We start from the raw sequence: 57,671 nt of genomic DNA on the forward strand, positions 1-57,671 counted from the left end.
AAAAAATATATAGTGCTATAGTGCCGTTGTATTATGAAAAAAGTAGTTTGAGATAGCGTTATGCAAGACATTTTTATTTATGCCAGTTTGTTGATTGTCGGTGTGATTGTTGGTGTGGTCATCACAAAGATTGCAGTAAAAGACAATAATGACAGCGCTGCCGCGACACAAAAAGAACAAGCCACAGCCATGACTCATGCCCAACTACGTGAGCAATTAGTGGTTGCTAACCAAACTTTAGAAGAGTTTGAAACACAAATAGAAATGTTCAAAAATCATCTCACTGAGTTCGATTATATATTAACTTCACATGAACAAAGTGAAGATCAGCCGCGGATTGCTTTTTTTGGCGAACATGCATCTCCATATATACGTATGAGTCAGAAAACGCCGAAAGAACAGGCTAATCCAGAACATCAGCCAAGAGATTTTTCAAACTCTAGCTCAGGACTTTTTGCAGGCGAGCCCACCGACAAAGCAAAATAAATCTGAACTATTCATCTTGGCCTCGAGTCTGTTGTTAGGCATTTAACCCAAAACAATAGGAGAACGGTTAAGATGAATAAAAGGTTGCGAACAGCCTGTTTGACAGGCGTGCTTACTGCCCTGACCCTTGCCCCCATTAGCCAAGCCACAGCGGTTGGTTTGCCTTTTTTTGGCGATAATAAACAAACGCCATCACTTGCGCCCATGCTTGAACAAACCATGCCGGCCGTGGTGAGTATAAAAGTCGCCGGGACACAAACTTCTAAACAACAAATTCCAGAGCCATTTCGCAAGTTTTTTGGTGCGCCACAAGCGACCGAGCGCCCGTTTCGATCATTGGGTTCTGGGGTTATTATTAACGCCAATGAAGGCTATATTGTTACCAACGCCCATGTGGTAGCAGAGGCCGATGAGATTGTGGTTACGCTCAATGACGGACGAGAGTTTACGGCAAGTAAAGTTGGTTCCGATGAGCAATCGGATATCGCTCTAATTCAAATCGAAGGCGAAAATTTGTCTGAAATCCAAATAGCGGATTCGGATAATCTACGCGTAGGTGATTTTGTTGTCGCCATTGGTAATCCATTTGGTTTATCGGCGACTGTCACATCTGGTATCGTCAGCGCATTAGGACGAACCGGCATCAACCGCGGAGGGTTAGAAGATTTTATTCAAACCGACGCAGCCATCAATCGCGGCAATTCTGGCGGGGCTTTGATTAACCTCAAGGGCGAACTCGTTGGCATCAATGCGGCGATTTTTTCTACCGATCAGAACGGCGGTAACGTCGGCATTGGCTTTGCTATTCCTTCTAAAATGATGCAAAACTTGGTCAACCAAATGATTGAATTTGGTGAGGTTCGTCGCGGCTTGTTGGGCATCGCTGGCAATGATGTAGATGCGGGCTTGGCCGAAGCGTTTGCCTCCACAGTGAGTAAAGGTGCCTTTGTTGCCGAAGTCACGCCAGACTCTGCCGCGAGCAAAGCGGATATTCAACCTGGTGATATTATTACTCGTGTTGACAACGATGTTATTGAAAGCTTTGCCGAGCTTCGCGCCAAAGTGGCTAGTATGGGTGCTGGCGCCGAAGTGACCCTAGGTATTATACGCAAAGGTGAAGAGCTTGATATCACTGTCGTGTTAGGGGATGCAGGCACTGTGACCATGACGGCCGCAGAAATTCATCCTGCATTTGCTGGCGCGACTTTTGAAAATGGCACTGATTTAGCCGGTAATCGAGGCGTTGAAGTCACGGATATTGAGCCACGCTCACCAGCTGTACAGCTAGGCTTGAAGCAAAATGATGTGATCATCGGCGTGAACCGCCAACGAGTCAACAATGTTCAAGAATTGCAGGAACGCATGGAAGACAGCAAAGATAATGTCATTGCACTGAACATCCGTCGCGGTAACGCCACCTTGTTTGTCATTATTCGCTAGACAACAGATGACGTAAATTAACGTGGCGCATTTTGCCAATCAACGACAAAATGCGCCTTTTGTTATTTAGCCTTTCACATGGCATAATTAACCCATAATAAATCTAAAACGAAGTTCATGGCGATTCAGCGTTTAGCAATCTTTTTTTTACGTTCTATGGTAATTGGCAGCATTGTTGCGGTCTTAATTTTGTTACTGGTGCCTGAATTGCGCCACGGCAGTGGCATTGATATTCGTAATTTGTTCAACGCAGAGACGACACCCAAACGCGCCAGCTATTACGATGCGATTTCTCGTTCAGCTCCTTCTGTTGTCAATATTTATTCAGTCAGTATCGAGTCCAATGGCTTTTTGAGCAATAGCTCTAGAGAACGAACGAATCTGGGGTCTGGGGTGATCATGACGAACGACGGGTACATTTTGACCTGCCATCACGTGATCAACGGCGCAGCATCTATATTCATCGCATTACAAGACAGTCGTTTGTTTGAAGCCCAAATTGTCGGATATGATTTGTTTACTGATTTAGCGGTACTCAAAATCAACGCGGATAATCTCATTCCTATTCCACAATACCTCGATCCACAAATTAAAGTGGGCGATGTCGTGATGGCAATTGGTAATCCCTACAACCTTGGACAAACCATAACCCACGGTATCATCAGCCGAACTGGTCGCAATGGATTGGCAAATTATGTTGATTTTATCCAAACTGACGCAGTACTCAATCAAGGTAATTCAGGTGGTGCATTGGTTGACTCGGAAGGCTATTTGCTCGGCATCACCAATGCCAATTTTCGTACTTTAGATGCACAACGCCGAGTCCTCAATGTGGATGGCGTGAACTTTGCAGTACCTTATCCTTTGGCCTTGCGCGTCATGCAAGAGCTTATATCCAACGGCAAGGTGACTCGAGGTCAATTAGGATTTTCGGGCAACGAATTCGCTGGCCAAGAAGGGATCATGATCACCAATGTCAGTCCCAATAGCCCAGCTGATTTAGCCGGCTTGCAAGTCGGTGATGTGTTGTTAGCGATCGATAATGAGCGGATCACAAGTGCCAGTAAAGCACTAGATATGATTGCCGAAACTCCACCAGGCACTTTACTCCAATTAAGTATTTTACGAGATGACAGTCCATTGCTGATCCAAGTGACCGTGGGTGAATTACAGGCTGTAACACGATGAGCCACGATGCACTGGTCGTTTTAGTCTCACCCAATGGCGATATTATTGGCACACAAGGTAAATTGGCGGCGCATCAGGACAATGCTTTACATCTGGCTTTTTCGGTCATGCTGTATCGCAAAACACGCTCTGGCATTGAAGTATTGATGCAACAACGCGCATTGGACAAATATCATTCAGGCGGACTTTGGGCAAATACCTGCTGCTCACACCCGATGCCTGATGAAGCCATTTTAAGTGCGGCGCAACGACGCATTGCAGAAGAACTCAACATCACAAATCCCATAGAATGGCAGATTTGCGGTGAGTTTATTTATCAGGCAAGCTTTGCTAATGGTTTGCACGAACATGAACTTGATACCGTATTAATTGGAGAGTTTGACGAGAACCTACCAATAGTTAATCCAGAAGAAGTGGCTCAACTCAAGTGGTTCGAATTAAGCGAACTCAATCAAGCGGTTGCCAAAACACCAGAGCAATATGCAGTATGGGTACCTTTTGTGTTGGCCAAAGTAAACGAGTCACTGGCGACGCTTTAGTTAATCACCATAATTGTGTATCACGCCACCTAGGAGATTAAATCGCAAACGATTGTTCGGCCATCCACTCTTTGAGAACGCCCACGTCATTGGCGATGGCTGCTTCCAAATCATCGACCCACTCATTGACGTTTTCCCACCAAGCAGGATGATCGCCTTGTTGGATCTCATTGGCAATGCGCTGAATGCGAATTAGACCAAGTGAACTTGCAGCACCTTTTATCTTATGGGCTTGCGAACACACTTCGTCTTTTTCTTTGGCTGCTAGATTAGTCTGTAAAATCTCAAGATATTCTGGGATCTTCTCTTCAAATACCGCTAAGCTCGTTGTCACCATTTCAGCACCAATCGTGTCAGCAAGCGTTCTGACCAGTTCCGTATCCATGATTTTATCTAACCCTTTATCGGATTCTGGCTCTTCAACCGGTAGTACCGGGAATTCGTCGATATTATTTGCAAATAATTCATTGAACACTTGGATAACACGAGATTTTTTTATCGGTTTTGCAATGACGTCATCCATGCCATTTTGCAAGTATTCTTCGCGTTTTTTGATCACATTAGCCGTCAAGGCCACTATCGGTGTTTGCATCACCAAGTCTTCGTGAATCACCGTATCGGCAACATCAAAGCCTGTCATATCCGGCAATTGAATATCCAATAAAATTAAATCGTAGCGAGTGGAGCGAATTTTATCTATAGCCTCTCCCCCAGTCATTGCCACATCGACGTGCATACCAAGTTTTTCTAAAAGTGCTTTAGCCACCATGACATTAAGTTCAATATCTTCTACCAATAAGATATTTAGCCCGCTGACCTCAAGCTCCTCACGAACGCGTTCTTGATGGCTGATCTCTAATGGGATTTCGACAATAAAGCGCGTACCTTTACCCACCTCTGAAGTAACCTTAATATGACCATCCATGCGTTCAACCATTTCTTTACAGATTGCCAAACCGATCCCGGTGCCAGTTGCAGACTGGTGATCAGGGTGATCAACTTGATAATACATGGCAAAGATTTTATCAATATCCGCTTGCGGAATACCCACGCCAGTATCCTCGATAATGAAGCGCACATTGGCTCTGGTGTTGTCAATGTTAGTCGCCTCGACCGCTAAAGAGACGTGTCCTTTAGCCGTAAATTTGACAGCGTTGAACAATATATTCCACAAGATCTGGCGCAGGCGCGTACCATCAACCATGACATATTTTGGTAACGGCTCATGAATAATGGTTCTAAAACCAAGATTTTTGTCCGCCGCAAGTAATTTGATAACGCTGCCTAATTCTTCAGTGAACGTCGCCAGCGATAGGGTTTTGTAAGACAACTCAATCTTGTCACGCTCTAATTTATCCAAATCAATAATATCGTTGAATATATTCCCGAGGGTAATCGCACTTGCGTAGATGGTACTGACCCAGCCGAATTGCTCGTCATTGAGTTTAGTATCGCGCAACATTCTCGACAAGCCGACTATGCCATTTAATGGTGTACGCAACTCATGAGAAATAGTCGCGATGAATTTGGTTTTGTCTTTACTGGCTTGTTCTGCAGCTTTTTCAGCTTTCATACGCTCAGTCATATCTCGACCAAATGCAAGCAGACCAAGGCGATTGCCATCGTGATCAAAGAATGGAACTTTGCGCATTTCAAAATAACGACGGCGCCCATCGTGAAAGCGTAACCACAACTCTTCAGTCAAAGACACGTTTTTCTCTAATACTTCATTGTCCGAAGTGACCACCTGACGAGCGAGTTCCTCATCGTACACTTGATGCGGAGTAAGTCCGAGTAACTCATCTTGGGTTCGCCCCGTTAAGTCCTCTGCCACTCGGTTACAGCCGGCAAACTTGCCCTCTTCATTGCGATAATAAATTAAATCTGGTGAAGCATCGATGATGGAACGTAACAGCATAGATAAGCGACGTGCTTGAATTTCTTGTTCTGATTTATCGCGAATTTCTCGTTCGAGCTCTTCAAACACTTTTTCTCGCTCAAGTTGAGCATTACGGCGTTGTTCAATTTCGTAGTTGAGCTGTTTGATATTATTCTGAAGTTCTTTGTTGAGAAGAACGTCTTCCTCTCGAAGACTTTCTAATTCTTCAATCACTTCTTTTAAATGAGCTCGAGAATGTTCTAACTGCTTGACCAATTCGCTAAAAAAATACAACACCCACGGTGCACTCAGCATCGTTAAGATAATTGCGCTCATAAAATCTTCGAGCGTCGGCTCACTGTCCAAACTCACTCGGATTACGTAGGAACCGCCAATGGTAAAGCCGAGTGTTAATAAAACAAAAAAGAGACTGAGCTTTAACGTACCGTACCGTTCGACAAAGCTAGCAAAACGAAAAGCCCAAGTGTAACGTGATTGAGATGAATGCATGGCAATAAATAGTTATTGAACAACAAATACATTGTATCAGAATCTAGTTCTAAGGACACTTTTCAGGTTTGAATAAAAATTGACGTTAAACCCACCATCAAAACAAGCATTAAAACCCAGTAATAATGAATAAAAATTCATAAAAATGAATAATGTTACAAATTTGTGAACGCATTTGATTAGAATAAATTCATTTTTTCTACGTTTTTTTTAGAATATTCATCACTATCTATTAGCCCCAATAAAAAAATTAAACAATTGATTTCATTATAAAAAAAGTTTATAAAAATCTATTTTGTAAATCAGGATAAACAAACTAATATTTGACCTAATTGTCGCTTCAATGTATTTTAGCCAGTCTGCTAGACAAAAATGCATAAGAATTCTAATATCAGCTAGTAAGAGAGAGCCCGCCAAGGTGGTTTGCAAGTTCGCGCCGCAGCACACTGCGCAAGGCTTGTAAGGCTATAGTAAAAAAGTGCCCTAGACAGTGAATGCACACGATGCACTACGCATTGTGGCTATTTATGTTTTTTAATGGAGATCATTAATGAGTTTATATCAGCCAACTGATTCGCGGGATAACTGTGGTTTTGGCCTTATCGCACACACCACAGGTGAACCTAGTCACCGTTTGGTATCCACCGCTATTGAAGGTTTGGATCGTATGCAACACCGTGGCGGCATTGCTGCTGATGGGAAAACAGGTGATGGGTGCGGGTTACTTCTTGCTAAACCTGATGATTTTTTCCGTGGTATTGCCGAAGATAAAGGCTGGCGTTTAAACAAAAATTTCGCAGTTGGCATGGTCTTTTTAAACCAAGATCCTATTCTAGCTGAAGCGGCTCGAACAGTTATTAACGAAGAACTCATAAAAGAAACCTTTGATGTAGTAGGTTGGCGTGAAGTTCCAGTCGACAAATCAGTACTGGGCGAACTGGCATTGACTGGGGTACCGCAAATTGAGCAAGTATTCGTCAATGCACCTAATGGCTGGCGCGAAACAGATATTGAAAGACGCCTTTACATGGTGCGTCGCCGTGCAGAGAAGCGTTTATTAAACGACCCAGATTTTTATGTTTGCTGTTTGTCAGGTTTGGTGACCATTTATAAAGGTTTGGTCATGCCTAAAGATTTACCTGCTTTTTATCTCGACTTGGCAAACGAGCGATTGACGTCAAGTATTTGTGTCTTCCACCAACGCTTTTCAACAAATACCCTACCGAAGTGGCCACTGGCTCAGCCTTTCCGCTTTCTAGCGCACAATGGTGAAATTAACACCATTAAAGGCAATCGTGATTGGGCCATTGCTCGCACGAGTAAATTCGTTACTCCACTGATTCCAGACCTGAAAGACGCAGCACCATTTGTGAATACCTCAGGATCTGATTCATCTTCATTGGACAACATGCTAGAACTATTTTTAGCTGGTGGTATGGACTTATTCCGAGCCATGCGTTTATTGGTACCACCGGCGTATCAAAACAACAAGACAATGGATGAGGACTTGCGTGCGTTTTATGAATTTAACTCAATGCACATGGAACCTTGGGATGGACCTGCTGGTATCGTCTTAACCAATGGCCGTCATGTAGCATGTAACCTAGACCGTAATGGTTTGCGTCCTGCTCGTTATGTGATCACTGACGATGGTTTTATTACGCTTGCATCAGAGATTGGTATTTGGGATTACAGCGAAACTCAAGTAATCGAAAAAGGCCGCGTTGGTCCAGGTGAAATGCTTGCGGTAGATACGTCTAATGGCAAAATTTGGCGCTCAAATGAAATCGATGAGACACTCAAAACACAACATCCATATAAAAAATGGCTAGACGAACACATCCGTCATCTTACTCCAATCGAACAATGCAATGCTGAATTAATTGGCACTCGTGTGTTCAATGATGACCAAATGGCCGTGTTCCACAAATTATTCAATTACTCATACGAAGAAATTCAGCAAGTCATCAAAGTACTTGCTAAAGACGGCCAAGAAGCGGTTGGCTCAATGGGTGATGATACCCCTATGGCAGTCATGTCCTCTCGTGTGCGTACTTTATATGATTACTTCCGTCAGCAATTTGCACAGGTAACCAACCCACCAATTGATCCATTGCGTGAGAATCACGTTATGTCTCTGGCAACGTGTATTGGACGTGAGCAAAATGTCTTCAATGAAACCAGTGGTTATGCTGATCGTGTGGTGTTTGATTCGCCTATTTTAATGTACACCGATCTCAAACAGTTGCGAGATTTGGATCAAGAACACTACTATTCAGAAGTGGTTAGCTTGAATTACTCTGCTGAAGAAGGTCTTGAAGCTGCGATCCAACGCGTGTGCAATGAAGTCATCGCGATTGTCAAAGAGAAAAACGCCGCATTTGTTGTTTTATCTGACCGCGATATTGCCCAAGATCGCTTGCCAATTCCTGCAGCCATGGCAGTTGGTGCCGTTCATAGAACACTTGTTGATGCACAACTTCGCTGTGATGCAAACATCGTGGTAGAAACAGCCTCTGCACGTGATCCGCACCACTTTGCCGTATTGATTGGCTTAGGCGCAACAGCTATTTATCCGTTCTTAGCTTACGAAACCATCGAACAACTAGTACAAAGTAACGATTTGGACATTGAGCCGATGCAAGCGATGTTGAACTATCGCAAAGGTATCAACAAAGGGTTGTTCAAAATAATGTCGAAGATGGGCATCAGTACTGTTGCTTCATACCGCTCAGCTAAGTTATACGAAGCTATTGGTATCAACGACGACGTTATGGAAATGTGTTTCAAAGGCGTGCCAAGTCGCTTAAAGGGTGCAAGCTTTGCCGAATTTGAACAAGATACTATTAATTGTCAGCGCATTGCATGGATTAAACGCAAGCCGTTAAGCCATGGTGGTTTGTTGAAATATGTTCACGATGGCGAATATCATGCATACAATCCAGATGTAGTAAAGAACCTACAAAAAGCAGTTGTGAGTGGTGATTATCGTGATTATCAAGCGTTTTCTTCCTTGGTTAACGACCGCAATCCATCGCATCTGCGTGACCTGTTACAGATCAAGCCAGGTCAAGCTATTGATATTAGTGAAGTAGAACCAGCTGAGAACTTATATCCTCGTTTTGATACGGCAGCTATGTCAATTGGCGCGTTATCACCGGAAGCACACGAAGCACTTGCCATTGCGATGAACCGTCTTGGTGGTCAATCTAACTCCGGTGAAGGCGGTGAAGATCCAGCTCGCTTTAATACTGAGAAAAACTCCAAAATCAAACAGGTTGCCTCTGGCCGCTTTGGTGTAACCCCGCATTATTTAATGAATGCCACGGTCATTCAGATAAAAGTCGCCCAAGGTGCAAAACCCGGTGAAGGGGGCCAGTTACCTGGTGACAAGGTCAACAAATACATTGCTGAACTGCGTTTCTCAGTACCTGGAGTGACCTTGATTTCTCCTCCTCCGCATCACGATATTTATTCAATTGAAGATTTGGCTCAGCTGATCTTTGACCTAAAACAAGTTAATCCGAAAGCCCTGATCTCAGTCAAACTGGTATCAGAACCAGGCGTAGGTACCATCGCCACAGGTGTTGCCAAAGCGTATGCTGACTTGATTACCATATCTGGTTACGACGGCGGTACCGGTGCATCACCTCTGACATCAGTAAAATATGCGGGCAGTCCTTTTGAGTTAGGACTTGCCGAAACGCAACAAGCGTTAATTGAGAATGGTTTACGCCACAAAGTACGAGTACAAACTGACGGAGGTTTAAAAACAGGCTTAGACGTAGTTAAAGCTGGTCTTTTAGGTGCTGAGAGCTTTGGTTTTGGGACAGGCCCAATGGTCGCATTGGGCTGTAAATACTTACGAATTTGCCACTTAAACAATTGTGCAACGGGTGTTGCGACTCAAGATAAGAGCTTACGTGACAACTATTTTATTGGGTTGCCAGAAATGGTAATGAACTATTTCAAGTTCATCGCTCAGGAAATTCGTGAAATCATGGCAATGATGGGTGTACGCAAGTTTGAAGATCTAATAGGTCGCACAGAGCTATTAGCCATGATGGATGGACAAACAGCCAAACAAGCTCGTTTGGATCTGTCTCCGTTGCTGCACAAACCAGAAGCGGCAGATCATACAAAATTATTCTGTTCTGAAGTGACGAACGCACCTTTAGACAAAGGTGAGTTAAACTTAACCATGCTAAAAGATGCCCAGGCCGCTGTTGAAGCAAAACGTGCCATCACACTGAATTACCCAGTGCGCAATACCGACCGTTCGGTTGGCGCCACACTTTCCGGGTTTATCGCAAGTATTCACGGTAACCACGATGGCGAAGACTATCCGGTACAAGTCAATTTAACCGGTACAGTAGGACAGAGCTTTGGTGTCTGGAATGCAGGTGGCTTAAATATGACGCTCACTGGTGATGCCAATGACTATGTTGGTAAAGGTATGACAGGCGGTAGATTAGTTATCGCTCCCCCTGCCAAGGTGACATTTGATGCTCACAACAGTGCAATTATGGGCAATACGTGTTTATACGGTGCAACTGGAGGACATTTATTTGCCGCAGGACGTGCCGGGGAGCGCTTTGCTGTGCGTAATTCAGGGGCTATCGCAGTTGTTGAAGGCATCGGCGATAATGGTTGTGAATATATGACCGGAGGTATCGTTGCTGTATTAGGTAGTGTCGGTGTCAACTTCGGTGCTGGTATGACTGGAGGTTTTGCTTACATCCTCGATGAACACGATGATATCGAACATCGAGTAAACCCGGAGTTGGTCGATATCCTAAGCATTGCCGATAAAGGTATTTTATCTGAGCACTTGCGTGGATTAATTAATCAACACTATGAATTGACCGGCTCTGAGCACTCTCTAGCATTGTTGTCGAACTTTGCTGAGGTTATGCATCAATTTAGACTGATTAAACCTAAGACCAGTGATGTCAAAAATTTATTGGGGCATATTAGCCGCTCCAGTGCCGAACTTCGCGTTCAAGCACAGTAATTAATTGAGGTAAAAAATGGCTAAAAATGTATACCAATTTGTTGATGTTGCACGTATCGATCCACCCAAAAAACCGATTACTGTGCGCAAAGAAGAATTCGCTGAAATCTATCAGCCTTTGAGTCAATCGCAAACAGAGGGGCAAGCTGACCGCTGTCTCGATTGTGGTAACCCATATTGTGAATGGAAGTGTCCAGTGCACAACTATATTCCTCAGTGGCTTGCTCTGGCAAACGAAGGCAAGATCCTTGAAGCTGCAGAATTGTCGCACCAAACGAATTCATTACCTGAAGTGTGTGGACGAGTATGTCCTCAAGACCGCTTGTGTGAAGGTGCGTGTACTCTGAATGATGATTTTGGTGCGGTAACTATTGGCAGTATTGAAAAATACATCACCGATACCGCATTCAAAATGGGCTGGCGCCCTAACATGTCTGATGTGGTTTGGACGGATAAACGTGTCGCCATCGTTGGTGCAGGTCCAGCGGGATTAGCATGTGCGGATATCTTAGTCCGTAACGGCGTTAAACCGATTGTATTTGATAAATATGAAGAGATTGGTGGTCTACTCACCTTCGGTATTCCGTCATTTAAACTCGAAAAAGACGTGGTAACGCTGCGTCGTCAAATCTTCACCGAGATGGGCGTTGAATTTAGGTTAAATACTGAAATTGGCAAAGATATTCCATTTGCTGATCTGCTTGCTGAATACGATGCCGTGTTCCTTGGTATGGGCACCTACACATCTATGAAAGGTGGATTTGATAATGAATCTGCTCCAGGTGTGTACGATGCATTACCGTTCTTGGTTGCTAACACTCGTCGTGTAATGGGCACCGAGACTGATCCGAGTCAATATATCGACATGCAAGGCAAGAAAGTCGTCGTGCTAGGCGGTGGTGATACCACGATGGACTGTGTCAGAACGTCTATTCGACAAAACGCAGCTCATGTGACCTGTGCTTATCGCCGCGATGAAGAAAGTATGCCCGGATCACGTCGTGAAGTGGTCAATGCCAAAGAAGAAGGCGTGAACTTTGAATTCAACGTAATGCCTTTAGACATCGAAGTGGATGCAGATGGTAATGCGATAGGTGTGCGTTTTGTTCGTACCGAAATGGGCGAACCGGACGAAGCTGGTCGCAGACGTCCTGTGCAGATTGAAGGTTCGGAATTTGTCATGGAAGCAGACGCTGTGGTTATAGCGTTCGGTTTCTCTCCATCTCCGGCTAATTGGTTTGGTGAGTTTGGTATTATTTTGGACGAGAAAGGTCGAGTCCGGGCTCCAGAGCACGGTCAATATCCTTTCCAGACGTCAAATCCGAAAATCTTCTCAGGTGGTGACATGGTTCGCGGTTCAGACTTAGTAGTTACGGCTATTGCCGAGGGACGCAAGGCTGCCGAAGGCATCATGGATTACTTGGGTGTATAACACCTTGCGAAAGAACTTCCTCTGGTGTAATCTCCTTCTATCTTATTCAAGCCTGCTTCCTAGCAGGCTTTAATTATTATGGGCTTCTAGTTCGATGAAATTTTTGATTCTTGGCGCAATGGATGAAGAAATCCAAACTTATTTACAACAATTGGAAAACAAGACGAATGCACAGGTACAACACCTAGAAGTTTACTCGGGAAGTATTAATGGACATGAGGTCTTTGTCGCACGTTGTGGCATCGGCAAAGTCGCGGCGGCCTTAGCCGCAGGAATATTGATTCAGGCATACTCTCCAGACCTTGTTATAAACAGTGGTTCTGCGGGTGGTTTTGCACCAGAATTAAATATAGGTGATATCGTTGTCGCGACCAAACTGATCCAGCATGACGTAAACCTGACACATTTTGGTTATGAACTAGGCCAACCTGCAGGAATGCCTGCTATCTTTGAGATGCAAAACGACTGGTATACGCAAGCCCTTAGTCAAGTTAAACAAATCGGGATCCAGGGTATGCAAGGTCTGATTATCAGTGGGGATGCTTTTATCGGTACTGATGAACAATCAGCCACATTGATGACTCAGTTTCCAAATGCCGTTGCGGTAGAAATGGAAGGCGCTGCGATAGCTCAGGTCTGCCATATCCTAAAAACAGAATGTTTAGTCATCCGTGCTATCTCTGATCACGCCAATAAAGCTTCTACAATGACATTTGAAGAATATTTACCACTCGCTGCAAAGCACTCTGCGCAAATCGTGCTAGGCTTAATACAAAATCACTGATAAACCTTAATGTTAATCATAATTTGTTTAGGCATCGCGGGTTTATGAAAACTCTGATTCTGTTAGTTGTTATAATATTCTTATATTTGCCTGAGGCGCTGGCAGCAAAACAGCGTATTATTACACTTGCCCCTCACTTAGCTGAAATTGTCGATTTACTAGAGAAAAGTGATTCACTGATTGCAGTGAGCGAGGCATCAAATTATCCAGAATTCGTCACCACTTTGCCCACAGTGGCAAACTATCGAGGCATCAACACTACACAAATTGTCAAATTACAACCCACTCATATTTTGGCCTGGTTCAACGGTAATAATCCTCAAGATATCGCAACACTTAACGCTATGGGTTTAAATGTATTAAGTGTAGAAATTAATACATTAGATGATATCGCCAAACAAATAGAAGACATTGGTGAGTTTATTGAAAGCCCAATTGCAGAGAGCTTAGCTCAAAAGTTTCGCAACGACATAAAAACATTTAAAGCGCGTTTTGTAAACAAAGAGCGCATTGATGTCTTTTACTACAGCTGGTCAAAACCACTGCAAAGTGTTGGTGCTGGTGCATGGGTCACCGATTTAATTGCACAATGCGGGCTTTCACATGTTTTTGCCTCACTGCCTATGCCCTACCCTCAGGTTTCATTGAGTTCGGTGTTACATAAACAAGCACCATTGGTCATCGCTGCAACTGGGGAAAAAACGTCCGTAATTGAACGTTTTTGGGCAACGCACAAAGAGGTTTATCAGCCTAGAATTATTGCAACCGACCCCGACAAAATGCATCGCTTTACCCCTAGAGTACTCGATGCACTAGAGGAACTGTGCATCGAAGCTAGACTATAGATTAAACAAGGGTAATTCGAGCGAACTTGCGCTTACCGACTTGATAAACAGCTTGGCCTTTATCTGTAATCGACAGTTTCGGATCAGAGACCTTGTCACCGTCAATTTTAACTGCGCCTTGTTTCGCCATGCGCATGGCATCTGATGTGGAAGCAACTAATCCAGCTTGTTTGAGTAACTGTGCAAGACCTATTTCACCCTCTAAAGCAAATTCAAACTCAGGCATTTCATCTGGAATAGCATTTTTTTGGAAACGCTGAATAAAGTCCTGATGCGCAGACTCAGCCGCGGCATCATCGTGAAAACGTGCGATGAGCTCTTTGGCTAATTCAATCTTAATATCACGAGGATTGGTACCACCAGCAACCTTAGCCTTAAGTTCATCAATGTACGCAATCGGTTTAAAGCTCAACAAATCGTAATAGCGCCACATTAAATCATCTGAAATAGACATGACTTTGCCAAACATATCGTTCGGAGCATCAGTGATCCCTATGTAGTTATTCAGCGATTTAGACATCTTTTGCACGCCATCAAGACCTTCAAGCAAAGGCATCATTAGGACACATTGTGGGGTTTGGCCTTGTGATTTTTGTAATTCACGTCCCATCAATAGATTAAAGCGTTGGTCGGTCCCTCCAAGCTCTACATCTGCTTCAAGGGCCACACTGTCCCAACCTTGTACTAGGGGGTATAAAAATTCATGGATCGCAATTGGCTGGCCGTTGGCATAGCGCTTTTTAAAGTCATCTCGTTCTAACATTCGCGCAACCGTTTGTGATGCAGCAAGCTTAATCATGCCCGCAGCCCCCACTTCTTCCATCCATTCAGAATTAAAACGCACTTGGGTTTTGGCTGGATCGAGGATCTTGAATACTTGAGTTTGATATGTTTCAGCGTTCGCTAAAACCTCTTCTCTAGTCAATGGCTTGCGGGTGACATTCTTACCGGTAGGGTCGCCGATCATCCCTGTAAAATCACCAATTAAGAATACAACATTGTGGCCTAAGTCTTGGAATGTGCGTAATTTGTTTATTAGCACGGTATGGCCAAGGTGTAAATCAGGTGCAGTAGGATCAAAGCCGGCTTTGATCGTCAAGGGTTTGCCACTTTGCAGGCGTTCTTTTAGTTCATCTTCGAGCAGAATATCATCTGCACCGCGTTTTATTTCAGCTAATGCGTCTTGCCAAGTAGCCATCGGTAAGTTCCAATTAATCCTAAATTTAATTAATATTTTACTTAGCTATGCTCGAGATTAAAACCCATAAGGTATGATAAATAAGCATTAGCTGTGCATATCTAAACTCAAAGGGGGCACAGCATTTGAATATCGCGACTAGAATATTAGTGTAAAGCCATGTATTCTTAGGGCTGCAAGCTCAAATTGAGGTGATTTGTGGTAGCCAAGACATTAAAAACATTACCCAAACCCCATCGTATATCGATTGTGGTACTTATGGTATTTGTACTGATTTTAATCACTTCATCGATTTTTAGTGCCGACGCCTCGAGGCATACCACTTCTAGCCTTTTAGAGCCAGGGATTGCTTACTCTATTAACTTACAAGTCACGTCGCAACAACTCAATCCAGAGTTAATACATACCGATATCACTGAGATCACCGTTCGTCCAGGTGATAATTTAGCCAAAATTTTTCAACGTCTAAATTTAAGTGCCTCAGACACTTATTATGTCAGTAACGCAAAGGGTAAAGGTGTTGAACAACTCCTTAAAATGCGTCCTGGAGATACTCTCCAATTCGAATTTGACCCTCGTGGCAAGATCAATGTCATTCGCTATCCTATTTCCAGTCAAGAAACTCTTGTCATCAACCGACAAACCGATTCGGATTATACGGCAATCGTCGAAACTCAAGAGGTAGAGGCCAGGTTATTTTTTGCTCAAGGCACAATCACCTCATCTTTTTGGCATGCTGGGGTAAAAGCAGGCCTGTCCGATAACAAGATTATGGAACTGGCTGATATTTTTGGCTGGGATATCGATTTTGCTATGGAGATCCGCTCCGGTGATACCTTCAATGTTGCCTACGAGCAACTTTTCATTAACGGAGAATGGATTGACGAAGGTGACATTGTGGCGGCTGAATTTGTTAATCAAGGTGAAAGCTTTATTGCTGTGCGACATAGCGATGGCAGTTATTACAGTGACTCCGGGCGCAGTATGAAAAAAAGTTTCTTACGCGCCCCAGTGAACTTCCGCTATGTGAGTTCCAATTTTAATCCAAAGCGTTTTCATCCAGTACAAAAGCGTATTAAGCCTCACCGTGGGGTTGATTACGTTGCGCCGGTCGGTACGCCGATTGTCTCAGCTGGAAAAGGCCGAGTTGTCGAAGCTGGGTATAATCGGTTTAACGGCAACTATGTGTTTATTCAACACGGTGATCGCTACATGACTAAGTATTTGCATTTGCACACCAAAAAAGTCAAAAAAGGCCAAAGCGTGAAACAAGGACAAACCATAGGTACGCTAGGCAGAACTGGAATGGTAACGGGTGCACATCTGCATTATGAGTTTTTGGTTGACGGAGTCCATCGCAATCCTCGCACAGTAAAACTGCCCAAAGCTGCGCCAATTGACGAATCGCAAAAAGCTGAGTTTTTTGACTACGCAGAACAGCAAATTGCCCGTCTTGCCAACAATAAACGCATCATGTTAGCGTCTTTATAAGTATGTCGCTTTATATAGGGATTATGTCAGGTACCAGTGTCGATGGTATTGACATTGCTCTGTGTGATATAGAACATCTTCCACAGTGGCGTATCACACTCGACGCATATCAAGAGTTTCCCTTTCCAACAGAATGCGTCAGTCAAATTGAATCGCTATTTAGTTCTTCTGACAACGAGGTGGAATTAATGGGGAGGCTGCATCGACGTCTCGGTGAATGTTATGCAGAAGCGGTAAATCAATTTATCCAAAGCCATGCTATTGATAAATCTCAGATCAAAGGGATTGGCCTACACGGACAAACGATTCGACATCGTCCATCCCCTCCTAACGCTTTTACACTACAAATTGGCGATGCGCATACAGTGGCGAGTCTCACGGGGTTACCGGTGATTTATGACTTTCGCAGTAAAGACATTGCTTTGGGTGGTCAAGGCGCCCCTTTAGTGCCACCTTTTCACCACGCTCTAATGCAAAATTTGGCATCGGTATCTCCTATCGCCAAAGACGCTTGTCAGATCCTGATTAATCTTGGTGGTATTGCTAATGTAACCGTCGTACAAAAAGATGGACTGGTTGGCTTTGATACGGGACCTGCGAATGCCCTTCTCGATGCATGGTATCAATACCATCACCCTTCAGAATTACAACGTTTCGACCGTGACGGCGTTTGGAGTAAAAGTGGTAATGTGCTGCCGAACTTACTACAGATGATGCTAGAGGACCCGTATTTCTCCAAACCACCTCCTAAAAGTTCGGGTAAAGAAGTATTTAACTTAGACTGGATAAAACAGCGCATTTCTGGAAAGGAGCGTGCTGAAGATGTGCAAGCGACACTTTTATCCCTTACCGTCAAGACCATTATATCGGCTTTAGCCCCTTGGCTAAGTGCGGGAGTTAGCGTTTATTTGTGTGGTGGTGGTGCGCGGAATCATGCTTTATGTCAGCGATTAACGGTAAGTTGCCACACTTATCAGTCTACTTGTAAAGTATTGAACAATTCTGATGCCATTGAGGCTATGGCATTCGCGTGGTTAGCCTATTGTTATGATGCTACACTTAACAGTAATTGTCCCAACGTTACCGGAGCTTCTCGAGCTACCGTATTAGGTGCGCGAGTTTTGCCATAACTATTTATGCTCAAATTTATCAGTATTTTATCGAGAGATGCCGCAAAGTATGCCGAATTATTTACTGACTCTACTATTGTAGAACAGCACGACGTGCAGCTCGATATAGTGAGTACTGATCCTGAGGCGCTATTGCACTCTCGCACACAAATATTGCTGACTGAACCGGGCTTGGCTGGAGAAGTGATTGATACTTTAGCTCATCTCCAATGGTGTCAATCGACCTGGGCTGGAAATTTGCCGTTAATTCAAACCGGACGAAATGATTACTTTTTGACCGGCGTTAAAGGAATATTCAGCCAAGCTATGACTGAATACGTATTGACATATATATTGCACCACCATCGCCAAGTTGACAAAATGCAGGCTCTACAACAGCAAAAAACATGGCAACCTCCTACTATGCAACTTTTATCGGATAAAACACTAGGGATCATGGGTTTTGGCAATATTGCGCACGGCATGATCGTGCCATTACAAGCGCTGGGACTCAAACTGGTTGCTCTAAATAGCGATGGTCGAAATATTTTTGGTTATCCCAAAATTCCTGTAGAGGCCAGTGTCGATAAATGTATCTTTGCTCAACAGGCAGACATTATTCTCAATTTGTTGCCTGACTCGACAAGAACAAATGGCTTTATCGACAAAGAATTTATTCATTCGATGCAACCTAATACTTTGTTCATTAATGCTGGGCGTGGTAGCGTAATCCATGATAATGATTTACTCTACGCGCTAAAGCTAGGCAAGATCGGCACAGCTGTATTGGATGTGACAATGGAAGAACCATTACCCAAAGGACATCCATTTTGGGAACATCCACAAATACTCTTAACTCAACACACGGCTGCGACGTCAAAACCTGAATGGGTCTTTGAGATATTTGAACAAAATTTGCAACGTTTCTTTTTAGGTGCACCACTCAAATATCAAGTAAATTGGGAAAAGGGATATTAATGAAAAGACTGTTCAAATTTGGTTTGATGACCTCAATTTTTGTTGCTGGCTCTATCATTGCGAGCCCATTGAGCACAACCAATATTCCAATGCAGTATCCAGAACAGCTCCCGTATGCTGTTATTAGTCATAATACGCATAATGTGTTTTTTTCCAAGCTGCAATCTTTGTGTGGAAAAACCTTCTCTGGTAAATTGGTCGCAGACACCTCTGAATCCGAGCGATTTGCTGGACAGACCCTGCTGATGCATGTCCGCACTTGTGATGAAAATACAATTTACATCCCATTTCACGTTGGTGAAGATCACTCACGCACCTGGATAATTAGCCGAACACCATTTGGCCTAGGCCTAAAGCATGACCACCGCAATCCCGATGGTACCCACAGCTACTTAACTATGTATGGCGGTCTTAGCCAAAATACTGGCTCCGAATTCAGGCAAGATTTTCCTGTAGATAGTTATAGTCAACAAATGTTACTTGAGCTTGGTTATCCGCAAAGTGTGACCAATGTATGGTCATTTTTTGTTTATCCTGACAAAGTGAGCTATCAATTAAGCCGTGATGGTTTCGTCTTTAGAGTGGAGTTTGATACCCAAAATGAGGTGGCTACAGCACCCACCCCATGGGGTTATAAGAAGTTAAATTGAAAAGCTTGAGCCGCAGCCACAGGTTGTTGTTGCATTGGGGTTATTGACCAAAAATCTTGAACCTTCTAAACCCTCTATATAATCCACTGTGCCGCCTACTAGATACTGCAAGCTCATTGGATCAACAACTAGAGTCACTGATTCTTTTTCAATTGTCATATCACCTTCGTTCACCTTTTCATCGAACGTAAAACCATACTGGAACCCTGAGCAACCACCACCAGTAACATATACTCTTAGTTTTAGTTCTGGATTATTTTCTTCGTCAATCAGTGTTTTGACTTTCTGAGCCGCTGCGTCAGAAAATTCTATCGGCAAAGCCGTTTCAACTGTCATAGTCAATCCCTAAAATTTATATGTCGGTATTATCTAATACTTGAGTATTTTCATCAAGTATTTCAAGCCAAAGGTACGCCTTTTCAACCCTTTCTCGCTTAGTTTTCCATTGATATACATCACTCGTAATGGTTAATTTTTGAGGTTCAAAACCGTCCGGCAGACTAAACGTATAAGCCAAATCTAAAAAATACTGATAGCGGAAACGCAACGGGCTATTATCCGTCGCAACATCCGCACTTTGGGATAGCAAATCCGCTAAGTTGTGCATTTGAGGTTCGCCTGCATTCACGCCTTCAAGCACAATGTTCAAATCGCCATTGATCACTGACTTAATGGCTCTCCCCTGTAACAGCAGCAAACTCAAAGAATATGTGTTAAGTTCACTAACGGGTTTAATGGAGACCGTGTGGATATTGAGATAGCGCTTTGCTTCATCCACATTTAGCACTTGTTGATAGAGTTGCAGTTGCTGTTTCAAGGTTTGTTGCTCTGCGAGTAACTGTTGAATTATCAGTTCATTCGGGTTGTGTTTTAATATAGACAGTTGCACTTCTAAAGCCGCAATTTGTTCTTTTAAGGTTGAGTTTTCAGCCAAAGCATGACTGAGTGTTCCTTGCTTTTGTGATACGGTAGCTCGCAAAGATGCAGCTTCAAAATCAGCAACTGTGTATCCCAAGAATAAAAATACGCCGGCGATTAGCAACCTCTTCAACCATTGCTTAGAAGTTTTGGCCTCTGTTTCTTCAACCATCAAAATCAAACCTAAAAAATAAACAGTATGATACAATTTGGACATTCTACACTAATCTGACTTACATGCATGTCGTTGTACCTGCTAAGAAAAGTATTATCTTACCCCAAAACCACTTGGCAACTGTGTGTGCTCGCAGTGTTATCAGGAGTCTGTGCGGCATGTGTGATCGTTTTATTTCGTTTAGCGTTTGAAGGCATACAATTATTTATGCTCGGCGAGATTGGGGTATACGCTCATCTTGCATGGTATGAGCGTTTTGCACTGCCATTTTTGGGGGTTCTTGGGATCTTTTGTGTCGCTTATTTAACTGGTTTTGAACACTATCGCTTGGGTATTCCTTATGTCTTACATCGCGTTAAGACTGAGTACGGCATTATTCCCTGGCGCACCACAATAAATCAGTTTTTTGGTGGTATTTTTGCTCTTGCCAGCGGCTTTTTTGTGGGTCGTGAAGGGCCTTCTGTCCATTTGGGTGCTGCGGGTACATCATTTATTGGGCAGGGGTTAAAGCTTCCATTTAATGCTATTCGGATCCTTTCTGGTTGCGGTATTGCTGCTGGTATTGCTGCTTCTTTTAACACGCCATTTGCTGCTGTGTTGTTTGTAATGGAAGTGATTTTACGTGAGTACCGGATTCATGTGTTTATTCCAGTAATGCTGGCAGCAGCTGTTGGCTCGGTAATTTCTCGATCGGTTTTTGGTGATGGAACGGCTTTGCTTTTTCTTGATTTTGCCCAAATCGACGGCTGGATGTATGCTTATCTGATTGGCTTTGGCTGTTTGTTAGGCGCCCTTGCGTCGCTTTTTAATCGACAGTTAATGGCCATCTTACACGCTGGACATAGGCTTTCTCTGTGGCAACGCTTTTTACTTGCTGCCTGCATAACTGGGGCTATCGGTATTGTGGTGCCTGAGGCTCTCGGTGCTGAGTTTAATCAAATCAGTCAACTATTCATGAATGAACCTGGATTATCGATTCTCATCGCAATTATATGTGCCAAATTCATTTTAGGATGCATTGCAATTGGGCTAGGGATCCCTGGTGGCATAATTGGACCCGTCATGATTATAGGAATTTATTGTGGGGCAATTGCAGCCACTGCATTAACTGATATCAACGGCTCTGCGCAATTTATGGATACATTCATGCTATTGGGTTTAGCTGGTATGCTCACTTCCGTTCTGCACGCACCTCTGTCTGCGCTGTCCGCTGTGATGGAATTATCTTACGCACCCGATATTGTACTTCCGGCTATACTTGTAATCGTTCCTAGTTACGTCGTCTCGAGTCAATTATTTAAAAATCGTTCTATTTTTATTAGTCAGTTAGAATTTTTGGGAATGAGTTACCAACAGTCTGCAATCACACAAAGTTTACAAAAAACCGGCGTCATGGCACTGATGCAATCGTTAGACGAGTGCGAAGACAAGCTAGACTTAGACAATGCTGCTCCTCGCTTTACTTATCAGGCAACGCTAGCTGAAGTGTATGATGTTCTCAAAATCTCCCGCGATGGCAGTGCGTTAATTATGGATCCAGCTCAGATTCAACCCATAGGTGTGATACACTGGGACCATCTTCACCGTTACCTGTTTAAGCAGCAATACTAAATGATTCATTGGGATTCAATATGACAATATTATGGTTAAAAGCATTTCATATATTTTTTATGGTTGCTTGGATGGCTGGTATTTTTTATCTACCACGTTTATTTGTCTATTTTGCAGAAAGCCGCTCTCAGGAAACCCGTGATACGTTGAAAGTTATGCAACGCAGACTGTGGTTTTTTGTATTGCCTTTTGCCATATTAACTTTGGTCTTTGGTATATGGCTTATCAAAGTATATGGAATGAGTTGGTTTGCTGCTTCAGCCTGGCTGCACATCAAATTAATTCTGTTGATCGGTCTATATGGCTACTATGCATATTTGTACAAAATAATGCAGGACTTGTCTAAAGACCAAAATATTCGTTCACCTAAGTTCTATCGTTTCTTAAATGAAGCGCCTGTTTTGGTCTTGTTAGCCATTGTCATTTTGGCAGTCGTGAAGCCTATTTAACTTTGTCTATCAACAAACATCTCAAGCTTTTAGTCGAGCGACAACGTCTTCAAGCATGGAACGACTCACCCCATAATTGAGTCTAAAGCAACTTGCCGAATTGAAGTCCTTTCCTGGCGATGGACCTACGCCCTTGGCTTCTGCCCATTTTTGAACATCCTCAACACCTAAGCCTGACGCGTCAACCCACAATAAAAAAGTCGCTTCTGGCGTATGCGCTTCTAAACCTTCAATTTGATTGATTGCCTCAACTAGATAATCCCGATTGCCTCGTAAATATTGCTTTTGTGCCGCTAACCAAGTATCGCATTGGGTCAATGCTGCCGTGGTTGCAACTAAGCCCATCAAATTTACCCAAGGCACATGACCGCGCAGTGCTAAGTTAAATTTGTGACGCAAACTTGCGTTAGGGATGATCGCGTAGGCCGCGCCCAACCCTGCAATATTGAAGGTCTTGTTTGGTGCCATCAGGGTAATACTTTGCTCTGTGAGTGATGATTGTTTACCTGCTGGGTGATGAGGCACATCATCTAAGATCAAGTCACAATGAATTTCGTCACTGCATAGCACCACATTGTGGGCGACACAGATTTGCGCAATTCGGTCAATCTCTTCTTGAGATAGGACTCTGCCAACTGGGTTCATCGGATTACACAAGACCATAATTTTGGCTTTTGGGTGTGCCGCCGCTTCTTCTAATGCAGCAAAATCCAGATGCCATTGACCACCTTCCCATACGGTATCAATGTGCACTGCTTCACATTGATTAATGCTTGGTGCAGCAAGAATTGGCGGGTAGTTAGGAGTTTGTATGATCACATGATCGCCAGGTTCACATAGCGCTTTGATTGCAATATTAAATCCTGGACAAACCCCGGGTGTCCAAACAATCCAGTTTGCCTGAATATCCCAGTCGTAGGCTTTTTTGCACCAGTCAACTACCGCTTGATTCGCTGGCTCATATTGAGCGGGTATATGATAGCCAAACACCCCGTGTTCAACAGATTCACGCAAAGCGTCTTGAATCGCAGGGGCAACTTTGAACTCGGTATCAGCAATCCACATGGGCAAGATATCGGTGCCTTTGTACTTTTCCCATTTACATGAAAAAGTGCCCTCGCGATTAATTCGTTCATCAAAGTTGTACATAGCTTGCCTTTGCAGTTTGTCAGTCGTTTTTGTTAATATATGAGTGTAATCTTTTCAATCCAAAAGTGATAGTTCAAAATGGCAAAACGCGGTGTGAAGAAAAAACAATTTCGTCCGGATTTCGGTGTTTTCGTCTGCCCTCATGTGCAAGATGGCGCAAATGTACTGGAAGTGGTGCGTGATAGCGAAGGTGATTGGCAGTTTCGCTGCGGTGATGCTGAGGCAGATAGTGACGCGGATTTGATCTTGGTTGCTGTGGGTGATGTGCTAGCTGCCGATCCGTCACTGGCGGTGAGTGTGGAACTTGACATCAGTACCGGCATTGAGCGTAAAGCAACCTATAAAGACTGGGACAGTTTCACGGTTGAGGAGTAAATCTGAAACTATTGCCATTAACCACATGATATTCATCCAGGAATGCAGTTTAGTGTACCTAGTGAAGGCATTAGTTTGTAGGGTGGACATATTGCCGTATTTGCTTCGAGCCAAGATAAAGCAGCTTGGCTAGCTTAATTAACAAAAAGCCACTTCATTTGAAGTGGCTTTTGTTGATAATCAATTGACTGATTAATCCTTGCTACGAGAAGCACGTTTACGATCGCTCTCAGTAAGCAACTTCTTGCGAATACGAATGCTTTCTGGCGTCACTTCTACTAATTCATCGTTATCAATGAACTCAAGCGCTTGCTCAAGTGTCATCTTAACCGGCGGTACAAGCGTTTGCGCTTCGTCTGTGCCCGAGGCACGAACGTTCGTCAATTGCTTACCTTTCAGTGCGTTGACTGTAAGGTCATTGTCACGGCTGTGAATACCGATGATCATGCCTTCATAGACTTCAACACCATGGCCGATAAACAAGCGACCGCGCTCTTGTAAGTTAAACAATGCATTGGTCAATGCTTTACCTGCAGCATTGGCAATCAATACACCGTTCTTACGTTGGCCGATTTCACCACCTTTGTGTGGGCCGTAGTGGTCAAACGTGTGGTACAACAAACCAGAACCTGAAGTAAGAGTCATAAATTCAGTTTGGAAACCAATCAAACCGCGCGAAGGTACAATAAAGTCCATACGAATACGGCCTTTTCCATCTGGCGCCATATCGCGAAGCTCCGCTTTGCGAATACCTAGTTGCTCCATGATAGAACCTTGATGCTCTTCTTCACAGTCAACCGTTAACGTTTCAAACGGCTCTTGTAGCTCACCGTCAACTTCGCGCAAGATAACTTCCGGACGTGATACCGCAAGTTCATAGCCTTCACGACGCATGTTCTCAATCAAAATACCCAAGTGAAGTTCACCACGACCTGATACGCGGAATTTGTCTGGGTCACCAGTTTCTTCAACACGCAATGCTACGTTGTGAACCAGTTCAGTCTCCAAACGTTCTAGGATATTACGAGACGTAACATATTTACCTTCTTTACCCGCAAATGGAGAGGTGTTGACTTGGAACGTCATCGTCACCGTAGGCTCATCAACAGATAATGGAGGAAGTGCTTCAACCGCATTTACATCACAAACAGTGTCAGAGATTTTTAACTCACCTAACCCCGTAATGGCAATGATATCGCCTGCAGAAGCATTTGGCACTTCATGGCGTTCAAGGCCCAAATAACCCTGAATAATACCCACTTTAGCATTACGTGTTTTGCCATCTGCACCGATAATAGTGACTTGTTGATTTGGCTTAACTGAACCACGCTTAATACGACCAACCCCAATTACACCTAAGTAGGAGTTATAGTCAAGCTGTGAGATTTGCATTTGGAAGGCGCCTTCAGGGTCCGCTGCTGGCGGTGCGACTTTTTCAATAATGGCATCAAACAATGCCGTCATGTCTTCACCTTGCTCGTCTGCATCCATAGATGCCCAACCGTTAAGTGCAGAGGCGTATACCACATCAAAATCAAGTTGTTCGTCAGTCGCGCCAAGATTGTCAAATAAGTCAAATACCTGATCCATAACCCAATCAGGACGAGCGCCAGGCTTGTCAATTTTATTAATAACAACAATCGGCTTCAAACCTTGTGCAAACGCTTTCTGAGTAACAAAACGCGTTTGCGGCATTGGGCCTTCTTGTGCATCGACTAACAACAATACCGAGTCAGCCATCGACATAACACGTTCTACTTCGCCACCGAAATCAGCGTGCCCAGGAGTGTCGACGATGTTAATCCGATAATCGTTGTAATTAATTGCGGTGTTCTTGGCAAGGATGGTGATGCCACGCTCTTTTTCGATGTCATTGGAGTCCATGACGCGTTCTTCAGAATCGCCGCGACTTTCTAATGTGCCGGATTGCTGTAATAACTTGTCGACAAGGGTCGTTTTGCCGTGGTCAACGTGAGCAATAATTGCGATATTGCGTAACTTATCTAATGCGGTCTGAGGTGCAGACATGGTTTAACTCTCTATCTATGAAGGGTGAAAATGGGCCTGTCCCAATTTCGTGTGCGCGGATTGTACAGGGATTCACACAAATAAGCGAATAAATCCCGGCTAAATGTTTGTTAATGTTTTATGAATTTCTGGTAAATCTTCGACATGGGTCGTATAGTAATCATTGGATTTTTTGTCTACATTACGGAACTAAGCAACAACTCAACCGCTCTTGCACCAATCTGATACATTTTGCACCAAAATTGTGCAATCAAAGGTAAAACTCATCATATTTTTCGCAAGTGACCTCATGTAAGCCTTTAAAACCAAAGGCTTGCTACTTGGTATAATTATTGCTTAGATTGCGCTACATGACAAACCGCTTACTGCAAGTCCTGTCGTAGGGTGCGATCACCCAAGAATTTGTGTTTATTTTTGAAAGACTATTGGAGAAAAGAATGTCAATTGAGAAGGCGTTAGAACTGATCAAGGAAAGCGAAGCAAAATTTGTTGATCTTCGTTTTACAGACACTAAAGGTAAAGAACAGCACGTTTCTATTCCTACCCACCAAATCGACGAAGATTTCTTTGAAGAAGGCAAGATGTTCGATGGTTCATCGATTGCTGGTTGGAAAGGTATTAACGAATCAGACATGATTCTTATGCCAGACCCTGAAACCGTTGTGGTAGACCCATTTGCAGAAGAAACTCAAGTTAACATTCGCTGTGACATTCTTGAGCCAACCACGATGCAAGGCTATGACCGCGACCCACGTTCAGTAGCAAAACGCGCTGAAGAATACCTCAAGTCTACTGGTATTGGTGACACAGTATTATTTGGTCCAGAGCCAGAGTTCTTCTTGTTCAATGACGTAACGTTCCACACTGATATGGCCGGTTCCTTCTACGCAATCGATGATCCAGAAGCCAAGTGGAACTCAGGTGCTGAGTTTGAAGGCGGTAACAAAGGTCACCGTCCAGGCGTTAAAGGCGGTTACTTCCCAGTACCACCAGTCGATTCAGCACACGATATTCGTGCAGCAATGTGCTTAGTAATGGAAGAAATGGGCCTAACGGTTGAAGCGCATCACCACGAAGTGGCAACAGCTGGCCAAAACGAAATCGCTTGCTTATTTAACACTATGGTTAAGAAAGCGGACGAAATCCAAATCTACAAGTACGTTGTTCATAACGTTGCTGACGCATACGGCAAAACAGCAACCTTCATGCCGAAGCCATTAGTAGGCGATAACGGTTCTGGTATGCACTGTCACCAATCCATCAGCAAAGATGGCAAAAACATCTTCGCCGGTGATGCATATGCAGGCCTTTCTGAAGATGCTTTATTTTACATCGGCGGTATCATCAAGCACGCTAAAGCAATCAACGCATTTGCTAATGCATCGACTAACTCTTACAAGCGTTTGGTTCCTGGTTTTGAAGCACCTGTTATGTTGGCATACTCTGCACGTAACCGCTCTGCATCAATCCGTATCCCGTTCGTAACGTCTGACCGCGCACGTCGTATTGAAGTTCGCTTCCCTGACCCAACGGCTAACCCATACTTAGCATTTACGGCTATGTTGATGGCTGGCCTTGACGGAATCAAGAACAAGATTCACCCTGGCGATGCAGCGGATAAAGACTTATATGACTTACCAGCAGAAGAAGCAGCAGCGATTCCTACCGTTGCATCTTCACTAGAAGAAGCTCTTGCTGCACTTGATGCAGACCGTGAGTTCTTAACTGCCGGTGGCGTTATGTCTGACGATATGATTGATGCATACATCTCATTAAAGTCTGAAGAAGTTGAAAAACTTAACATGACAACTCACCCAGTTGAGTTCGACATGTACTACAGCGTGTAATTTCATACAAATTTACGTATTGTATTTGATACAAAGGCTTGCATTGGCAAGCCTTTTTTATGCTCACCAAATGCCTTTTTCAGCTCCAATTGAATAAAGTCGGAGAAAATGATGCGCTTTATAGAAGCACTAGATAATTCTGGCAAGGTTATTGCTGTGTCAGATCAGGTTATTTTTTATAAGCATCAAGCACGGATCCGATAAGACCTTTAGGGGAAAACAAGGAAAAACCGCTCGCATGGTGCACTAATTTGGTGCATAGTACCCAAATGAACTTTCAATATCATGCTCAACTATTCGATCATATGATTTCGGCGGTCTTGGTTATTAGCCGAGAGATGCAAGTGCTTTATGCTAATCAGGCCGCCTTAACTTTGCTCAATACCGGCTTAAACCAGTTGTATCGCTTTCATATTGACGAAATCATTGCTTTTAGCACTGTCAATCGAGACAAAATAAAAGGCGCCTTTAACACCCATGAAGGGTTTTCAGAGCCAGATATTGAAATCTGCTTGCACGATGAAAGAGTGCTGCGCTTTGATATCGCGGTAACTTACATAGAACTCGATGACGCCCCATGCTTAATGATAGAGGCTAAACACATTGACCAGCAAATGCGCATCAATCAAGAAAACTTACAACTTGCCCAACAACATGCGGCCAGACAACTGATCCGTGGCTTAGCGCATGAAATCAAAAACCCATTGGGCGGAATCCGTGGAGCAGCACAATTACTAGGCTTGAGTATTGAAGATAAAGAACACATCGAATTTACCGAGATGATTATCACGCAAAGTGATCGTTTGCGAAATCTAGTCGATAACCTTTTAGGCCCTAACTCTTTGCCCAAACAAGCATGGCAGAATCTACACCAGCCTATTGAAGCCGTTTATCAACTAGTCAAAAACGACAACCCCTACAATATCAACTTAGTCCGCGACTACGACCCGAGTATTCCTGATTTGTATATAGATACCGATATGCTGCAGCAGGCCATTTTGAATATCGTGCGCAATGCTATGCAAGCATTACAAGAGTCAGAATCCAAATTACCCAAAATTCGCATCAAGACTCGGGTCGCTCGAAATGAAATGATCCACGGGCGTAAAGAGCCCTTATCAGCGGTTATTTTTATTTATGATAATGGTCCAGGCGTTCCAATAGACATTAAAGACACCATTTTTTACCCTATGGTCACATCCAAATCAGATGGGACTGGCTTAGGTTTATCTATCGCACAAACCTTAGTTGAACATCACAATGGCAAAATCGAATTAGAAAGTCGCAAAGGGCGCACGAAATTCTCGATTTATTTACCGATTACCAAACACGGAGTAACATCATGAACTATGAACCAGTATGGATATTAGACGACGATAGTTCGATTCGCTGGGTTCTGCAAAAAGCACTAATGACGGCTGATATCGAATGCTGTAGCTTTGCTCAACCCCATGATTTATTGTTACAACTCGAATCTGCTCCCGCGCCACAAGTGATTATTTCTGATATCAAAATGCCAGGTATGGACGGTATCACCTTGCTCGACGAAATACACAGCATATACCCCGAATTGCCAGTGATTATTATGACGGCACACTCTGACCTAGATAGTGCAGTGAATGCTTACCAACACGGTGCATATGAGTATTTACCCAAGCCATTTGATATTACAGAAGCGGTTGCGCTTACCGAACGCGCGCTATCTCATGCCAAAGAACAAAGCAAAAAAGCCGAACCTGACGCCCCTAAGATTGAAACGGACATCATTGGCGCGGCTCCGGCGATGCAAGAAGTTTTTCGCGCAATTGGACGATTAGCCCGCTCCTCTATTAGTGTGTTGATAAATGGAGAATCCGGCACTGGTAAAGAGTTAGTAGCTAATGCACTACACAAACACTCTCCTAGAGCCAACGCCCCATTTATTGCCTTAAATATGGCCGCTATCCCAGCTGACTTGATTGAATCAGAGCTATTTGGTCATGAAAAAGGTGCCTTTACCGGCGCACAAAATGCCCGACAAGGTCGCTTTGAACAAGCCAACGGTGGCACTTTGTTTTTGGATGAAATCGGTGATATGCCGCTAGATATTCAAACTCGGTTATTGCGCGTGCTCTCCGATGGACAATTTTATCGGGTTGGCGGATTACAACCTGTCTCAGTCGATGTACGAATAGTCGCTGCTACACATCAAAATCTCGAACAACTCGTTGCTGAAAACCGCTTCCGTGAAGATTTGTATCATCGCTTGAATGTCATCAAAATTCAGATCCCATCACTGCATGAAAGACGAGAAGATATTCCACTGTTAGCCAAACATTTTTTGCAAAATGCTGCGCGTGAATTAGAAGTCGAATGCAAACAACTCATGGCAGAAACAGCTGACAAACTCAAAGAACTTCCATGGCCAGGTAATGTGCGACAACTTGAGAACGTCTGTCGTTATTTAACTGTAATGGCTTCGTCAAACGAAATCTATATCAATGATTTACCGCAAGAGCTACTGTCGAGCAAGCCTTCGCCACAACTACCAACAGCCGTACTCAATGACGCTCCAGTAGGTTCTGATTGGGAAACGCTCTTGGCGTATTGGGCAGATGAACAACTCAGCTCTGGTAAAAGTGAAATCTTAAATGACGCCACCCTTATCTTCGAACGCATCATGTTAGAAAGAGCCTTAGCTCACACCAAAGGCCACAAACAAGAAGCAGCAAAACGCCTTGGCTGGGGGCGTAATACCCTGACACGCAAATTAAAAGAATTATCAATGGATTAAACATTAATCATTATTTTTATTTTGTGTGGCGTTGCCTCCTTTATCGGAAAATCTAGAAAAAACCTTTATAAAATTGCTATAATCGACGCCCTTAGCAAGAAATATGAGCATATCTGTGTTAGCTATTATCCGTGCCCTAGTGTTGTTGTTTTACTTTATTGGGCTCAACATCCTATTAGTATTTATTTTCCTCGCCCGTCCGTTTCATCGCAACAATGTCTCCATTGGAGGCAAGTGGTATGCTTCAATGGCATGGATTTTTAATGTCAAAGTCGAGTTGGAGGGACAAGAACACATTGACCCTGAACAAAACTATATCTGCATCGCCAATCATCAATCGACGTTTGATTTGATGACTACTGCCAAATGTGCATTTGATGGCATTACGACCATAGGCAAAAAACAGCTGAAATTCATCCCCATCTTCGGGTTCATTTATTGGCTCAGTGGCAATATCATGATTGACCGCAAACACTCCGGGCGAGCACAAGATACCCTCAAAGAAACCGCCCGTCAGGTTAATGATGGCAAACGTTCTGTACTTTTCTTCCCTGAAGGGACGCGCAGTTATGGACGCGGATTGTTGCCGTTTAAGACCGGGGCTATGCGTATCGCGCAAGCCACTGGGATACCTGTCATGATGATTGTTACTAGTAGCACACATGGCAAGATCCGTTGGAATCGCTGGAATAATGGCGTGGTTAAAGTGCGCTATTACGCCCCTGAAAACATGGATGATTCCAAAGATATCAAAGGCTGGACGCAGTATTTTTACAACTTGATGCATAGCCGTTTGGTTGAGCTTGACCTTGAGACACAAGCACTAAACAAAGCACTTGGCGTCAAACCTTAAGTGACAGATACAGGACACCGAACTTTATGTCAGAGACGAATTTAGCTGAAATTAAAGAATGGGAAGCATTTACACTAGAGTGCGTCGAGGCATTATTAGCCGATGGCAGCGACCCAAACGCCACCTATGTCATTGAACATCACTTTGCTGGCGATGACTTTGATGCCTTAGAAAAAGTCGCAGTCGACCTGTTTAAAGCAGGCTTTGAAGTCACGGATGCTGAAGAGATGGAAACCGAAGACGGCGAAGAAATCTTGTGTTTCGATGCCATAGTTGAACGACCATTAACCGTTGAGGCGATCACCGCAGATTTTGAAAAGTTGTTTACGATTGCTGATAAGCAAGACATTGTCTATGACGGCTGGGGTACAGAGTTTATTGAGCCTTGATTTATAATTAAAAAAGGCCATCACATAAGTGACAGCCTTCTTCGAGATTAAACGACCTTAAAGCGCCTCAATCGTCGCCTTTTGCTCTTCTAATTTAGAGAGCTGCATTTGCATATCAGCGAGCTTTTCACGCTCTTTGGCAATGACTGACTCTGGGGCTTTCGCCACAAAGCCTTGATTGTTAAGCTTGCCTTCGGTACGGGCCATATCTTTTGATAATTTATCCACCGCTTTGGCAATACGCGCTAACTCCGCTTCTTTATCAATCAAGCCCGCCATTGGGATCATGACTTCCATCTCACCCACTAAGGCTGTGGCAGATGCTGGGCCTTTATCGCCGGCTTCAAGTACTGTCACAGAGCCCAAACGCGCTAACCTAGTCAATACAGCTTGGGTAGCTGCTAAGCGACGTGCATCCTCTGCACTGACATTTTTCAGCAATACATCCAATGGCTTGCTCGGTGCAATATCCATCTCACCACGAATATTACGCACGCCGACAATCACTTGCTTGAGCCATTCGATGTCACCAGAGGCCTGAGCATTTGTTTTGGCTTCATCAAACTGAACAAACGGCTGCACCATAATACTGGTATCAGTCGCATCAATCGCCGTTAATGGTGCCACTCGCTGCCAAATCGTATCAGTAATAAATGGCATGATTGGGTGCGCTAGACGCAACAATTGCTCGAGCGTATTGATCAGTGTATGGCGCGTGCCGCGTTTTTGCGCGTCAGTGGTTTCATCAGACTGCAATACCGGCTTAGATAATTCTAAGTACCAATCACAGAACTGATTCCACGTAAATTCATAAATCGCCTGCGCCGCTAAATCGAAGCGATACTCGCCCATTGCTTTGGTCACATCCGCGACCGTGTGCTGGAAGCGATCGATGATCCACTCATCGGCTAATGAAAGTGATAACTCGCCCCCATCCTTACCTGTGTCAAATTCTTCAGTGTTCATCAACACAAAGCGAGACGCATTCCAAATCTTGTTACAGAAATTGCGATAACCCTCTACGCGCCCCATATCAAAGTTGATATCGCGTGAGGTCGACGCCATCGCGGCAAAGGTAAAACGCAGTGCGTCTGTACCATAGGCATTAATGCCTTCAGGGAATTGCTTACGAGTGTTCTTTTCAATCTTGGCAGCTAACTTTGGCTGCATCATGCCGCCTGTGCGTTTGGTCACTAATGGCTCAAGTTCAATACCATCGATCAAATCAATAGGGTCAAGAACATTCCCTTTCGATTTTGACATCTTATCACCGTTTTCATCGCGGATCAGACCAGTAATGTAAATCTCTTTAAAGGGGATCTTGCCTGTGAACTTTTTGGTCATCATGATCATACGGGCAACCCAGAAGAAAATGATGTCAAAGCCAGTCACCAATACCGATGACGGCACAAACTTGTCTAATTCAGGCGTTTTATCTGGCCAACCCATGGTCGCAAAGGGCCACAATGCTGATGAGAACCAGGTATCCAATACATCTTCATCTTGTCTCAGGGCCGTTGGCACTGGAATATTGTGCTTTTCACGGACTTCAGCTTCTGAACGGCCCACATAGACATTACCCGCATCGTCATACCATGCAGGAATGCGGTGTCCCCACCATAGCTGGCGGCTGATACACCAGTCTTGAATATTGTGCATCCACTGATAGTAAGTCTTTGACCAGTTTTCTGGAACAAACTTAATTTCACCAGTTTCCACCGCTTCAATCGCAGGCTTGGCTAATGACTCTACGGCGACATACCATTGATCGGTTAAGTAAGGTTCGATGACTGCACCGGTGCGATCACCGCGCGGCACTTTAAGCGTATGGTCTTCGACTTTGACCAACACGCCTTGCGCATCTAAATCCGCCACGATTTGCTTACGCGCATCAAAACGGTCTAGACCGCGATAGGCTTCAGGCGCATTGTCATTGATTTTGGCATCGTCGGTTAGGATATTGATCATCGGCAAGTCGTGACGCTTACCCATGTCGTAGTCATTAAAATCGTGCGCTGGGGTGATTTTGACACAGCCGGTACCAAACTCCGCATCGACATAGTCATCTGCAATGACCGGGATAAGACGGCCAGTGAGTGGTAATTTAATTTCTTTACCAATCAGTGACTGATAGCGCTCATCTTCTGGATGCACAGCAACGGCAGTATCCCCTAGCATGGTTTCTGGACGCGTGGTTGCAACCACTAATTCGCCTGAGCCATCCGCAAGTGGATAGCGCAAGTGCCACATGAAGCCGGCTTCTTCTTCGTTTAGCACTTCAAGATCAGATACTGCGGTATGCAGCACTGGGTCCCAGTTCACAAGGCGCTTACCCCGATAAATCAAGCCTTCTTCATGCAGTTGTACAAAGACTTCTTGTACCGCATTGGATAAATCATCATCCATAGTAAACGCTTCGCGCGTCCAATCGGGGGAGGTACCCAAACGGCGCATCTGCTGGGTAATAGTCCCACCAGATTCAGCTTTCCACTCCCAGATTTTGCTGACAAAGTCTTCACGACCTAAGTCATGACGGGTTAATCCTTTGGCATTGAGCTGGCGCTCAACGACCATTTGCGTTGCGATACCCGCATGGTCAGTACCACACTGCCATAATGTGTCGTTGCCTTTCATGCGATTATAACGAATTAATGCATCCATGATGGTGTGCTGAAAAGCGTGTCCCATATGCAGTGAGCCAGTTACGTTTGGCGGTGGTAACAAAATACAGTACGGTTCGCCTGTACCGGATGCTTTGAAGTAACCTTTTTCTTCCCACGCTTGATAACAAGCTTGCTCAATTGAATGCGGATTAAATGTTTTATCCATGCTGTCTCTCAAAAAATTTGGTACATTGTTTTGCTTGATGTCGACACTATTGGACGATATCACTGGCCTTGGCAAATTGCATCTCACAACCGGCTAATTTGCACTGCTTATAGCGCTCACGTGCTGCGGGTTTAAGAGCTTCATCAACAGGCACAAAATCATAAATGGTTTGATACCGATTGGGTTGCGGTATCTCTTGGGCGGATAAGTTTACCACAATACTGCGTAGGGCGGACTGTTTTGGCCAAGTAATTTCGACCAATGCGCCTCCTTTAGGGCCTTCTCCAGCAAGATTATGAGCAATGAATCGCTCAGCAGGCAGTTGCCACAACAATTCATCAAACGTCTCGGCTTGGGCTTTATCCGCGCAAAGGACTGAAAGGCGTTGATTATTACTGTAACATTGGGCTACAAGATAACACGCAAACGCCTGCAAATCAGAGGCAGGCGTTGCGGTATCTTCTAATTGATAAAAAATCGCTTGGGTCATATTACTCTGCTATTACTCTTCTGTGCTGATACCAGCGCGATTGAGTAAGAACTGAGTAAGCATGCTCACCGGACGACCTGTTGCTCCTTTGTTTTTACCACTGTTCCACGCTGTACCCGCAATGTCTAAGTGAGCCCAGTTGTACTTTTTAGTGAAGCGCGACAAAAACGCACCAGCAGTAATCGTCCCTGCTGCACGCCCACCAAGGTTTGTCATATCGGCAAATGGCGAATCCAATAATGGCTGATATTCGTCCCACAACGGCAAACGCCATGCTCGGTCAGAGGCTTGCTCAGATGCATTCAATAATTCATGTGCTAATGGGTTATGCGTTGACATCAAGCCCGTTGCATGATGCCCTAAGGCAATAATACACGCACCGGTTAAGGTCGCAATATCCACCACACATTCTGGCTCGTAGCGCTCGACATAAGTCAGGGCGTCACATAACACCAAACGACCCTCTGCATCCGTATTGAGTACTTCAACGGTTTGTCCCGACATAGTGGTCAAAATATCGCCTGGACGATATGCTTTGCCATCAGGCATGTTTTCACAGCCTGCCATGACTCCTATGACATTGAGCGGCAAGTTTAGTTCGGCAACAGCGCGCATTACACCTAACACTGTCGCGGCACCGCCCATATCGTATTTCATTTCATCCATGCCAGCACCAGGCTTAATCGAAATACCGCCTGAGTCAAAAGTAAGTCCTTTACCGACTAACACGATTGGCGCTTCGTCTTCGTCGCCACCGCGATGTTCAATAATACTCATCATGGATTCGTTTTCAGAGCCACGTCCCACGGCGAGATAACTGTTCATCTTCAGCTCGGCCATTTGCGCTTCATCAACCACGCTGACACTCAAATGATTAAATTCTTTTTGTAAAAGTTGAGCTTGCTCCCATAAGTATGCAGGATTACAAATATTAGGTGGCATGTTCGCAACATCACGAGTGGACTTTATGCCAGAAGCAATGGCTACACCGTGCTCAATAGCACGCTCCCCTGCAGAGAGTTCTTTGCGGGTCGGTACGTTAAACGTGAGCTTGCGCAACGGGCGACGCGGCTCCCCTTTTTTGGTTTTTAATTGTAAAAACGTATATAAATTATGCTGTGTCGCTTCGACTGCATGGCGTACTTTCCAATAAATATCACGACCTTTTACGTGAAGTTCTGGAAGAAAGCACACCGCTTCCATAGAGCCCGTTTCATTTAGTGTTTTAATCGTTTTGGCGATGATATCTTTATATTGGCGTTCGTCTAACTCACGTTCTTTACCGCACCCCACTAATAACACACGCTCACTGAGCACGTTTGGGACATGGTGTAATAACAACATCTGGCCTGCTTTGCCTTCCAGATCTCCGCGACGCAGAAGACCGCTGATATATCCTTCGCTGATTTCGTCAAGTTGTTCGGCGACGGCTGAAAGTCGACGTGGTTCGTAAACGCCGACAACGATACAAGCGCTTCTTTGTTTCTCAGGACTACCACTTTTAACACTAAATTCCATGCACAATTCCTAATAAAAACTTGATTAAAACTCTAGTTTACTTAAAAATTCAACTTTCGCCATAGAAATTCGCACTTTTGTTGAGTCCATTCACCATGATTATTTTTCGCTACCTGTTGAAAGAAACGCTCAAATCACAAGTAGCGATATTCTTGATCTTAATGGCTATTTTCATCACTTTGCGCTTTGTTCGTGTGTTGGGAGATGCCACCGATGGTGAAATCCCTGCGAATCTGGTGATTGGCTTTTTATCTCTGTATTCTCCAGTGTTGGCCTCGTTAATTTTGCCGATCAGTTTTTTCTTGGGGATTATGATAGCGCATGGTCGCCTATATGTTGATTCAGAGATGACCGTCTTACGAGCGTGTGGGGTATCGGAGTGGTATGTGACACGCGTAACCTTGTTCCTCTCTTTATTACTTGGTTTGGTGACAGCAAGCGTGACCATGGTTGCTGCACCACTAGCCGTAGAACAGGAATATCAGTTGCGTGAGCAAGCCGGTGCCAAATCAGGCATCGCAGCAATTATCCCTGGGCGCTTTCAACAAACCGGCTCATCAGATGTCGTGATATTTGTGCATGATGTAGATACTTCTGAGAACCAATTGCGCAAAATATTTTTATCGAGCGTAAACACTCAAACAGATGAAACCATACAACTGGTATATGCCGAATCAGGCGATATTGAAGTCCTATCCGACGGAACACAACTCCTCACGCTTTATAATGGCCAGCAAACTATTGGTGAACTTGGCACAAAAGCCTATCAGTCAATTGCGTTTGATACTTATCGAATCCAAGTTGGAGAGCGCCAACCGGATCAAGTTCGACGCAAAATTGCCGCCGCCCCCACCGTTACATTACTCGGCAACTCGGAACCGGCTGCTGTCGCTGAATGGCAATGGCGATTAGCGATCCCTCTTTCATTACCTTTTTTGACGTTGCTTGCGGTGCCATTGAGCTCGGTCAACCCTAGACAAGGTCGGTTTGGTAAATTGCTCCCGGGCATATTACTGTACTTGGGATATTTTTTATTGCTGATGTCGGCCCGACGCGCTTTGGAGGACGGTAAATTACCCGAGCAAGTCGGCCTGTGGTGGGTACATGGGATTATACTCTTGATTGGTTTTGTGTTGATTTCACGACAACGCAGTACCGGCGTAAAGGTGCGTAAAATCATTAAAGGAGCCAAATAATCATGTTTTCGATCATTGATATCTACATCGCTCGCACTTTACTTGGCACTGTATTTGTGACATTGACGACGCTTATCGGACTGAGTTCATTAATTAAATTTGTTGAGCAGTTGCGCAAAGTTGGCGAAGGCGATTATGACTTGGTCGTGGCGGGAGTTTTTGTCTTGTATAGTATTCCTCGTGACTTAGAGCAATTTTTTCCTATGGCAACTCTCATTGGTGGCTTAATCGGTATGGGCGTACTGGCCAGTAATTCTGAACTCGTTGTGATGCAAGCCGCAGGCATGAGTAAATGGAAAATCATTCAATCGGCAATGAAATGTGCCGTTGTGATGGTGCTGGTTATTCTCTTAATTGGAGAGTTCTTAACGCCTGCAAGTGAAACAAAAGCAAAACAAATCCGCAATGAAGCGCTGTCAAAAGGACAGATATTCACCGGGAATAAAGCGGCTTGGACGAAGGATGGCGCCGATTTTGTCCAAATTGGTAGTGTATTTAATCAAAGCGCTTTAGGCGATGTGACCTTGTACAAGTTTGATGAATCGCTTTCTTTACAACAGATCATTCGTGCTCAACGTGCTGACTTTGTTGAAGATTCTTGGGCCTTGCAAGATGTTCAAATTACGTATTTTAACGCCAATTCAGTGAGCACTAATCAAGTCTCGTTACTCGAATGGAAAGCCGGCCTCACGCCGGATAAATTAAGTGTTGCGACAGTCAAACCTGAAGCACTATCAATTCGAGGACTAGCGGGATACGTTGAGTATTTGGAAAATAACCAACAAGATGCCAAACGCTATGAATTAGCCATGTGGCGCAAAATCATTCAACCAATTTCGGTATGTGTGATGCTACTGATGGCATTCTCGTTTATTTTTGGACCGTTGCGCTCGAGCTCTATGGGATCACGCATTATTCTTGGCACTTTGACAGGATTTGGCTTTTTTATCGCGAATGAGGTGTTTGGCCCATTTGCTTTGGTATACAGTATTCCAGCTTTTTGGGGTGCATTATTACCTTCGATGTTATTTACCGGGATAGCTTTAATACTGTTGCGCAGGCAGTAAACCCGTTTATCGCCAATTCTTATGGTCGTTGGCCGATTTAGTTAATACCAGCATTTCGGTTTGCGATGCGCGATCTTGCAATGCAAGCTTCTGCTTGCGGTCAAACAAGCATAATAAAGTTCCTAAGCCCAGGAGTGACGTGAATAATCGCACCCATAAACGTAATAGGGTAACGGGTTCCTCACTCGTGCTATACAAACGCAAACGCCAAGCACGCATGCCAATCGTTTGACCGCCTTTTACCCAAAACCACATAAAAAAACCTATCACCCAGCTGACCGTCCAAATAGTAAAAAACACCTTATAGGTAACCGAAGATGTTGATAATTCGGTCAGTTCGGTAAATTCTTGACCATACCAGCCAAGCTTGAATCCAAGTAAGGCTAGTAGGGTAAAAACGATGGCCGCAATCATGAATACCGCCGTCGCTACTAAGCTGTCATACACCATGGCGGCTAGCCGGCGCAAGAAACCAGCGCGTGGGAAATCATCGATATTTAAAGGTGAATCACTGTTGCTCATAATGTTGGTATTGGATTTTTTTTTGCTAGTTTACAACAAAATACTTGCGTGTGCAGATTCGATCGCTATAATTCACGCACCAATTCGGTAAATCCATATTTTCAGTGCCAGAGTGGCGGAATTGGTAGACGCAGCGGATTCAAAATCCGCCGCCCGTGAGGGTGTGCCGGTTCAAGTCCGGCCTCTGGTACCACTACACTATTTCATTACGATCCCTTTGCTTTGCCTGCTGGCATTAACTACACCTTGTTTGCCTAAACGGGGCAACTGTATTTAAACGAGTTACAATTATACTACTACAAAGCACGTATATATCATCCAAAGTGAGGGGCTTTCTGCAAACTGACCCTGTGGGTTATTAAGATCAGATGAATCATTATGCCTATGTGCATAATGATCCGATTAATGCTACAGACCCATCAGGTAAAGTTACTAAACTATTAAAAACTGCTTGTGTAATCCCTCATCGGCAATATAAAAATGAATACTCAATACAAAAAAAGCGCCAATTCGGCGCTTTTTTATTAAGTACATTGATTCTTAGAATGAGTACACTACGCGACCGTAGTAGTAACCACCATTGATACCAATTGGTGAAGTAGTTGGATAAGCAGAACCTACAACACCCGCCCATGGGTTGTTGTCTGGGCGCTCATCAAACGCATTCTTCATACCAACAGAAACACGAAGGTTATCGGTGTAGTTATAGCCGACTTCGATGTCCACTGTCGTCTCTGCACCTACTTCAATTGGAAGTGCGCCACCTGCATCCAAGTGGTCTTCAAAGATTGAATCGAAGTAGTTTACACGTGCAAGAACGTTTACATCACCCACAGTGTGATTTGCCGTTAAGCTCGCACGGAATGCAGGTAGATTTTCTTCAAACATACGAATACGTGTTGCATCAAACAAGCCTTGTGCGCCTGCTTTAACACTTGATACTTCGGTGTCTGTCCAGTTTGCAGCCAATGCAAACGCCGTTTCACCTTCACCCATATCCATTGTGTAGTTTGCGACCAAATCCACACCTGATGTCTCAGTTGAGAACGCGTTGGTGAAGAACTTAATTGACGACAAGCTGCTTGCGTCTAAGTTACCAGCAGCCGCAAGAGCAGAGCGATCATCATCAGTCAATGCAATCGTAGAAGAGATAGCCAAACGGTCATCCACTTCGATGTCAAAGTAATCTAATGTCACAAATAAACCATTGTCGAATTCAGCTACCAAGCCCACTGACATTGAAGTTGATTCCTCAGGAGACAATGGTTGTGCACCTTTGCGAATAGAAACCGCATCAGTTGGTGGTAACGTTGCTTCGTCTTGTAAGCCATTTGGACCAAACGCTGTAGAAACGTTACGAACACTTGATTGACCAATCGTCGGCGCTTTAAAGCCTGTAGCAAACGCACCACGGATAGCGAAGTTATCGTCGATTTGGTAACGCGCTGATACCTTACCTTTTACCGTTGCACCGAAGTCTGTGAAGTCTTCATAACGCAATGCTGCACCAATAGTTAGCACATCATCTACATTTAGCTCTGAATCTGCATAAAGCGCAAACGAGTTACGGCTAGCTTTGCCTTGATAACGAGCTGACAAACCTGGGAAACCATTTGAACCGATACCAAAACCTTGAGCTGCTAAAGGACCTACTTCATAAGAAGCCGGGTCACCTGCAATCGAATCAAACGCTTCATAACGGTATTCAACACCAGCAGCCGCAAAAAATGCGTCAGTGATGTACTTGTTAAAGTCTGCGTTAAATGCCACTTCTGTTTGCGTGTAAGTACCTGGCTTGAAAGACATCGGTGTGTTTGGACCAAGCGATGGGTTGATGGTGTTTGAAATCAAATATTCAATTTCATTTTCACCAAACGACACACTCACATCGTAGTTTGTTTCGCTTTCTAATTCACCACGTGTGCCCATTACTAATGAGGTATCCGTTACAACACCACCGAACTTAGGCGTAAAACCACCTGGTAATAATTCATTAAACGCAAAACAATCTGGGTTGTTTGCAACTTCATTGATATAACGAGGGTTTGTTAATACGTTGTCGCCAACTGCAATTGTTGGACAGTTACCTGTTCCATCAGCGGTTAAATCAGCAATTAGAAGTAACTGTTCACCGTCTTCTGTTGTACCACCATCGTTTACACCACCACGGTTATGTGGATTACGGAAATAGAAACCACCTTCTACTTCACGCTGTGAAACGCCACCAAATAGGTAAGCTTCAGAATCTGCATCCAATTCCAAGCCTGCGTTCATGAAGACTTTGAAATCTTTTTTGATTTCAGGAGTACCCCAAACTTGCGCAGCAGGTTGTGCGACAAAGCTATTGCCAGCATCGATAAGTCCCTGAGCGTCATCACGTTGAACTGAGCGTGACGTTGGTTCAGCTGTACGTGATTCAAAAGATAAGTTGATGAAACCATTTTCTGATAGGTTGGCACCAAAGTTACCAGCCACCAACAAAGTTTGGCCGTCACCTTCTGTGAATTCACCCGCATTCACTTCAAGCATGCCACCGTCTGCGTCATCTTTTAGTGCAAAGTTGATGACGCCTGCAATGGCGTCAGAACCATACTGTGCGGCAGCACCATCGCGTAATACTTCGATTTGTTTCATTGCAATCGCAGGAATAGCAGAAATATCTGGACCGTGGGCACCATCAGAAATTTGGCCACCTAAAAACGTAATGACTGCTGAACGATGACGACGCTTACCATTGACCAATACAAGTGTATGATCCGGCGCTAAACCACGTAGGTTGGTCGGACGAACTAACGTTGAAGCGTCATTGATTGGTTGGTCATTCACATTTAAAGATGGTACCACAGTTTGTAGCATGGAAATCATGTCTGTGCTGCCTTGCGCACGAAGCTCTTCGGCACCAATGATATCAACTGGTACGGGTGATTCACCTACAGAGCGAGGCGCTGCACGAGTACCAACAACTGCGATTTTTTCGACCGATTTGACATCGGCATCTTGAGCAACTGCTGGCATCGCAACAGTTGCACCTGCCGCAACAGAAGCAACTAGCGCTGCACGAACGGCGTGTGATAAGTGATTTAATTTTTTCATAGAATTGTCTTTAAGCAAAGCCATGCTGTGCTCATTTCCCCTTGTGTAGTTTTTGTTGTGTGGATGCACTCTTAAATTGAAAGGTATAAAAGTACATCAACTCGAAGCATAAGCCAAAATGCATAAAAAATCGACTAAAAATTCGTTTCGCGGCCTGTTTTTAAAAGGTATTTAAACGAAATTCGTCAACGCGTGTCTTCCACGTCACGCTTTGTTTTATCGGCGCCGAAATAGGTTATTGTAAATATTTAGTGATTTTTTCCAAATTCATGCCATTGTGGACGTTGGTATAGCCTTCAGCTTGAAGCAAACGCATCGCTTTGCCGGCTCGGTTCCCGGAGCGACAATACAAGATGATACTCGTATTTTTTTGCACCCCAAGTGCTTTAACACCCTCTAGAATATCTTGCCATTCAATGTGTTCTGCTTGCGGATGATGACCTTGTTCCCATTCTGCAATCGTCCTCACGTCAATGATGACCGGCGCGATTTTATTTTTAGTATTCTGAGGTAGCTCTGATGCGTGTGTTTGACTGATGACTGGCAAAGCCAAAAATATGAGTGTTATGAGAAACTTCATGGACGTAATTCACCTAATGTTTTATCTAAATTTAGTGCAAAAAAAAGCGCCAAGCAATAACCTAGCGCTTATTTATCTTGTGCCGATATTACAGGTTAGGCTCAGGCACCCTCACCCAACCTTCCATTAACACCCTAGCACTGCGGCTCATTACGACACGCTCAACTTGCCATTGACCATCGACTTCAGATGCTGATGCACCGACTTTAAGCGTACCAGAGGGATGACCAAACGTCACTGCGTCCCGCGCGCCTCCACCGGCGGCTTCATTGACCAATGTCCCTGGAATCGCAGAGGCTGTTGCAATAGCTACGGCAGCGGTTCCCATCATGGCGTGATGCAGTTTGCCCATCGACAAGGCACGGACGTGACAGTCAATCTCGGATACACTGATCGCCGTCCCTGCCGAACTCACATAATCTTGCGCGGGTGAAACAAAGGCGATCTTTGGAATATGCTGAGATGTCGCTGCCGTTTCAATATCAGGACTCAAGCCCATCGCCACTGCGCCATGCAGACGGATTGTTTCAAAGCGTTCTAACGCATCCTCATCACCATTAATCGCTTCTTGCAATTCAGTGCCTTGGTAGCCCAAATCCGACGCTCTGAAAAACAGCGTTGGAATGCCCGAGTTCACCATGCTGACATCAAATTCACCAATATCAGGTACATGCAAGCGGTCAACCGTATTCCCGGTAGGTAAAACAAGCTCATCTGGCTCAACGGGTGCGACAAAGGCAATCGGTACTTCAGCAGCAGGGAACGTCACGCCATCCAGCATAAAATCACCTATTTCTTGCACTTGTCCATTGGTAATGGGCACAGAAGCAATGATCGTTTTGCCAATGTTTTGCTGCCAGATACGCACTTCACACACCCCATTTTCTGGAATGCGCTCAGCCGCCACTAAGCCTTTTTCAATCGCAAAAGAGCCCACAGCTGCAGTTAAGTTACCGCAGTTACCCGACCAATCGACAAAGGCTCTATCAATCGCCACCTGGCCAAACAAATAGTTCACATCGTGATTGGGTTGGTCTGAAGCTGACAAAATCACCGTTTTGGAGGTGCTCGACGTCGCTCCACCCATGCCATCAGTGTGCTTGCCATAAGGATCAGGACTACCAATGACACGTAACAAGAGTGCATCGCGATATGGGCCTGGTTGCTGGGCTTTTTCAGGCAAGTCCTCTAGGGCAAAAAATACGCCCTTGGAAGTGCCGCCACGCATATAAGTGGCGGGAACTTTTATTTGCGCTGCATGCGCCAATGGTGCGGTAGACATTACGCCACCTGCCCTTCTAAAAAGTCCTGAGCAAAGCGCTGCAATACGCCACCTGCGCTATAGACAGACACTTCTTCAGCGGTATCCAGGCGACATTTGACGGGTGCACGCATGACTTCACCGTTCGCTCGTGTAATCACCAACGTTAACTCTGCACCGGCATCCACTTCACCTTCGATAGCAAAGGTTTCAGTGCCGTCAATCTGGTACGTATGACGAGTTTCACTGTTGATAAACTCAACCGGTAATACGCCCATGCCTACAAGGTTCGTACGGTGAATGCGCTCAAATCCTTCTGCCACAATCACTTCAACGCCAGCGAGACGAACGCCTTTGGCTGCCCAGTCGCGTGATGAACCTTGCCCGTAGTCTGCCCCTGCCACAATAATCAGCGGTTGCTTGCGCTGCATATAAGTTTCAATGACTTCCCACATACGCATAGTCTGACCTTCTGGCTCTAAACGCGCCAACGAGCCTTGCACGATTTCGCCATTATCATCGCGCACCATTTCATTAAGTAATTTCGGGTTTGCGAATGTTGCACGTTGGGCCGTTAAGTGGTCGCCACGGTGCGTGGCATATGAGTTAAAGTCTTCTTCAGGCAAGCCCATTTTTGCCAAATATTCACCGGCAGCAGATGAGGCCAAAATCGCATTTGAGGGAGATAAATGGTCCGTCGTAATGTTATCGCCTAACACAGCCAGTGCACGCATACCTTGCATGGTACGAGGTGCGGCCAAAGCGCCTTCCCAATACGGCGGACGACGAATATATGTCGACATTTCACGCCAATCGTACAATGGATTGTTTTTCTCACCATAGTCTACGCTCAAATCAAACATGGGCGTATATACAGATTTAAACATCTCAGGTTTGACGCTGGCTTTGATGATCGCATCGACTTCCGCATCGTCTGGCCAGATATCTTTTAGGTAAACCGGATTGCCATCTTTATCCGTACCCAACACGTCTTTTTCGATATCAAAACGCATTGAGCCAGCAATCGCATACGCGACCACTAACGGCGGAGACGCTAGGAAAGCCTGTGAGGCATATGGGTGGATACGGCCATCAAAATTTCGGTTACCGGATAACACAGCGGTTGCATACAAATCACGGTCGATGATTTCTTGTTGAATGGCAGGATCCAGCGCACCTGACATGCCGTTACACGACGTACAGGCATAAGCAACAATACCAAAGCCTAGCTGTTCTAGTTCAGATAAAAGCCCAGCTTCTTCCAGGTACATCTTGACCACTTTTGATCCTGGCGCAAGTGATGATTTAACCCATGGCTGACGAGTTAAGCCTAACTCATTGGCTTTTTTGGCCAACATGCCGGCCATAATGACATTTCGTGGATTCGAAGTATTCGTACATGAGGTAATCGCTGCGATGATCACCGCACCATCTGGCATCAAACCGTCTGGCTTGTCATAGGCTTTAGCAATGCCGCGCTCGCCCAGTTCTTTCACTGGTAATTTGGCATGCGGATTAGAAGGGCCAGCCATATTTCGTTCAACCGCAGACAAATCAAAACGCAATATACGCTCGTATTCTGCACCGACCATACTATCCGCCCAAAGGCCGGTGGTTTTGGCATATTGCTCAACCAATGCGACTTGCTCAGGCTCACGTCCCGTAAGGTTCAAGTAATCAATGGTTTGCTCGTCAATATAGAACATCGCCGCCGTCGCGCCGTATTCTGGCGTCATATTGGAGATAGTTGCACGGTCGCCCAATGATAGGTGTTTGGTACCTTCACCATAAAACTCTAAGTAAGCCCCGACAACACGCTCTTGACGCAAGAACTGGGTCAATGCCAATACGATATCCGTTGAAGTAATGCCTGCTTGAGGTTTACCGGTAAACTCAACACCGACAATATCAGGCAGACGCATATATGACGCACGACCTAACATAACATTCTCAGCTTCAAGACCACCGACACCAATGGAAATAACACCCAACGCATCAGTATGCGGCGTGTGTGAGTCAGTACCCACACACGTATCTGGGAAAGCGACATTATCGCGCAACTGCACGACTGGCGACATTTTCTCTAGGTTGATCTGGTGCATGATCCCATTGCCAGGAGGAATAACATCCACGTTTTTAAACGCGGTTTTGGTCCAGTTGATAAAGTGGAAACGGTCTTCGTTGCGACGATCTTCAATCGCACGATTTTTTTCAAACGCGTCTGCTTCAAAACCACCGTGCTCAACGGCCAAAGAGTGATCTACGATCAACTGGGTCGGTACGACTGGGTTAACTTTAGCTGGATCGCCGCCTTTATCGGCAATTGCATCACGCAAACCAGCCAAATCGACTAATGCCGTTTGCCCCAAAATATCGTGACACACCACGCGTGCTGGGAACCATGGAAAATCTTGCTCGCGCTTGCGGTAAATCAACTGTTCTAGCGAAACGTTGAGCATAGCTGGATCGCATTTGCGCACCAAATTCTCTGCGAGTACTTTGGAAGTGTAAGGTAATTTGGCCCACGCATCGGCTTCGATCGCGTTGACCGCGGCCTCAGCGTTGAAATATTCAACGCTTGAGCCAGGTAGGGTTTGTTTAAACTCGGTATTCATATGCTTGCCTTAAATGTGGGAATTAAACGCGCTGACCAATCGGCGTCACTTTACGCGGCTCCGAGCCGGTATAATCCGCACTTGGACGAATGATACGGTTGTTATCACGTTGTTCCATGACGTGTGCTGCCCAGCCCGTCAAACGCGAACATACGAAAATTGGGGTAAATAACTTGGTGGGAATCCCCATAAAGTGATACGCAGACGCGTGGAAGAAATCAGCGTTACAGAATAATTTCTTTTCATCCCACATGAATTGTTCACAAGCCACAGAAATGTCGTATAAGTTGCGGTCACCAAATTCTTCCGCCAGTTTCTCAGACCAGCCTTTGATGATGACATTACGCGGATCTGACTCACGATAGATCGCATGCCCAAAGCCCATGATTTTTTCTTTGCGCTCTAACATGCCACGCATCTGGACTACCGCATCTTCTGGGTCGCTGAAGCGCTCAATCATATCCATCGCTGCCTCGTTCGCTCCACCGTGAAGTGGACCGCGCAATGAACCAATGGCACCTGTGATACACGAATACATGTCGGATAACGTTGACGCACAAACACGAGCCGTAAAGGTCGAGGCGTTAAATTCATGTTCAGCATACAAAATTAACGAGACATCCATGACTTTACGATGTAATTCAGATGGCGTCTTACCGGTCAATAACGCTAAGAAATGTCCACCAATCCCATCTTCATCTGTATTGCAATCGATTTCAACGCCATCATGAGTGTAGCGATACCAATATGTCACAATCGCTGGAAATGCACCTAATAGACGATTAGCTGCTTGTTGTTGCTGACCAAAATCAGCTTCGCCTTCCAAGTTACCTAACATGGAACAACCGGTACGCATGACGTCCATAGGGTGCGCGTCTTTTGGAATGAGCTTCAATACGGCTTTTAAGCTCTCTGGTAGGTCGCGATTGGCTTTTAATACCGCTTTGTACTCATCGAGTTGCGTTTGATTCGGTAACTCTCCGTTAAACAATAAATACGCCACTTCTTCAAATGTTGCATTATCAGCCAAATCCGATACATCATAACCGCAGTAAGTCAAACCTGAGCCAGATTTGCCAACCGTACATAATTTCGTTTCACCTGCAGATTGTCCGCGTAAACCTGCGCCGCCTAATTTCTTATCAACCATGTTCATCTCCTATTTTTGAGGGTAAGGGTGGTTTGTTTTAAATTGAAAATTTATTTGTTTTTGCCTTCGGCAAATAGAGCATCGAGTTTTTGCTCATAGTCGTGATAGCCAAGATAATCGTATAAGTCCATACGCGTCTGCATCGTATCGATCACGGCTTTTTGATCGCCATCGTTTAGGATATGCTGATAAACGTTTTCGGCTGCTTTATTCATTGCGCGGAACGCTGATAATGGGTAAAGCACCATCGCTGCGCCCCACTCACCTAACTGTTCACGGTTCCATAGCTCGGTTTGACCAAACTCCGTGATGTTTGCCAAGATAGGAACATCTAAGGCTTCGCTGAAGGCACGGTAATGCTCTTCCGTCTTAACCGCTTCTGCAAAAATCCCGTCAGCACCGGCAGCAACGTAAGCCTTAGCACGCTCAATCGCCGCCTCTAACCCTTCTTGCGCAAACGCATCCGTACGCGCCATGATGAAGAAATCAGGATCAGTGCGCGCATCTACGGCCGCTCTAATCCGGTCGACCATTTCTTCAGTGGACACGATTTCTTTGTTTGGACGATGACCACAGCGCTTTTGCGCGACTTGGTCTTCCATGTGGACTGCTGCAGCACCGGCTTTTTCCATATCGCGAATGGTTTTGGCAATGTTAAATGCTCCGCCCCACCCCGTATCAATATCGACTAATAACGGCAAATCACACGCCGCAGTAATGCGCTGCACGTCGACAAGCACATCGTTTAACGAAGTCATGCCCAAATCAGGTAGGCCATAAGAAGCATTTGCTACACCGCCACCGGATAAATAAATGGCTTGATGCCCGATACGCTTTGCCATCATCGCTGCATACGCGTTAATGGTACCGACGATTTGCAATGGCTGGTTAGCCACTAAAGCGTCTCTGAATTTTTTTCCTGCACTCATGAAATAGTCCTCTTGTTAAGATTGGCTTGCCAGTTTCTTGGCAATCGTGTTCTTGCTGTATGTGATGTGGCGACGCATAAGCATTTCGGCTAGTTCCTCGTCACGATTTAAAATGGCTTGCGCAATGTGCTTGTGTTCAGCGTAGGCAGTCGTCACTCGAGGACCTGCCATTCCAAGCTGGACGCGATACATGCGCACCAAGTGATAAATACCTTCCGTTAATAAGGTAATAAGCTGTTGGTTTTTGGAACCCAAGATAATGCGGTAGTGAAAATCATAATCACCGGCTTCTTGATAATAGCTCTCGCCCTCTCGTACCGTCTCGAAATGCGTATCGAGAAGGCTAAGTAACTTGTTTATTTCGGCCATGGTCATGTTGCGCGCAGCGAGACGAGCAGCCATCCCTTCAAGGGATTCGCGAATTTCATATAGTTCTTGCAAACCTGCTTCTGATAATTCAACCACGCGTGCCCCAACATTGGCTTTACGCTCAACGATATGACAGGCGGTCAAGCGATTGATGGCTTCGCGAATGACAGCTCGACTGACTTGGTATTTTGTCGACAACTCGGTTTCGCTGAGTTTCGCTCCGGCGGGAATGACGCCCTCGACAATATCTTGTCTTAACTGAATAAACGTGCGGTCCGCACTAGTGATAGGAGTAACATTTGCTGTTGCCATGGAATTACCTCAACCAAGCCATTGTCGACAATATAGCCCTTTAGGATGATTTTAGCAAGAGTTTACCGGCAGATTGTCGACAAAAGTATGAGGAGTAAGATACACATCCAAGAAGAGACGTGACTGAAAAAATACATCGCATTGCTCAAAGCATCGATTAGCATTAATATCACGCAACTCAAACCAATTGATAAACGTGTTTTAAAAACTAAAATCGAAAAATGGAGTTTGTAAATTCATGACAGCACAACTAGGCTTACACATTGTATGCTTGTTAACTTGCTTGACATTTGGCACCGCAAAGACCAATGCGAGTCCATTAGAAACTTCTCTCGATTTTCATCTTTTACTTGCCGGTGGTGCTCTTGAAATTTGTTCGTCTTACTCTCCCAAACATTGTGCGTCTGAGCCGCCCAAAGGCAAGTCACAGAACTATTACAAATTAAGCAAACACACTCTTAACAGCATCAAAGATAGCACACAATCACCAAAGTTTGCTGAGGTGGTCGAAGCACTTGATAATTTCACTAACACTAATATGCTGACCAAGAATGAACTGGATACTCTGTTCGAAACCGCTCAGGTAAGAGAGAAGATTCGCGCCTTATCCGACCACGATTATTATTTAATCTATGATGCATTAGAGATAAAAAGTTCTCATGGTCAGTCTCAAAAACGTCTTCGCGAAACTGCAGCGCCACAAGACTCAAAAAGCACTTCCACACAAGCAATCATTAACACTTTTATTGAACAAGCGAAGCGGTTTGCAGAACAAGAAAAAGCAAAACCTCAAATCTTAGTTGTCACTGCATCATCGCGCGACAGTTATGCTGCCGTAGATTATTATCGTAGCGTGTTTGCTGTGGACGGTGTACCAGCAACTTGGCTTCCCATCGACAGAGCATGGCAAGCTGCAAGTCGTGCGCAACAATGCGATAAATTAGAGGATTTCCAAGGCAACTATTTGGTATTTAATCGTGCACAGGTATATCCCGATTTATATGCAGAACAACAAGCTGCTTGTCGCACTCCACAAAAACTGGTTGATTTGATTCATGGCGCACATGGCATATTTTTTAATGGGGGCGATCAATCGTTTACCCGCGCTGCGCTTTTTATGCCAGAAAGCAAGCCCAATGATGTGTTAAGGGCAATACAAGTACGTCACGCGCAAGGAAAACTGATTGTGGGTGGCACCAGTGCAGGCACAGTAGTTCAGACGGGGCTAAGTAGTACAGACAGCATGATTCCGATGATCACCAATGGCGTTAGCCATCAAGCAATTAAACGTGGGGTTTTCGCTCAAGATGCGCCTTCTCAGCGTTGTGTTGAGAACTGTTATAAATCGACCTCATTTAGCCATGCGGATGATGTCACCTACCATTCGAATGGAGGCACAGGGCTGTTTGCGCTTGGTAATACCGACACACATTTTTCGGAGCGAAACCGCGAAGGACGATTTATTGCGCTAAATGCCCTAACCGGTTCTAAGGTAGGTATTGGCGTGGATGAAAATTCAGCGGTGTTAATCAGCTGGGATGTGCCGAACAAACCTACTCGGGCTTTTACCAAAGTGATCGGTAAGCATGGGGTCTTTATTTATGACGATACACTGTTGCAAATCAAACAGACAGTTCAAGGATATCAATTGGGTGGTCGTGCGCATTATTTACCTAGTGGGTCATCAGCTGAATACGATTTAGTAGCACAGAACTGGACGTTCTTTAACGAGACGCCAGCCAAATTTAAATACGAGATTGCTAATTATCCTCATCATACCGGAATGTGGCGACACTTGAGCCAGACACTTTGCAAACTTGAGAAAAAACAACCTCAAAACTGGCAACTTTATGGGATCAAGTATGTCATTATACCGTTACCAGAAACTCAATTCTGGGTAAATAAGCACGGCCTATGCGGCTACACCAATCTAGGATATAGCATAGCCCCAATAGCAATGGATTAATGATCCTTATAGCCATCCTGTAAATGCAAATCAATTGCTCGGAGCAAATCGGTGCGACTGATTGTACCTAGCAGATGCCCTGCATCGTCAATGACAGGATACACCTTAGGACGTTCAATACTCAGGCCTTGCGCCAATTCTAATACCGAATGATATGGCTTCACTGAAATGACTTCGACTTTCATGATGTCATGGACGTGGGCAACTTGTTCTCGGTAGTAGGACGATTCAACCATCTTCTTGATACAATCCTGTTCAGACAAAAATCCGACCACTTTACCGCTTTTATTCACTACAGGCCCCGCACCTTGTCGACTTTGCAATAATCGCTCAACAGCTTCCGCTACTGGCATATGCTCAGTGAATGTAACAGGATGTTTATTCATATAGTCTTGCACTTTCAATGATTCCACTTCTACCTTCCTTATTTGCGTAAGTACATTTCGACTATAGAATACTTTTGAAGATTTATGAACTATTTATTTTCCAATACAAAAAAGCCCAACAAAAAGTTGGGCTTTGTTCAGTCATAAATTGCAGACTTATGCAAACGCATCCTGTAATGGTGGAACGACCTGCTTTTTACGGCTTAATACGCCTTCTAGCCAGACTTCACCATTATCGACCGTGACATCATAAGCTTTTTCTACGATCGAGCTATCATCAGAAGCCACTAACATCAATGAACCTTCTTTCATGATGTCGGTTAATAGAAGAAGAACTGAATGACGCTGGCCTTCTTCTTTAAGTACAGCAATGTCTTTGGCAAGATCTGCTTTGATATCATCAAATACAGATAAATCAATGACTTCTAGCTGACCGATACCCACAAGGTTGCCGTGCATATCGAAATCTTTAAAATCGCGCTTTACTAAGTCGCGCACAGGTGTGCCTTGAACTGCAGACTTAACGCGGAACATTTCCATGCCAAGCTCTTTAAAGTCTTCAATACCAGCAATTTCTGCTAATGCTTCAACACATTTGATATCAGCTGTGGTGCAAGTTGGTGATTTGAAAATGACAGTATCAGATAAAATCGCACACATCATGATGCCTGCGTATTCTTTAGGGATCTCTACGCCGTAAAAATCATACATCATCTTGATAATCGTGTTTGAACAACCTACTGGGCGGATCCAGCACTCTAGAGGTGTAGATGTGGTTAAATCCCCTAATTTGTGGTGATCAACAACACCAACAACTGTTGCTTCATCGATATCATCAGGTGCTTGCGTTTTTTCTGTGTGGTCAACGATGTAAACCTCTTCACCCGCATAGCTCATTTTAAGCTCTGGTGCATCAAAACCAAAACGATCCAAAATAAATTGAGTCTCGGGCGATACATCACCTAAGCGCGTAGGAATGGCTTCTTCGCCAATTTGGTTTTTGAGATAGGCCAGTGCTAAGGCACCGCAAATTGAATCCGAATCAGGGATTTTGTGACCGACAACGTACATCGCCATGATAAATATGCTCCATAAATAAACTGGCGCTAGTGTAATAAAATCCTAATAAAAAGCCAATACACTATGAGTAGTAGGCGTTGCATTTGAATTATGCAACCTGCAGATGTAATTTACTTAACGCTTTGTCACGTGTTTCTACCCAATCCACTAGCTGCAACTCTCCTGTCATGGATTCACACAACGCAGTACAGTTTTCTACCCAATCACCGTCGTTAATATAAATCCCATGCTTAGTCGTGGCTTGTTCCGGGTGATGAATATGCCCACAAATAACGCCATCTAAGCCTTGTTCTTGAGCGCATTTAGTGGATGCCACTTGATAGCGCTTGATTGCGCGTTGGGCACCTTTGATACGCGTTTTGATATAGCCTGCAAGTGAGCGATAAGGTGCTTTATTTAAGCTGCGATAGCGATTATAAGTGCGATTAACCCACAACAACAAATCATAGCCTTTATCGCCAATCCAGGCTTCAAACTTACCCAAGGTTACATCGTCATCGAACTGATCCCCATGCAGTACCAAAAAGCGCTTATCTTGTTGCGTAACATGGACGGTTTCTCGCACGACCTGAATATCACCGATGGCTAATCCATCATATTTTTGCAGGGGTGCATCGTGGTTTCCCGGGAGGTAAATCACTTTGCACTGATGACTTAATTGAATGATTTTATGAAAGATAGCGTTGTGCGATTCTGGCCATTTAAACTGGCGTTGCATGGCCCATAAATCGACGATGTCCCCGACTAAATACAGGACATCACAGGTGTTGTGGTGTAAAAACTCTAACAGTAATTCCGCTTTACAATCCGTACTACCGAGGTGGACATCAGAAATAAAAATCGCTTTGTGGTGAGTGGTTTTCACGTTATACCTCATGGTGTAAAGATGCATGATTGTGTGTCTATAACGTGAGCTGATATTAATTTTGGACTATGACAATTGTGGGACATATTTAAGAAGGTTGTGTGACAGGTAAGGCGCAATACACTGTCACAGACTCTTCAAATTAACGTCACTTAAGTGTCATAGTTGATGGGTATTTTGTGGCGGATTCCTTCTATTCTTTGAGACTTTATGTTTTCTGTCGCCGACGTTATCCATCAACAATATCCTGATTTAGCCAAAAGGCCGTTTATCGCTAAGCCGCTGATATATTTACTCAGGCAGCTGTTACACGAAACCGATATCCGTGAATTTGTCGAGCGCTATCCGCATTTAGACGGGATTGATTTTGTGGAGCAAGTTCTAGATTACTTCAATGTGACCTATTCAGTACGGGATAATGAAAAGCAACATATTCCCAGTACCGGTAAAGTGGTGATCATTGCCAACCACCCAATTGGTTCTTTAGATGGTCTCGCTTTGCTAAAACTGGTGCATGAAGTACGTACCGACGTCAAAGTCATGGCGAACCAAATGCTGATGTCGGTCAAAGCGCTGAACAATCTGCTGTTACCAGTCAATAATATGGGTGGCAACACGCCCAAAGAAAACATGAATAATATCCATACGCACATGCAAAATGAGGGAGCTTTGTTAATATTTCCAGCCGGTGAAGTATCGCGCCTGCGACCTCAAGGGATTCGGGACACAAAATGGCACTCTGGCTTCTATCGCATCGCTAAGCAACACAACGCGCCAATTTTACCTTTGTTTATTGATGCCAAAAATTCTCCGCTGTTTTATTCGATGTCCATGATTTACAAGCCACTATCTACGGCGTTGCTGGTCAAGGAAATGTTTAAACAGCGCAAAGCGCATTTCCCGATTCGCATAGGCAAAATAATTCCACCTCAGTCATACAGTGCAAAAAACTTGAATTTAAAACAAACAGTTAAATTATTCAAAAAACACCTATATGCCATTGCGCAAAATAAGCCATTGGTGTTTGACGTGCAAAATCCGATTGCGCTGCCCGAAAACCGTTCTGTGTTGCAACAGGAGCTCAAACAGCGATGTCAGTTGTTGGGGGAAACGTCGGATAACAAACGTATTTACCTTTATGAGCACCATGAATCCAGTGCTATCATGCGTGAAGTAGGCCGCTTACGAGAGATTGCGTTTCGCGCAGTAGGTGAAGGCACACTCAATAAACGCGACATAGACCAGTATGACTCAGATTATTATCATCTACTGATTTGGGATAATAATGACTTGGAGATTGTTGGCGCCTATCGCTTTGGTGATGCGACCAAACTCGTCACACCCGCTTCAAATAACTTATACAGCGCCACATTATTTGACTATTCTGAGAAAATGAATCCGTATTTTGCACAAGGATTAGAATTAGGTCGCAGCTTTGTACAGCCTCGTTATTGGGGTAAGCGTTCGTTGGATTATTTGTGGTATGGGATTGGGGCATTTGTGCGCCAGTATCCGCAGTATCGCTATTTGTTTGGTCCAGTCAGCTTATCGGATGCGTACCCTGAAAAAGCCAAGCAAGCGATTGTGCATTTTTATCAGCGCTATTTTGGGTGTGGTGGCTCTAGCAGTGGCGAATGTGCGACGGCCAAAATTCCGTTTATTTTGAAAGAGCCGCCAGCAATTGATTTTAATGGCGATGATTACAAATCCGATTTTACGGCGTTAAAACACTATCTTCAGTCCATGGGATTGAACATCCCTACCCTGTTTAAACAGTACACTGAGATTGCGGAAGACGGTGGGGTGTGTTTCCATGCGTTTAATATCGATCCTGAATTTAATAACTGTATTGACGGCCTAATTATGGTGGATATGCAGATGCTTAAGAAGAAAAAGCGCGAGCGTTATTTGGGTGAATCAGAAGTTAACTTAGATTAATTTTGATAAAACCGCTTCGCAATTTTGTGAAACGTCACTATAATACAAAATACTTCTGGGGTTGATTAGGATTCGACAGGATTCAATGATACTGGAGGTGCATGCAGAGGTGCGGTTGGCCTCTTAAAAAAGCCGCAAAAAAATAGTCGCAAACGACGACAACTACGCACTAGCAGCTTAATAACCTGCTGAGTGCCTTCGCGCCCTAGCTTTCGCCTGTAAGACGGGGAATCACGCGGAGTCAAACCCAAACAGGATCGCCCGGCGTCTCCCGCTTGAGAGACAAAGCGCTAAATTTAATTCAAGCTAGTTTGTACTTCGCGTGTCGGTCCGCAGGGTGCAGGCGAATGTAAAGATTGACTAAGCATGTAGGACCAAAGGTTGACGCTTTCTGGACGCGGGTTCAAATCCCGCCAACTCCACCACATTGATAATTAAAGACATCTTAGGGTGTCTTTTTTATGCCCAAAATCTTATTAATAAAGGATTTTATGTGTTATTAATGCTCAATAACGCTTAATGACATTCAACATTTAACGTAGTACAGTATGTAGTATCAACTATTTTTCATTAATGATGGTACTACAAATGGCTAGAACTATGCCTCTTACTAATACCCAAGTAAAACAAGCCAAACCCAAAGACAAGGTTTATAAACTTGGAGATGGTGATGGTTTACAACTAAGAGTCAAGCCATCAGGAAGCAAAACATGGCTATTTGATTACATTAAACCTCTAAGTAAAAAAAGATCATCATTGGGATTGGGTTCATACCCAGCTATATCACTTGCAGATGCTCGAAAAAGACGAGATTCAGCAAGAGAGTTAATTGCTCAAGGCATTGATCCTAAAGAGCATAAACAACAAGTCCAAAGACTTGAGCGAGATATAAGTGAAAATACTTTTGAAAAGGTCGCTTCTGATTGGTTCATGGTAAAAAAGACCGAGGTTACACCAGATTATGCTGAGGATATTTGGCGTTCATTAGAGCTTCACATAATACCTAAATTAGGCAAGTACCCAATTAGTAGGATAAACGCTCCGGATACCATAGAGACACTTAAACCTGTTGCAGCAAAAGGTAACTTAGAAACTATACGGCGCGTATGCCAACGTTTGAATGAAGTCATGAACTTTGCTGTAAATACAGGCTTAGTTCAAGCAAATCCTCTTTATGGTATTAAATCAGCGTTTAGCAAGCCAAAAAAAGAATTGATGCCAAGCCTTAAACCCGATGAGCTCCCTGAGCTTATGGATGCTCTTCAATATGCAAGTATCAAGTTGGTCACACGATGTTTAATAGAATGGCAACTTCATACAATGGTTCGTCCTAGCGAGGCAGTTGGTGCAAGATGGTCAGAAATTGACTTTGATGAGTTAATTTGGCGAATTCCT

The 57,671-nt window shown here is 44.4% G+C and carries 45 protein-coding genes, 1 tRNA gene and 1 other RNA gene (1 of these 47 only partly in view); 27 read left to right on the top strand and 20 right to left on the bottom strand.

The genetic code is table 11. The features are described from left to right. Positions 1–60 precede the first annotated feature (60 nt). From NLG07_RS00240 to idi, 4 genes are all read left to right on the top strand, one after another. A complete protein-coding gene (locus NLG07_RS00240) occupies positions 61–486 on the top strand; it encodes a DUF1043 family protein (protein ID WP_254855694.1) in 426 nt (141 codons plus the stop codon). A gap of 72 nt (positions 487–558) precedes the next feature. Then, positions 559–1,926: a DegQ family serine endoprotease gene (locus NLG07_RS00245; RefSeq protein ID WP_254855695.1), complete on the top strand. Its 1,368-nt coding sequence runs from the start codon at positions 559–561 to the stop codon at positions 1,924–1,926. 117 nt (positions 1,927–2,043) lie between these two features. After that, positions 2,044–3,114 (top strand): trypsin-like peptidase domain-containing protein, encoded by a 1,071-nt coding sequence (locus NLG07_RS00250; protein WP_254855696.1) that lies wholly within the window; start codon positions 2,044–2,046, stop codon positions 3,112–3,114. After that, the gene (gene idi / locus NLG07_RS00255; protein WP_254855697.1) at positions 3,111–3,653 is read left to right on the top strand and encodes an isopentenyl-diphosphate Delta-isomerase; all 543 of its coding nucleotides are present in this window, start codon (positions 3,111–3,113) and stop codon (positions 3,651–3,653) included. The genes NLG07_RS00250 and idi overlap by 4 nt, the downstream gene beginning before the upstream one ends. Before the next feature lie 37 nt (positions 3,654–3,690). Here idi and arcB read toward each other — a convergent pair whose 3' ends face one another. Next, positions 3,691–6,042, bottom strand: a complete 2,352-nt coding sequence (gene arcB / locus NLG07_RS00260; protein ID WP_254855698.1) for an aerobic respiration two-component sensor histidine kinase ArcB — start codon at positions 6,040–6,042, stop codon at positions 3,691–3,693. A gap of 550 nt (positions 6,043–6,592) precedes the next feature. On the opposite strand from arcB, the gene gltB reads away from it, so the two are divergent. The 4 genes from gltB to NLG07_RS00280 all read left to right on the top strand — a co-directional run bounded on the left by gltB (position 6,593) and on the right by NLG07_RS00280 (position 14,117). Further along, positions 6,593–11,056: a glutamate synthase large subunit gene (gltB, locus tag NLG07_RS00265; RefSeq protein WP_254855699.1), complete on the top strand. Its 4,464-nt coding sequence runs from the start codon at positions 6,593–6,595 to the stop codon at positions 11,054–11,056. Between the two features lie 16 nt (positions 11,057–11,072). Beyond that, positions 11,073–12,488, top strand: coding sequence for an FAD-dependent oxidoreductase (locus tag NLG07_RS00270; RefSeq protein WP_254855700.1), 1,416 nt, complete (start codon positions 11,073–11,075; stop codon positions 12,486–12,488). A 94-nt stretch (positions 12,489–12,582) separates the two neighbouring features. Beyond that, a complete protein-coding gene (locus NLG07_RS00275; protein ID WP_254855701.1) occupies positions 12,583–13,272 on the top strand; it encodes a 5'-methylthioadenosine/adenosylhomocysteine nucleosidase in 690 nt (229 codons plus the stop codon). Positions 13,273–13,316: 44 nt separating this feature from the next. Then, positions 13,317–14,117, top strand: a complete 801-nt coding sequence (locus NLG07_RS00280) for a helical backbone metal receptor (RefSeq protein WP_254855702.1) — start codon at positions 13,317–13,319, stop codon at positions 14,115–14,117. A gap of 1 nt (position 14,118) precedes the next feature. Here the strand turns inward: NLG07_RS00280 and tyrS are convergent, their stop codons facing one another. Next, on the bottom strand, positions 14,119–15,315 hold the full coding sequence (gene tyrS, locus NLG07_RS00285; RefSeq protein ID WP_254855703.1) for a tyrosine--tRNA ligase: 1,197 nt from the start codon (positions 15,313–15,315) through the stop codon (positions 14,119–14,121). A gap of 198 nt (positions 15,316–15,513) precedes the next feature. Here tyrS and NLG07_RS00290 point away from each other — a divergent pair, with 198 nt between their 5' ends. The 4 genes from NLG07_RS00290 to NLG07_RS00305 are packed head-to-tail and all read left to right on the top strand — an operon-like array spanning position 15,514 to position 19,543. Beyond that, positions 15,514–16,806 carry a peptidoglycan DD-metalloendopeptidase family protein gene (locus NLG07_RS00290; RefSeq protein ID WP_254855704.1) on the top strand — a complete coding sequence of 431 codons (1,293 nt, stop codon included), beginning with the start codon at positions 15,514–15,516 and terminating at the stop codon, positions 16,804–16,806. 2 nt (positions 16,807–16,808) lie between these two features. Next, positions 16,809–17,936, top strand: coding sequence for an anhydro-N-acetylmuramic acid kinase (locus tag NLG07_RS00295; RefSeq protein WP_303049212.1), 1,128 nt, complete (start codon positions 16,809–16,811; stop codon positions 17,934–17,936). Positions 17,937–17,942: 6 nt separating this feature from the next. Then, complete coding sequence (locus tag NLG07_RS00300; RefSeq protein ID WP_254855706.1) at positions 17,943–18,893, top strand: NAD(P)-dependent oxidoreductase; 951 nt, start codon at positions 17,943–17,945, stop codon at positions 18,891–18,893. Beyond that, entirely contained in the window at positions 18,893–19,543 is a 651-nt protein-coding gene (locus tag NLG07_RS00305; protein ID WP_254855707.1) for a hypothetical protein, read from the top strand. Before NLG07_RS00300 ends, NLG07_RS00305 begins: the two co-directional genes overlap by 1 nt. On the opposite strand, the gene erpA is transcribed toward NLG07_RS00305, so the two are convergent. Beyond that, on the bottom strand, positions 19,535–19,879 hold the full coding sequence (gene erpA / locus NLG07_RS00310) for an iron-sulfur cluster insertion protein ErpA (RefSeq protein WP_254855708.1): 345 nt from the start codon (positions 19,877–19,879) through the stop codon (positions 19,535–19,537). The two genes, NLG07_RS00305 and erpA, sit on opposite strands and share 9 nt — an antisense overlap. 16 nt (positions 19,880–19,895) lie before the next feature. Further along, entirely contained in the window at positions 19,896–20,678 is a 783-nt protein-coding gene (locus NLG07_RS00315) for a DUF6776 family protein (protein WP_254855709.1), read from the bottom strand. A 24-nt stretch (positions 20,679–20,702) separates the two neighbouring features. Here NLG07_RS00315 and NLG07_RS00320 point away from each other — a divergent pair, with 24 nt between their 5' ends. After that, positions 20,703–22,247, top strand: a complete 1,545-nt coding sequence (locus NLG07_RS00320; protein WP_254855710.1) for a chloride channel protein — start codon at positions 20,703–20,705, stop codon at positions 22,245–22,247. A gap of 20 nt (positions 22,248–22,267) precedes the next feature. Then, positions 22,268–22,696, top strand: a complete 429-nt coding sequence (locus NLG07_RS00325) for a CopD family protein (RefSeq protein WP_254855711.1) — start codon at positions 22,268–22,270, stop codon at positions 22,694–22,696. A 21-nt stretch (positions 22,697–22,717) separates the two neighbouring features. On the opposite strand, the gene NLG07_RS00330 is transcribed toward NLG07_RS00325, so the two are convergent. Beyond that, positions 22,718–23,845, bottom strand: coding sequence for a MalY/PatB family protein (locus NLG07_RS00330; RefSeq protein ID WP_254855712.1), 1,128 nt, complete (start codon positions 23,843–23,845; stop codon positions 22,718–22,720). A gap of 78 nt (positions 23,846–23,923) precedes the next feature. Between NLG07_RS00330 and NLG07_RS00335 the strand changes: the two genes are divergently transcribed. Continuing rightward, a complete protein-coding gene (locus tag NLG07_RS00335) occupies positions 23,924–24,220 on the top strand; it encodes a hypothetical protein (RefSeq protein ID WP_254855713.1) in 297 nt (98 codons plus the stop codon). Positions 24,221–24,412: 192 nt separating this feature from the next. Here the strand turns inward: NLG07_RS00335 and typA are convergent, their stop codons facing one another. Beyond that, positions 24,413–26,248: a translational GTPase TypA gene (gene typA, locus NLG07_RS00340; protein ID WP_254855714.1), complete on the bottom strand. Its 1,836-nt coding sequence runs from the start codon at positions 26,246–26,248 to the stop codon at positions 24,413–24,415. A 437-nt stretch (positions 26,249–26,685) separates the two neighbouring features. Between typA and glnA the strand changes: the two genes are divergently transcribed. The 5 genes from glnA (at position 26,686) to rraB (ending at position 32,110) form a co-directional block, all read left to right on the top strand. Continuing rightward, complete coding sequence (gene glnA / locus NLG07_RS00345) at positions 26,686–28,095, top strand: glutamate--ammonia ligase (protein ID WP_254855715.1); 1,410 nt, start codon at positions 26,686–26,688, stop codon at positions 28,093–28,095. Positions 28,096–28,364: 269 nt separating this feature from the next. Continuing rightward, entirely contained in the window at positions 28,365–29,441 is a 1,077-nt protein-coding gene (gene glnL, locus NLG07_RS00350) for a nitrogen regulation protein NR(II) (protein WP_254855716.1), read from the top strand. After that, the gene (gene glnG / locus NLG07_RS00355; RefSeq protein ID WP_303049213.1) at positions 29,438–30,868 is read left to right on the top strand and encodes a nitrogen regulation protein NR(I); all 1,431 of its coding nucleotides are present in this window, start codon (positions 29,438–29,440) and stop codon (positions 30,866–30,868) included. The genes glnL and glnG overlap by 4 nt, the downstream gene beginning before the upstream one ends. Positions 30,869–30,971: 103 nt before the next feature. Beyond that, positions 30,972–31,721: a 1-acyl-sn-glycerol-3-phosphate acyltransferase gene (locus NLG07_RS00360; protein ID WP_254855717.1), complete on the top strand. Its 750-nt coding sequence runs from the start codon at positions 30,972–30,974 to the stop codon at positions 31,719–31,721. 26 nt (positions 31,722–31,747) lie between these two features. Continuing rightward, positions 31,748–32,110, top strand: coding sequence for a ribonuclease E inhibitor RraB (gene rraB / locus NLG07_RS00365; RefSeq protein ID WP_254855718.1), 363 nt, complete (start codon positions 31,748–31,750; stop codon positions 32,108–32,110). A gap of 57 nt (positions 32,111–32,167) precedes the next feature. On the opposite strand, the gene NLG07_RS00370 is transcribed toward rraB, so the two are convergent. The 3 genes from NLG07_RS00370 to pepA are packed head-to-tail and all read right to left on the bottom strand — an operon-like array spanning position 32,168 to position 36,947. After that, complete coding sequence (locus NLG07_RS00370; protein ID WP_254855719.1) at positions 32,168–34,939, bottom strand: valine--tRNA ligase; 2,772 nt, start codon at positions 34,937–34,939, stop codon at positions 32,168–32,170. 46 nt (positions 34,940–34,985) lie between these two features. Beyond that, positions 34,986–35,429: a DNA polymerase III subunit chi gene (locus NLG07_RS00375; protein WP_254855720.1), complete on the bottom strand. Its 444-nt coding sequence runs from the start codon at positions 35,427–35,429 to the stop codon at positions 34,986–34,988. A gap of 12 nt (positions 35,430–35,441) precedes the next feature. Then, positions 35,442–36,947, bottom strand: coding sequence for a leucyl aminopeptidase (pepA, locus tag NLG07_RS00380; protein WP_254855721.1), 1,506 nt, complete (start codon positions 36,945–36,947; stop codon positions 35,442–35,444). A gap of 95 nt (positions 36,948–37,042) precedes the next feature. Here pepA and lptF point away from each other — a divergent pair, with 95 nt between their 5' ends. Continuing rightward, entirely contained in the window at positions 37,043–38,143 is a 1,101-nt protein-coding gene (gene lptF, locus NLG07_RS00385) for an LPS export ABC transporter permease LptF (protein WP_254855722.1), read from the top strand. A 2-nt stretch (positions 38,144–38,145) separates the two neighbouring features. Beyond that, positions 38,146–39,210, top strand: a complete 1,065-nt coding sequence (gene lptG, locus NLG07_RS00390; protein WP_254855723.1) for an LPS export ABC transporter permease LptG — start codon at positions 38,146–38,148, stop codon at positions 39,208–39,210. A gap of 6 nt (positions 39,211–39,216) precedes the next feature. Here lptG and NLG07_RS00395 read toward each other — a convergent pair whose 3' ends face one another. Further along, the gene (locus tag NLG07_RS00395; RefSeq protein ID WP_254855724.1) at positions 39,217–39,732 is read right to left on the bottom strand and encodes an RDD family protein; all 516 of its coding nucleotides are present in this window, start codon (positions 39,730–39,732) and stop codon (positions 39,217–39,219) included. Positions 39,733–39,838: 106 nt separating this feature from the next. Between NLG07_RS00395 and NLG07_RS00400 the strand changes: the two genes are divergently transcribed. Next, positions 39,839–39,925: transfer RNA gene (locus NLG07_RS00400), tRNA-Leu, on the top strand. Between the two features lie 347 nt (positions 39,926–40,272). Here NLG07_RS00400 and NLG07_RS00405 read toward each other — a convergent pair. From NLG07_RS00405 to NLG07_RS00435, 7 genes are all read right to left on the bottom strand, one after another. Further along, on the bottom strand, positions 40,273–42,825 hold the full coding sequence (locus NLG07_RS00405) for a TonB-dependent siderophore receptor (RefSeq protein WP_254855725.1): 2,553 nt from the start codon (positions 42,823–42,825) through the stop codon (positions 40,273–40,275). Positions 42,826–43,060: 235 nt separating this feature from the next. Further along, positions 43,061–43,405: a rhodanese-like domain-containing protein gene (locus NLG07_RS00410; protein WP_254855726.1), complete on the bottom strand. Its 345-nt coding sequence runs from the start codon at positions 43,403–43,405 to the stop codon at positions 43,061–43,063. Positions 43,406–43,493: 88 nt separating this feature from the next. After that, positions 43,494–44,687: a 2-methylaconitate cis-trans isomerase PrpF gene (gene prpF / locus NLG07_RS00415; RefSeq protein ID WP_254855727.1), complete on the bottom strand. Its 1,194-nt coding sequence runs from the start codon at positions 44,685–44,687 to the stop codon at positions 43,494–43,496. After that, complete coding sequence (gene acnD / locus NLG07_RS00420; protein WP_254855728.1) at positions 44,687–47,281, bottom strand: Fe/S-dependent 2-methylisocitrate dehydratase AcnD; 2,595 nt, start codon at positions 47,279–47,281, stop codon at positions 44,687–44,689. Before acnD ends, prpF begins: the two co-directional genes overlap by 1 nt. 22 nt (positions 47,282–47,303) lie before the next feature. Continuing rightward, a complete protein-coding gene (prpC, locus tag NLG07_RS00425) occupies positions 47,304–48,431 on the bottom strand; it encodes a 2-methylcitrate synthase (protein ID WP_254855729.1) in 1,128 nt (375 codons plus the stop codon). Between the two features lie 50 nt (positions 48,432–48,481). Continuing rightward, positions 48,482–49,360, bottom strand: a complete 879-nt coding sequence (gene prpB, locus NLG07_RS00430; RefSeq protein WP_254855730.1) for a methylisocitrate lyase — start codon at positions 49,358–49,360, stop codon at positions 48,482–48,484. A gap of 15 nt (positions 49,361–49,375) precedes the next feature. Then, the gene (locus NLG07_RS00435; protein WP_254855731.1) at positions 49,376–50,041 is read right to left on the bottom strand and encodes a GntR family transcriptional regulator; all 666 of its coding nucleotides are present in this window, start codon (positions 50,039–50,041) and stop codon (positions 49,376–49,378) included. Positions 50,042–50,279: 238 nt separating this feature from the next. Between NLG07_RS00435 and NLG07_RS00440 the strand changes: the two genes are divergently transcribed. Next, positions 50,280–52,007: a cyanophycinase gene (locus NLG07_RS00440; protein WP_254855732.1), complete on the top strand. Its 1,728-nt coding sequence runs from the start codon at positions 50,280–50,282 to the stop codon at positions 52,005–52,007. On the opposite strand, the gene NLG07_RS00445 is transcribed toward NLG07_RS00440, so the two are convergent. From NLG07_RS00445 to NLG07_RS00455, 3 genes are all read right to left on the bottom strand, one after another. Then, a complete protein-coding gene (locus tag NLG07_RS00445; RefSeq protein ID WP_254855733.1) occupies positions 52,004–52,420 on the bottom strand; it encodes a CBS domain-containing protein in 417 nt (138 codons plus the stop codon). The genes NLG07_RS00440 and NLG07_RS00445 overlap by 4 nt on opposite strands. Before the next feature lie 129 nt (positions 52,421–52,549). After that, positions 52,550–53,470 (bottom strand): manganese-dependent inorganic pyrophosphatase, encoded by a 921-nt coding sequence (locus tag NLG07_RS00450; RefSeq protein ID WP_254855734.1) that lies wholly within the window; start codon positions 53,468–53,470, stop codon positions 52,550–52,552. A 91-nt stretch (positions 53,471–53,561) separates the two neighbouring features. Next, positions 53,562–54,338, bottom strand: coding sequence for a UDP-2,3-diacylglucosamine diphosphatase (locus NLG07_RS00455; RefSeq protein WP_254855735.1), 777 nt, complete (start codon positions 54,336–54,338; stop codon positions 53,562–53,564). 210 nt (positions 54,339–54,548) lie between these two features. Here NLG07_RS00455 and NLG07_RS00460 point away from each other — a divergent pair, with 210 nt between their 5' ends. From NLG07_RS00460 to NLG07_RS00470, 3 genes are all read left to right on the top strand, one after another. Next, on the top strand, positions 54,549–56,276 hold the full coding sequence (locus tag NLG07_RS00460) for a lysophospholipid acyltransferase family protein (protein WP_254855736.1): 1,728 nt from the start codon (positions 54,549–54,551) through the stop codon (positions 56,274–56,276). Between the two features lie 57 nt (positions 56,277–56,333). After that, positions 56,334–56,701, top strand: a transfer-messenger RNA (tmRNA) gene (gene ssrA / locus NLG07_RS00465). Positions 56,702–56,864: 163 nt separating this feature from the next. After that, positions 56,865–57,671, top strand: the 5' portion of a protein-coding gene (locus NLG07_RS00470; RefSeq protein WP_254855737.1) for an integrase domain-containing protein. The gene runs 399 nt beyond the window's last position; 807 of the gene's 1,206 nt are visible here — the first part of the coding sequence; its start codon is at positions 56,865–56,867; the stop codon falls past the right edge of the window.

The organism is Alteromonas sp. LMIT006, from assembly GCF_024300645.1.
Lineage (GTDB): Bacteria > Pseudomonadota > Gammaproteobacteria > Enterobacterales > Alteromonadaceae > Opacimonas > Opacimonas immobilis.

Excerpts from the sequence above, each read along its gene's own strand:
- prpB (WP_254855730.1), bottom strand. The coding sequence starts at position 49,360 with ATGAGTGCAGGAAAAAAATTCAGAGACGCTTTAGTGGCTAACCAGCCA.
- tyrS (WP_254855703.1), bottom strand. The coding sequence starts at position 15,315 with ATGGCTACTTGGCAAGACGCATTAGCTGAAATAAAACGCGGTGCAGAT.
- glnL (WP_254855716.1), top strand. The coding sequence starts at position 28,365 with ATGAACTTTCAATATCATGCTCAACTATTCGATCATATGATTTCGGCG.
- NLG07_RS00270 (WP_254855700.1), top strand. The coding sequence starts at position 11,073 with ATGGCTAAAAATGTATACCAATTTGTTGATGTTGCACGTATCGATCCA.
- gltB (WP_254855699.1), top strand. The coding sequence starts at position 6,593 with ATGAGTTTATATCAGCCAACTGATTCGCGGGATAACTGTGGTTTTGGC.
- NLG07_RS00375 (WP_254855720.1), bottom strand. The coding sequence starts at position 35,429 with ATGACCCAAGCGATTTTTTATCAATTAGAAGATACCGCAACGCCTGCC.
- idi (WP_254855697.1), top strand. The coding sequence starts at position 3,111 with ATGAGCCACGATGCACTGGTCGTTTTAGTCTCACCCAATGGCGATATT.
- NLG07_RS00250 (WP_254855696.1), top strand. The coding sequence starts at position 2,044 with ATGGCGATTCAGCGTTTAGCAATCTTTTTTTTACGTTCTATGGTAATT.
- NLG07_RS00240 (WP_254855694.1), top strand. The coding sequence starts at position 61 with ATGCAAGACATTTTTATTTATGCCAGTTTGTTGATTGTCGGTGTGATT.
- prpF (WP_254855727.1), bottom strand. The coding sequence starts at position 44,687 with ATGTCTACCGCACCATTGGCGCATGCAGCGCAAATAAAAGTTCCCGCC.
- rraB (WP_254855718.1), top strand. The coding sequence starts at position 31,748 with ATGTCAGAGACGAATTTAGCTGAAATTAAAGAATGGGAAGCATTTACA.
- arcB (WP_254855698.1), bottom strand. The coding sequence starts at position 6,042 with ATGCATTCATCTCAATCACGTTACACTTGGGCTTTTCGTTTTGCTAGC.
- erpA (WP_254855708.1), bottom strand. The coding sequence starts at position 19,879 with ATGACAGTTGAAACGGCTTTGCCGATAGAATTTTCTGACGCAGCGGCT.
- typA (WP_254855714.1), bottom strand. The coding sequence starts at position 26,248 with ATGTCTGCACCTCAGACCGCATTAGATAAGTTACGCAATATCGCAATT.
- NLG07_RS00245 (WP_254855695.1), top strand. The coding sequence starts at position 559 with ATGAATAAAAGGTTGCGAACAGCCTGTTTGACAGGCGTGCTTACTGCC.
- lptF (WP_254855722.1), top strand. The coding sequence starts at position 37,043 with ATGATTATTTTTCGCTACCTGTTGAAAGAAACGCTCAAATCACAAGTA.
- NLG07_RS00360 (WP_254855717.1), top strand. The coding sequence starts at position 30,972 with ATGAGCATATCTGTGTTAGCTATTATCCGTGCCCTAGTGTTGTTGTTT.
- NLG07_RS00335 (WP_254855713.1), top strand. The coding sequence starts at position 23,924 with ATGGCAAAACGCGGTGTGAAGAAAAAACAATTTCGTCCGGATTTCGGT.
- NLG07_RS00410 (WP_254855726.1), bottom strand. The coding sequence starts at position 43,405 with ATGAAGTTTCTCATAACACTCATATTTTTGGCTTTGCCAGTCATCAGT.
- NLG07_RS00300 (WP_254855706.1), top strand. The coding sequence starts at position 17,943 with ATGCTCAAATTTATCAGTATTTTATCGAGAGATGCCGCAAAGTATGCC.
- NLG07_RS00450 (WP_254855734.1), bottom strand. The coding sequence starts at position 53,470 with ATGGCGATGTACGTTGTCGGTCACAAAATCCCTGATTCGGATTCAATT.
- NLG07_RS00435 (WP_254855731.1), bottom strand. The coding sequence starts at position 50,041 with ATGGCAACAGCAAATGTTACTCCTATCACTAGTGCGGACCGCACGTTT.
- prpC (WP_254855729.1), bottom strand. The coding sequence starts at position 48,431 with ATGGTTGATAAGAAATTAGGCGGCGCAGGTTTACGCGGACAATCTGCA.
- NLG07_RS00440 (WP_254855732.1), top strand. The coding sequence starts at position 50,280 with ATGACAGCACAACTAGGCTTACACATTGTATGCTTGTTAACTTGCTTG.
- NLG07_RS00405 (WP_254855725.1), bottom strand. The coding sequence starts at position 42,825 with ATGAAAAAATTAAATCACTTATCACACGCCGTTCGTGCAGCGCTAGTT.
- NLG07_RS00315 (WP_254855709.1), bottom strand. The coding sequence starts at position 20,678 with ATGTCCAAATTGTATCATACTGTTTATTTTTTAGGTTTGATTTTGATG.
- glnG (WP_303049213.1), top strand. The coding sequence starts at position 29,438 with ATGAACTATGAACCAGTATGGATATTAGACGACGATAGTTCGATTCGC.
- NLG07_RS00370 (WP_254855719.1), bottom strand. The coding sequence starts at position 34,939 with ATGGATAAAACATTTAATCCGCATTCAATTGAGCAAGCTTGTTATCAA.
- pepA (WP_254855721.1), bottom strand. The coding sequence starts at position 36,947 with ATGGAATTTAGTGTTAAAAGTGGTAGTCCTGAGAAACAAAGAAGCGCT.
- acnD (WP_254855728.1), bottom strand. The coding sequence starts at position 47,281 with ATGAATACCGAGTTTAAACAAACCCTACCTGGCTCAAGCGTTGAATAT.
- NLG07_RS00395 (WP_254855724.1), bottom strand. The coding sequence starts at position 39,732 with ATGAGCAACAGTGATTCACCTTTAAATATCGATGATTTCCCACGCGCT.
- NLG07_RS00460 (WP_254855736.1), top strand. The coding sequence starts at position 54,549 with ATGTTTTCTGTCGCCGACGTTATCCATCAACAATATCCTGATTTAGCC.
- lptG (WP_254855723.1), top strand. The coding sequence starts at position 38,146 with ATGTTTTCGATCATTGATATCTACATCGCTCGCACTTTACTTGGCACT.
- NLG07_RS00275 (WP_254855701.1), top strand. The coding sequence starts at position 12,583 with ATGAAATTTTTGATTCTTGGCGCAATGGATGAAGAAATCCAAACTTAT.
- NLG07_RS00295 (WP_303049212.1), top strand. The coding sequence starts at position 16,809 with ATGTCGCTTTATATAGGGATTATGTCAGGTACCAGTGTCGATGGTATT.
- glnA (WP_254855715.1), top strand. The coding sequence starts at position 26,686 with ATGTCAATTGAGAAGGCGTTAGAACTGATCAAGGAAAGCGAAGCAAAA.
- NLG07_RS00280 (WP_254855702.1), top strand. The coding sequence starts at position 13,317 with ATGAAAACTCTGATTCTGTTAGTTGTTATAATATTCTTATATTTGCCT.
- NLG07_RS00320 (WP_254855710.1), top strand. The coding sequence starts at position 20,703 with ATGTCGTTGTACCTGCTAAGAAAAGTATTATCTTACCCCAAAACCACT.
- NLG07_RS00330 (WP_254855712.1), bottom strand. The coding sequence starts at position 23,845 with ATGTACAACTTTGATGAACGAATTAATCGCGAGGGCACTTTTTCATGT.
- NLG07_RS00325 (WP_254855711.1), top strand. The coding sequence starts at position 22,268 with ATGACAATATTATGGTTAAAAGCATTTCATATATTTTTTATGGTTGCT.
- NLG07_RS00305 (WP_254855707.1), top strand. The coding sequence starts at position 18,893 with ATGAAAAGACTGTTCAAATTTGGTTTGATGACCTCAATTTTTGTTGCT.